The sequence below is a fragment of the Nonomuraea sp. B5E05 genome (genome assembly GCF_039880665.1).
GTDB lineage: Bacteria > Actinomycetota > Actinomycetes > Streptosporangiales > Streptosporangiaceae > Nonomuraea.
In genome coordinates, this window is the sequence record NZ_JBDPMJ010000001.1 from 56,093 (window position 1) to 112,148 (window position 56,056).

Here is a 56,056-nt window from a genome sequence, read left to right on the forward strand (position 1 = left end):
CGTACCTGTGCTGGCTCGCCGCCTTCACCTCCCGTGTCAGGCTCGGCACGGCGGTGCAGCTCCTCGCTCTGCGACACCCCTTCGTGTCGGCCCGTGCGTTCGCCACGCTGGACGTCGTCTCGTCGGGACGGGCCATCTGCGGGGTCGGCGCCGGCTGGTACCGGGGGGAGTGGGAGGCGGCCGGCATCCCGTTCGGCACGCGCGGGGCGCGGCTGGACGAGGCGATCGAGGTGGTCAGGCGGCTCTGGAGCGAGCCGGTGGTGGCCCATTCCGGGAGGTTCTACTCGTTCCCCGAGGTCGCGTTCGAACCCAAGCCGGTGCAGCGGCGGCTGCCCGTGCTCGCGGGCGGGGAGTCGGGCGCCGCGCTGCGCAGGGCGGCGCGGCTCTGCGACGGGTGGATCAGCATGCCGCACACGATCGAGTCGATCCGGCCGCAGCTCGACCGGCTCGGGCCTGGGGTTCCCGTGACGGTGCACGCCTACGCGCCGGCCTCCCCTGACGACGTGGCCGCGTGGGAGGCGCTCGGCGTGGAACGGCTCATCGTACGGCCGTGGACGCGCGGACGGGACGCCGTCTCCCGGCTGGCCGCCTTCGCCGCCGAGCACGGGCTCGGCTAGGGACGCCCCTCCGAACGCCCTCGGCGTCGCGCTGAAGGGTCCCGGGCCGGCCGGGCGCGGTGCGGGTCGCTGGTCGGGCGCGGTGGCGTCGCGATGCGGTCGGCACGGGCCGGGAGGCCGGTCAGGCGCGGTGGCGTCCCTTTCCTGGCCGGGTGGTGGCTGCGCCGGCCAGCTGGCGGCCGTCGTCGGGGCGGGTCGTCCTGCGGTGCCTGCGGCCCTTCAGCGGGAGGTCCTGGACGAACCCCTCGGCACCGCGCCCCTCGCCTGGCCGCCTGGACTGCGCGCGTCCCGCGGGCTGTCCGGGCTCCTGGCGGCCCGCGTATGGTGCTCTGGCGGGTTGCGGCGCGTTGCCTGGGCGAAGTCCTTGGACGTCAGGCGAGCCCGGCTGGGTGCGGCGGTGGCGGCGGCCGCGCGACGGCAGGTCGGACGCGAACGCGGGCTCTTCGGCCAGCCGCTCGTGTCGTCGCCGCCGTCCGCGGTAGGGGCCGCCGGAGGGGTGGTCGACGGTGACGGGCGGGCCGAAGGCGTCCGCGCCGGTGGCGCGGGTGGGGGCGAAGGCGTCGAAGCTGCTCGACGCGCCGGGGATGACGATGCGTTCGAACGGTCCCGTGTCCACGACACGATCGAGCGGGCCGGTGTCGAGGACGATCTCCAGCGGCCCCGTCCCGGCGGGAGCCGTGTCGTCGAAGGCGGGTGTGAAGGGCCCGGTGTCCGCCGCGCGGCGGAGCGCCGTGGTGTGGCGCGGGGAGCGGGGGGCGGCGGTGTCGGTGGTACGGAGTTCGGGGGCGTCGGTGGCGAGGTCGAAGGGCCGGGTGGCGAGCCGGCGCCGGGGCGCGGGGGCGGCGTTGCGGCGGCGACGGCGGCCGGCGTTCGAGCGGGCCGGGCGGGCGCCCGTGCCGGACGCGGCGGACGCAGAAGACGCGGCGGACGCGGCGGCTCGCAGCCGTCGGGTCTTGGCGACGGCGAGTAACGCCAGCGCGGCCACCAGCGCGGAGCCGACCAGCGTCGGCGTGGACACGGCGGGCATGGGGGCGGTGGCCGCGGCGTCGATGTGGGCGGGGACCGGGTCGGCGGTCGCGGCCGTGGTGTCGGCGGTGGACGGCTTGGCGTGCTTGGCCTTCTTAACGGGCTCCTTGCCGGTGGCGCTCGCGGAGGCGTGGACCGTGGCCTCCTGCTCGGCCTTCTTCGACGGGGCAGGGGCGGGTGCGGCGGCGTCGCGGCCGCCGGAGTGCGGGGCGCGGGCGGGCTCGTCGCGTTTCGCGCGGGGGATCATGCCGGACAGCGCCTCGTCCGCGGGAAGCTCGAGCACGCCGACGTCGTTGCCGGGCCTTGACGGCTCCTCCGCCCGCTCCTCCGCCTTCTTCCTGGCCTCCTTGGCCTGCTGGGCGGCCTCCTCGTCCAGGCGGGCCTTGATCTCCTCCGGGTAGCCGTAGCCGACGACCTTGCTCGTGTCGCGTTCCTTGCGCTTGGCGACGCCGCCGTCGATGTTGCCCTCGATCGTGTAGATCGTGTCGCCCTCGACCCGCGTCACGACGCCGACGTGGTCGATCCTGCTGATCTTGTTGGATCCGCTCCAGTCGTAGAAGACGATCGCGCCGGGCTTGGGCTTCTTCCCCCACGCGCCCTGCTCCTTGAACCACTTGGCGTGGGCGACCGTCCAGGCGAACTGGCCGATCCACTCCTCGTAGCCGAGCTTGTGCGCCGCCCAGGACAACATCATGTCGCACCACGGGGCGGAGGTGTAGTCGGCGTCGAACTCGACGTTCTTGCCGTACCAGGAGCCGAACTTGGTGTACGCGCCGGCCTTCTCCGAGTAGCCGAGCTGGCGCTCGAGCAGCTCGACGAACTTCTTCATCTCTGGCGTCATGGAGGCGTGGGGAAACCTTCCGGGCAAGACCGGTTTTGTGCACGCAGACTTGGGTATACGAGCGCCCTGTGACTGGTGTGACGAAACCGGCGGCTTGTCATCTCCTGCGATGAGCGAGGTTACCGTTTGGTAACCCCAGGTCAAGCACGCCCCAAGGAAGAGTCGACTCTTCCTGGGAAAGAACCGCAGGTCAGGATGCTGCCAGAAATGTCCGATCCAGGTGGTTTAAACCCAAAAGATCTACCTTGGGGTGAGATCTTAGTATCCCGCCCCGGTCAGCAGCCCTCCGTCCACCGTGAACTCGCTGCCCGTGCAGTAGCTCGCCCGGTCGGAGGCCAGGAACGCCACCACGTGCGACACCTCGACCGGCTTGGCGAACCGCTTGATGACCATGGACTTCACGAACGTGTCCGCGTCCACCTCGTTCGCCATGTCGGGGTCCATGGCCATCGCGGTGTTGATCGCGCCAGGATGCACCGAGTTGACCCGGATCTTGAACCTGGCCAGCTCCCGCGCCGCCGACTTGGTGATCCCGCGCAGCCCGAACTTCGAGGCCGAGTACGCCGACAGCCCCTCGGCGCCGATGAAGGACTCGATCGAGGAGATGTTCACGATGGCGCCGCGCCCGGCCGCCTTCATGGGGTCGATCACCGACTTGATCCCGAGCCAGGAGCCCTTGAGGTTGACGTCGATCACCCGGTCGAAGTCCTCGGGTGACATCTCATGAATGCGCCGATATTTCAGGATCCCTGCGTTGTTGACCAGGACGTCGAGCTTGCCGTACAGATCGGTGGTCATCGACACCGCGCGCTCCCACTCCTGCGCGCTCGTCACGTCGTGCCGGACATAGACCGCGCCCGTCTCCTCCGCCAGCGCCTTGCCCTCGTCGTCCAGCACGTCGCCGAACACCACCCGCGCGCCCTCCTCCAGGAAGAGCCGCACGTGCGCCGCCCCCATGCCCCGGGTCCCGTCCGTGATCAGCGCGACCCTGCCGTCAAGCAATCTCATGATGTCCTCCTCCGGCGACGGCCGCTGCGGCCGCCTCCATCGAGCGGTAGACGGGGATCCCCGCAGCCGCCGCGATCCGTCTCACTTCGTCCTCGACGCCCTCGGGGGCGCAGTCGCCGTTCCTGGTGACGAGGGTGATCCGGGTGCCCGGCAGCGCGCCCTGGGCTCCCGCGACCGCCCTGGCGTAGGCGTGAAGGGGCTCCGCCGCGTCGCCGTACGTGAAGAAGGCCTGCACGTTCACGTGCGCCACGACGTCCCGGTACGGCCGCCGCGACATGATCGTGTCGATCACCTCGGGCACGAGCCCGGCACGACCGAGCGGCCCGACGGGCACCTCGAGCGGATTGCCCGCCGCGGCCACCCCGAGCCCGCGCAGCGCGTCGAGCGCGTCGTCCGGCAGCGGATCGAGCCACACACCCGCGCCGTCGAACGCGTCGGCGGCCAGCACGCTCGCGCCCCCGCTCGGTCCCACCACCAGCACGCCGTCCCCGGAGGTGACCCGCGAGCCGTGCGCCTGGAAGTACGCCAGGACCCCGATCAGGTCGTCCTGGCCGGACACCAGCGCCACGCCCGCCTGCTCGGCCACCGCCTCCCAGATCCGCCGGTCGCTCACCATGCCGCCCGTATGGGAGGCCGCCGCCCGCCGCCCCTGCCCGCTGCGCCCGCCGACGAGCAGCACCACGGGCAGGTCCGTCGCCCCCAGCGCCTCGTACAGCTCTCGCCCGCCGCGCGGATCCTCCAGGTACAGCCCGACCGCGCGCGTCTGCTCATCGCTAGAGAGCCAGCGCAGCAGTTCGGCGGGGGTCACGTCGGCCGCGTTGCCGACCGTGGCGACCCGGCTGAACGCCAGCCCGCGCTGTTCCCCGACCTTGATCACCTCGCCGGCGAGGCCGCCGCTCTGCGAGATCAGGGCCACGGATCCGGCGGGCCCGAGCCCGCCGCCGACGAACGTCTGCCGGCCCCGCGGGCAGTAGACGCCCATGCAGTTGGGCCCCAGCAGCCGCGTGCCCGCCGCGCGGGCCGCCGCGACCAGCTCCCGCTCCAGCCCGTGCTGCCCGGCCTCCCCGAACCCCCCGCTCATCACCTGCACGAACGGGATCCCCGCCGCCTGCCGCACCACGTCGGCGCACCGCCCGGCCGGCACGGCGACCAGCGCGTAGTCCACCTCCGCCAGCGCGGGGGAGCGTACGGCCGGCACGCCCGACACCTCGTCCGCCTCGGGGTGCACCGCCACCAGCGGGACACCCGCCTCGCGGTAGAAGCCGAGGAACATGTTGCCGAAGTTCGGCCGGGTCGTGGACGCGCCGGCGACCGCCACGGCCCTGGGCTCGAAGAGCGGCAGGAAGTCCGCGGGCGGTCCCGCCGCCGACCGTGCGGGGGCCGCGGCGGGCAGGTGGCGGGCGTCGACGGCCACCACGCCCGACGGTCCCGCGATGACCGGGTTCAGCTCGAACTCGCCCAGCTCCAGCCGCTCCCACAGCCCGCCGGGTCCGGCGACCGTCACGAGCAGCTCGACCACCGCGTCCACGTCCACCGGCGGGCCGCCGCGCCACCCGCGCAGGAGCGCGGCCCCGCGCAGCGAGGCCAGCATGCTCCGGGCGTCCTCCTCCGTGATCGGGCAGAGCCGCAGCGCCGTGTCACCCAGCGCCTCCGCCCACACCCCGCCGAGGCCGGCCAGCACCACCGGCCCGAACCCAGGGTCGCGCACCAGGCCCACGATGAGCTCGACTCCGGCCTGCGCCTGCTCCTCCACGAGGAACCCCGCGACGTCCAGCCGGGAGGCCATCGCGGCGGCCGCCGCCGCGAGCTCGCCGTGCCGCAGGCCCAGCGCCACGGCCCCGGCCTCGGACTTGTGCACCAACCCCGGCCCGAACGCCTTCAACACCAGCGGCGCGGCCAGCTCGCCGGCCGCGCCGAAGTCGCCGTCGCCCACCACCACCCCGCGCGGGACCGGCACTCCCGCCTCGCGCAGCAGCGCCTTGACCTCGTGCTCGTACGCGCTCACCCGTACAGCTCGCGGATCTTCCTGCGCAGCAGCTTGCCGGGGCCGCCGGAGGCGTCCTGCGCGTGCGGGAGTTCGGCGGCCACCACGATGTGGTCGGGGCGCTGGTGGGCGGGGAGCGTGTCGGCCAGCGACAGCGCGATCTTGGAGGCGTCCAGCGAGTGCCCGGCGCGCGGCACGACGGCCAGCAGGACCCGCTGGTCCGCCGCGCCCTCCGGCACGCCCACCGCGCCCGCCTCGGCCACGCCGTCGAGGGCCGAAACGGCCTCCTCGATCACGGCCGGCTGCGTCCAGACGCCGCCCTTTATGATCGCGTCCTCCCGCCGGCCGAGCACGCGAAGCACGCCGCCGGCCGAGAGCGTCCCGAGGTCGCCCCCGACGTACCACGCGCCGCGCAGCACCTCCGCCGTGCGGTCCGGCAGGCCGTCGTAACCGGCCATCCGGTGCGGCCCGGCCAGGTTGATCTCGCCGACCTCGTCGACCACGCGGTGGCCGCGCTGGTTCGTGATCCGTACCGCGTTGCCCGTGCGGGCGCGCCCGGACGACCCGAGCGGGATCGAGCCGTCGTCCACCCGCCCCATGCACGTGTACGGCGCCTCGGTCTGGCCGTAGTACGAGAACACCGCCGCCTGCGGCAGCCTGGCCCTGATCCGGTCGAGCATGGTCGCGGTCAGCGGCTCCCCGCCCAGCATGATCACCCGGATGGACGACAGGTCCACGCCCTCGTGGTCGGGCGAGCCCAGCAGCGCCGCGTAGAACGAGGGGATCTGCGACACGTGCGTGACCCGTTCGCGGGGGACGACGCGCAGGAAGTTCGCCGGGCCCCAGTCCTGCTCCAGCACCAGGCGCATCCCGGCGTACAGGGCGGGCCCGGCGATGGCGGGGAAGCCGATGCCCCAGATGATCGCGCCCGTGCCGAACACCGCGTCGGGCCCGCGCGGGACGTCCAGCCAGATCCGCGCCGTGGCCAGCGACGACGCGTGCGTGTGCACGACGGCCTTGGGCAGCCCTGTCGTCCCCGAGGTGTAGTAGAGCGCCAGCGGATCGTCGTGTAACCCGCCGAGCGGCGGCTCGGCGTCCGGACCCTCCGCCGGCTCGCGCACGTCGATCCACGTGGTCACCGCCGGCAGGTCGTCCCTGATCTGCTCGACCACCCCCTCGACCGTCGCGTCGTGCACCAGCGCCGTGCACCCCGAGGCGGCCACCACGTCCCGCACCGTCTCCACCGGCCAGTACGGGTTCAGCGCCGCTGTCACCGCCCCGATCTTGGCCTGCGCGAGGTAGACCTCGGCCACCCGCAACGTCTCGTTGAGCAGCACCGCCACCCGCCGCCCCGGCATGATCCCGGCCGCGATCAGGGCGTTCGCGCGGCGGTTGACGCTCCTGTTGAGCTCGTCGTAGGTGAAGCTCCGCTCGCCGCAGTACGTCAGCGCCACCCGGTCGGGCGTGCGCAGCGCTCCCGCGGTCAGGACCGCGTGGCCGTAGTTGCCGTAGGGTGATCGTGCCATGGGGGTGCCTCCACATCAGAGGGGCGAATAGAGCACGAAGACGTTGCCTGAGGGATCGCGCAGCACGGCCCGCCTCTCGTGCGGCCCGTCCTCCGGCGCCCGCACCACCTCGGCGCCGCGTCCCTCCATCTCCCGCACGACCCGCGCCACGTCGTCCACCTTGTACGACGGCGCGGCCGAGGCGGTGACGTGCTCGGCGGGCCCGGCCAGCGCCACGGTGACCCCGCCCCCGTCGAGCGCCGCGAACCTGTCGCCGTCGCGGAACTTCACCGGCAACCCGTAGAAGGCGATCGCCTCGTCCAGGTCGGCGACGGGAATCAGCACGTTGCCCAGCTTCACGCGGGCCTCCAATGGGGGAGATCGTCTATGAACGTCACGCGTACCGGCATGCCGACGCGTACCTCTTCTGGCGCGCACCCCACCACGTGCCCGAACGCCCTGGGGCCTTCCCGCAGATCCACCCAGGCCGCGACGTAGGGCTCGCGGCCCTGGTAGCCGGGGGCGAAGGAGCGGTGCACGATCGTGAACGTGTGCACCACGCCCTCGCCGGAGGCCGGCTCGGCGCGGAAGTCCCGGCCGCCGCACCCGGGGCACGCCGGTTCCGGGAGGTGGCTGCGGTGGTCGCAGCCGGTGCAGCGCTGGATGACCAGTTCGCCGTGGGCGGCCCGGTGGGCACAGGTGTCACCACTCATCGCTAGCCAAGCTAGCGCACGCTTGGTTGCCCCACAAGACCTCGCCGGCCGCGCCCGTGACGGTTGTCGCTGAAGCGTACGGGATCGCCACGGCGGCGCGCGGTGAGGTCCTCCGGTGACAGCGCGGAATCTTCCTAGGCGGGCGGCGGTGAGGTGGGCGATGCCGCGTCGTGGTCGGTGGCGGGAGGTGGCGTCGCGCCGGGCTCCATGGCGGAAGTGGCGGCGTCGCGGTCGGTGGCGGGCGGTGCGGCGTCGGGGTCCGTGGCCGGAGGTGCGAGGCGCGAAGCTCCGTCGGTGGTGGAGGTCGGCGACGCGATGCGGGCGGGCGGGGACGAGGTGGTGCGGGCCGGGGAGGGCGCGGGGGTGGTGCGGGCCGAGGCGGTCGGTTCCTGGGTGGGCGCCGGGGCGGTGGGCCCGGACGAGGTCGGCGTCGGGGCGGCGCAGCTCGGGCCGTCCACGAGCGCCTCGCTCACCTGCGGCCCGTTGCCCGCCGCCGGCTCCGTCATCACGAGGATCCCGACGTACGCCCGCCGCCCGCACGCCACGCCTCCGGGATCGTGCGTGACGGCGCTGGTGTAGGCGGTCTGACCGCGCAGGGTGCGGAGCTCCTGGCGGACCGTCCTGGCCGCGCCGGCGTCCCCGTCCCTCCGCGTGTACGAGATCCGCAACCGCACGGGCCCGGTGCCGTTCGCCGACACCCTGATCGCGCCGGCCGTGCCGCTCCACCGCACGATGCCGACGGCCTGGACGGTGGGGGCCGGGGCGGAGGGCCGCCGGACGGTGGGGAGGGACTGTGAGGCGCTGCGCGCGGGAGGCGTGGGCGCCGGCTCGGCGGCCGTGCGCCGGGGTGTGGCGGCCGTCCTGGTCGGGCCGGGTGTGCCGGCGTCGGCCTGGGTCGGTTCCGGCTCGCTCTGCGTCTCGGGGGGCGGCATGAGGATCGCCCCCGGTCCGGGGGGCAGCCGGCCGCCCGACATCATGAGCGTGATCGACACGGCGACCACGGTCGCGCCGGCCACCCACAGGTGCGGAGGCAGTCGGGGCACCCTCGGCATGCGGTCGCGGATGCGGGAGGCGGCCGTCGTGGCGTGGTCGGTCCTGGCCAGCGGGAAGCGGAGGGCGAGCAGCGTGGCCAGCTCGGCGAGATGGCGGCGCCCGCGCTTGTCCCAGTCGGGGCCGTACGCGGCGACGGCGTCCTCCTCCAGCTCCGCCGCGAACTGCCGGGCGGAGGCGTACCGGAGCGCGGGGTCCTTGGCGAGCCCCCGCCTGAGCAGGTCGCGCAGCGTGTCGGGGGCGACCTCCACGGGAACCGGCTCCACCAGGTGCTTGTCGCGCAGCGCGGGCACGTCCAGCCCGCCGTCCTCGCCCTCCTTGTGAGCTCGGTAGGGGGGCCTCCCTCTGGCCGCCTCGAACAGGACGCACGCGGCCGCGTACACGTCCGCGGGCGGGCCCGTCCTGCCCTGGGTCCACAGTTCGGGCGCCATGTACTCGGGACTGCCGGCGGGCACGCCCGGCTCCTCGGCGTGCACCACGACGCCGAAGTCCGCCAGTTTGGTGGTGCCGTCGGCCTGGACGAGGATGTTGTCCGGCTTGACGTCGCGGTGCGGCACGCCCCGCTCGTGGGCGGCGGCCAGGGCCAGCAGCGTGCTCTTCACCACGGCCAGGGCCGCCTCGGTGCTGATCCTGTGGTGCTCGGCCAGCAGGGTGCGCAGCGTGACGCCGTCCACCAGCTCCATGACGATGGCGGCCCTGCTCTGCGTCTCGACGTACTCGTAGAGCTTGACCACGTTCGGGTCGTCGATCTCGACGAGTTCGTGGGTGTCCGCTCGGTAGCGGTTCATGAACTCGGCGTCCCGGCGCAGCGTGGCGTTCAGGTATTTGATCGCGACGTAGGCGCCGGTCTGCTGGTAGGTGGCGAGGAACACGCGGCCGGTACGGCCGGCGCCGAGCTGGCGTACTTCACGGTAACCAGGGACCAAGTCCTACCCCCATTAGGCAGCCGTCTTCGATTGGACGGTCTCACCCGGGGTTCCGGTTGTCACGAGTCCAGAAATTTCGCCCAGCGTCAATCGGGGATGGACGCCTGAGGGCGGGTGTTATGCTGATCGACGTTACCAAGCAAGCGCTCGGCTAATGGATGGGTGGAGGTCGCCGGTGGAGCGGGTAGCCGTGCTGGTGATGGAGATGCAGCGGGGCGTCGTCGGCGATCTCACGAAATTTCCAGAGCTGGTGGACGCGTGCGTCCGGCACGACGTCGTGGCCAACGCCGCCCGCGTCCTTCACGCGGCCAGGGCCGCGGCGATCCCGGTCATCCACTGCACGGCCGCCTTCCGCCCCGACCGGGCCGGCTCCCACACGGGCAACTGCCCGTTCATCATCTCGCTGCTCAACGATCCCGGGCACATGCTGGACGGCACGCCCGCCACCGAGGTCATCCCCGAGCTGCGGGACGGCGGCGACCTGGAGAGCCGGCGCTACCACGGCTTCTCCCCGTTCACCGGCACCTCGCTCGACATGACGCTGCGCTCGATGGGCGTCACCGCCGTCGTCGCGGCCGGGGTCTCGCTCAACCTGGGCATCCCCGGGCTGGCCCTGGAGGCGGTCAACCTGGGCTACCGGGTGACGGTGGTGAAGGACGCGGTGGCGGGCATCCCCGACGACTACGCGCGGGCCGTGCTGAAGCACACGATCGGCCTGCTCGCCACCCGTACCGCCGCGGCGGACCTGGCCAGGGCGTGGAAGAGACGGGCGCCGGCATGATGGGCGGGCGTGATCGGCACGGCATGATGGGCGCGGCATGATGGGCGCGGCATGATGGACGGGCTGCGCCTGGACGGGCGCGCGGCGGTCGTGACCGGGGGAGCGGGCGCGATCGGCGCGGCCATCGCCGCCGACCTGACCGCGCTGGGCGCCCGCGTGATGATCGCCGACGTGGACCTGCCGAACGCCGGGGAGGTCGCCTCAGGCCTGCCCGGCGCGCGGGCGCTGGGCGTCGACCTGGCCGCGCCCCCGTCCGTCGAGGCGTTCGCCGGCGCCGTGGGGCCGGTGGACATCCTGGTGCACAACGCCGGGGTGTCGGTCGTGCGGCCGTTCACCGAGAGCGACCCGGCGAGCTGGGACCTCATGTGGCAGGTCAACCTGCGCGGGCCGATGCTGCTCACCAAGCTCCTGCTGCCCGGCATGCTGGCGCGGGGCTGGGGACGGCTGGTGTTCGTCTCCTCCGACGGCGCCAGGGCCGGCTCAGGAGGCGAAGGCGCGTACGCGGCCACGAAGGCCGGGCTGTTCGGGTTGGCCAAGACGCTCGCCCGCGAGGCCGCCGGAGCCCGGGTCACCTCCAACGTCGTCTGCCCGGGGCCCACCGACACGCCCATGTTGCGAAGGGTGTCGGAGGCCGAGCCGGGGCTCGTCGGCAAGATCGCGCGCGGCATCCCGCTGCGTCGCCTCGGCACGCCCGCCGACGTGGCGGGCCTGGTCGCCTACCTGTGCACGGATCGCGCCGCCTACATCACCGGGCAGATCCTGTCGGTGAGCGGCGGCGTGACCATGCACTGAGCTCCGATGCGGTCACAGGGCCCGGTAGACGGCCTCCACCAGGCGGATGCCGCGCAGGTTACCGGAGAGCGCGGCGGCCATCCGGTTCATGACGTAGCCGACGGCCAGGCCGCGCTCGGGGTCGCCCAAGCCGATGAACCCTCCCAGGCCCGTGTGGCCGAAGGCGGTCTCCGACGGCACGAAGAACGTCAGCGACGGCCGCATGAAGCCGAGCCCGAACGAGGTGTCCAGGAGCAGCACGCGGTCGGGGCCGCTCACGCGCGGGCGTACGGCCTCGCGCAGCGCGCCGGAGGGCAGGAGCTCGCCCGCGATCAGCGCCCGGTAGAACCCGGCCAGCCCCCGCGCGGTGGCGACGGCCCCGGCCGCCGGCCACCCGGCGCGCAGGATGACCGGATGGTTCGCGCCGCCCTTGAGCAGGTGCATGCCGGGGTTGCCGAGCGCCCGGTTCATCAGGCTCCGCGGGTCCTGGGCCGCCCTGGCCACCTCGGCCAGCACGTCCCGCGCCCGCCCGCCCTCGGGCGCGGCCTCGGTGGGGGCGGGAGGCCGGGCGCGTTCGCCGGCCTGGAGCCGGGCCGTACGCGCGATCACGGTGTCCGGCGCCCCCACCCAGAGCTCCAGCCCCAGCGGGCGGGCGATCTCGGCGGCGGCCAGCTCCCCGACGCTCTTGCCCGTCACCCGCCTGATCACCTCGCCCAGCAGGAAACCGTAGGTCAGCGCGTGGTAGCCGTGCGCCTTCCCCGGCTCCCAGAGGGGCGCCTGGGAGGCGAGCCGGGCCGCGATCGCCGCGTGGTCCTCGAACTCCTCCACCGGCACCGGCTCCTCGATCACCGGCAGCCCGCTCTGGTGGGTGAGCACCTGCTCGACGGTGATGGCCGCCTTGCCCTCGGCGGCGAACTCGGGCCACACGTCGGCGACCGGCGCGGTGAGGTCCACCTGGCCCCGCTCCGCCAGCTGCAGCAGCACGGTGGCGGTGACCGCCTTCGTGCAGGAGTAGACGAACGCGGGCGTGTCCTGCTGCCAGGGCCGCCCGGTGTGCCGGTCGGCGACCCCGCCCCACAGGTCGACGACCAGCTCGCCGTCCAGGTGGACGGCCAGGGCGCCGCCCAGTTCCTCGCCGTCGGAGAAGTGCCGTTCGAAGACCTCGCGTACGCCGGAGAACCGGGGATCGCAGTGCATCAGACCTCCGCGGAGAAAGGGGAGCTCAGTGGTAAACGAGCCTAACAACTGGGGACGATTCGGCCCAGATGATCAGCGTGGCACTCTCAACCTCCTCACCCCCGCCGTGGTGCTCGACGCGCTGCGCAGCGCCACCACGGGCGAGGTGCTGAGCCTGGCCATGCCGATCAGGGGCGCCACCTCCTCGCCCGCGCCCACGACCGTCCCGCATCTGCCCGGCCGCCCGCTGCCGCAGCACTTCATGTCCGTGGACGGCGGCGACTACGCGGCCGGGGCCCGGCCGATCGGCGAGGGACTGCGGGTGGCCGACGACGCGCTGCTCGTGACCCACCACGGCACCACCACCCACATGGACGCGCTGTGCCACATGTGGTCGGGCGACGAGCTCTACAACGGCCACCCCGCGGCCAGGGTGCGCTCCTACGGCGCGACCCGGTGCGGCATCGAGCGTGTGGGCGGGGTGGTCGCCAGGGGCGTGCTGTTCGACGTGCCCCGCCACCTCGGCCTGGACCACCTGCCGGCCGACCATCGGATCACGGCCGGCCTGCTGGCGGACATCGCCACCCCGCGGCCAGGGGACGTCGCGGTCATCCGTACGGGCTGGCCCCGGGTGTGGGAACGGTCGCGCGAGGACTACTGGTCGGGCCAGCCGGGACTGTCGGCCGCGGCGGGCCGGTGGCTGGCCGCGCACGACGTCGCGGCGGTCGCCGCGGACAACGCCGCGATCGGCGGGCTCGACGCGCGCGGGCGCGCCGAGGAGAGCCTCGCCGACGACCTGCACCTCGTTCTCCTGCACCGGCACGGCATCCATCTGATCGAGATGCTCTGGCTGGAGGAACTGGGCGCGACCGGGCGCACGGAGTTCGTGTTCGTGGCGGCGCCGCTCAGGATCGAGGGCGGCACCGGCAGCCCGCTCACCCCGCTGGCCATCCTGTGACCGCCCGGCCCGCGCCGGGCGTCAGCCCGTCGGCCAGGTCACGGGCAGGCGTGTAGCGCCGGACGCCAGGTGCCGGCCGCGACATACCGGGCCTATACCGCCAGAGCCTACTTTCAGTAGCGCTCGAACGGGCACGTCGGAGTTTCCTTTCGCGTGTCAAGTCGTGCCCCAACCCCTCCGTGATTGGAACGACATGCCGAAAAGTCGCTTAGCGAGCACGGCCATGCTCCTGACCGTCGTCGCCGGTGGCCTGGTCGCGACATCCGCTCCCGCCTCAGCAGCCCCGAACTACCAACTGCCCTTTCCGTGCGGCCAGAAGTGGCGGCTGAACACCTGGGACTCCACGCACGCCCCCGCCCTGGACATGGTTCGCGAGCCGCAGTCGGAGACCGAGGGCTCGTTGCTGGTCGCGCCGGCCTCCGGCACGGTGAACCAGTCGTACTATCACGACAACGCCGGCAACATGATCCAGATCAACCATGGTGGCGGTCACTTCACCACCTACATCCACCTGCAGTCGCGTGCCGTGAGCGTGGGCGACAGAGTCACGCAGGGGCAGGCCATCGGGCGGGTCGGGCACACCGGCCCCACCTCGAACGGAACCCCGCACCTGCACTACGAACAGGGCTATGACGCCAACGGCGACGGGCGCGCCTCCTGGGGTTCCGAGGGCGCTGAGCGCGTCACGGCCGTGCTCGGCGGCAAGGCGTACGGCCCCGCTCCCGGTGGTGAGTGGCGCAACGTCGAGAGCCGAAACGGCTGCGAGCAAAAAGTCGGCAACAGCGTGACGGGTGACTCGTACGCTGACGTGCTCGCGACCGACGCCGGCGGCAAGATGTGGCTGTACAGCAACAACATTCGTCGTGATGAGGGTCAGCCGTTCACGGGTGGTGAGCCGCGGGAGGTCGGTCACGGCTGGAGTAGTTCGACTCGCATCATTCCGGCCGACGTCACCGGAGACGGGTTCACTGACCTGCTGGCCGTGGACGCCGGCGGCAAGATGTGGCTGTACAGCAACAACATTCGTCGTGATGAGGGTCAGCCGTTCACGGGTGGTGAGCCGCGGGAGGTCGGTCACGGCTGGAGTAGTTCGACTCGCATCATTCCGGCCGACGTCACCGGAGACGGGTTCACTGACCTGCTGGCCGTGGACGCCGGCGGCAAGATGTTGCTCTACAGCAACAACATTCGCCGTGATGATGGTCAGCCGTTCACGGGTGGTCAACCGCGAGAAGTCGGCCACGGCTGGAACAACTACCCCCGCATCCTGGTCTGACCCCATCCCCGCCGGTGTCGGCCGCCCACCACCCATGCGGCCGACATCGGCGGGAGCGAGGCAGGCAACGACCACGTGTGGACCGTGCCCGACAACGTCTGTCGGACAGCCTGCCCGGTTCGAGAAGGAGCGTTATCCGGCACCGCCAGGAGCGTGACGTCGCCGAGGTGCCGGACCGCCCGCACCTCATCAAGCGTGTCACTTCAGCAGGATCTGGCGTGGAACCCCGGGCGGTTCACGGCCGAGAAGCTGACGGGGTGAAGATCCCATCTGGGATGGAAACCCCCTCGGGGCGGTGTCAACGGCCCGGATAGCCTCCGCCGCCGTGCGCGGCGTCCAGGGCGTCGTAGTCGGGGCCGGGGCCGGGGCCGCGCTTCGGGATCTCGTCCACGAAGACGACCTCCCGCGGCTTCTTGTACGACGCCAGCGACGTCTTGACGTGCCCGATGAGCTCCTCGCCCGTCGCCGTCGCGCCCGGGTGGAGCACGACGACGGCCCTGACCGCCTGGTGCAAGACGGGGTCGGGCACCCCGATGACGGCGGCGTCGGCCACCGACGGATGCGACCTGAGCGCCCGTTCCACCTCGGCGGGGTAGATGTTCTCGGCCCCTGACTTGATCATGCGCAGCTTGGGGCCGATGAAGGTGATGGTGCCGTCGAGTTCGCGGCGGCCGAGGTCGCCGGTGTGGTGCCAGCCGTACGTCGACTTAACTGCATTTAAGTCGGGTCGGGCGAAATATCCGGAAAAGAGGGTCTTGCCCCGCGCGCAAATCTCCCCCACCTCGCCCACCGGCACCTCGACGCCGTCCGGCGCCAGCAACCGTACCTGGACCAGCGGATTCGGCCGCCCCGCGAACCCCGCGCCGCCCTCGGCCAGCCCCAGGAACGTGAGCATCCCGCCCACCTCCGTCTGCCCGTACCCGCCCATCTTCGACCGGCACCAGGGCGAGCCGTCCACGGTGATCATGTCGTCCCACTCGGCCGAGTGGGCGACGAAGCGCAGGGACGACAGGTCGTACGCGCCGTCCGCGTTCGCCTTCGTGACGGCGTCGATCATCGGCCCGAACAGGAACGCCTGCGTCACCCGTTCGGCGTCGACCAGCCGGCACACCTCCTCGGCGTCGAACGCGGGGGTGAAGACGTTCGTGCCGCCGATCTGGAACGTGGCCAGGCAGAACATCATCGTGCCCACGTGGTAGAGGGGGCCGCTGTTGAGGAAGGTGAAGCCCGGCTCCATCTGCCGGACGACGAGCAACGAGGTCGCGTGGGCGATGAGCGCGGCGCTGGCGAGCAGGGCGGCGCACGGCCGGCCGCCGAACGCGGCGGTGTAGAGGGCCAGCACCGGCTCGGTGTCGGCCACCTGGGGGAACTCCCGAGGGCTCGCGTCCGCGATCAGCCGCTCGTACTCGTCGCCTGCCCGCACCCACGTCCCCGGGGCCGAGCCGCGCAGCGCGGCCGTCGTGTCCGAAGGCTCCCAGACGACGACCGACGGCGTCAGGTCGGCCAGTACGAACCGCAGCTCGTCCTCCGACTGCCGCCAGTTGGCCGGGCAGCACACCGCGCCCAGGCGCGAGCAGGCCAGCAGCAGCTCCAGCACCGCGTGGGAGTTCTGGCCCAGCCAAAGCACCCGGTCGCCGCCGCCCACCCCCAGCCCGGCCAGGGCGCCGGCCAGGCGGGTCACGCGGGCGTCGAGCTCCGGGTACGTCAGCCGCGTCGCGCCGTCCACCACCGCGGTGATCCCCGGGCGGCTGCGGGCGTGGTCGGCGAGGACGTCCGACAGGGACAGGCTGTGGATCACGAGGACCTCCGGAAGGCGGGCATCACTTCGGCGGCGAAGAAGCGCATGACCCGCTTCATCTCCGCCAGGGGCATCGGCCGGGTGCTGCCGAAGTCGCACAGCAGGTTCGTGAAGCCGGCGTCCCCGAGCAGCGTGATCTGCTCGATCACCCGTGCCGGATCCCCGATGACCTCCAGCTGCTCCCACCGGAAACCGGCCGACACGGAGCCGCCCTTGAGGTAGCGGTCCTGGTAGTACTCGAAGCCCTGCGCGGCGCGGCCGGTCTTCGGGTCGATGGGGGCGCTGCGCTCGTTGAAGATGCGCGACCGGTCGAACGACGCCTCGAAGCGTTCCTGGTCCGCGCGGGCCTGCTCCAGGGTCGGGGCCACGTACACGCTGCGCGCCACCACCAGCTCGGCTCCGTCCGGATGGCCGGCCCGCGCGGCCGTCTCCCGCCAGGTGCCCGCCGCCGCGCAGACCTTGCGGAACGTCGCCGCGGGGTCGGCCAGGATGGGCAGCCCGCGCTCGGCGTACATGGTGACGGTCTCGGGCGAGACGGCCGCGACGTGCAGCGGCGGGTGGGGCGTCTGCAGCGGCCTGGGCACGAGCGAGACCTCGGCGCCGGTCCGGTAGAACTTCCCCTCGTGCTGGTACGCCTCCCGCGTCCAGAGGCCGACGATCATCTCGAGCGCCTCGTTGAAGCGGTCGCGGGCCTCGGCCAGGTCGATCCCGAACCCCTCGAACTCGGCGCTCTGGTATCCGCGCCCGATGCCCAGGTCCAGCCGCCCTCCGGAGAGCACGTCCACCTGCGCGGCCTCCTCGGCCACGTGGATCGGGTCGTGCAGGGGCAGCACCACGATGCCGGTGCCCAGCCTGAGGCGGGTGGTGCGGGCGGCGGCGTGGGCGAGCATGGTGAACAGGTTCGGGACGACGCCGTAGTCGCGGAAGTGGTGCTCGGCCAGCCGCACCCCGTCGAACCCCAGCTCCTCGGCCAGCTCGATGAGCTCCAGGTGGTGGTCGTAGACGTCCTTGAAGCTCTGGCCGTCGAAGCGGTGGAAGAGGTGGAAGGTCGAGAACTTCATGCGGCGGCCCCTCAGCGATAAACCAAGCGCTCGCTTGGGAGCGTATACGCGAGAGGCCGCCCCAGTCCAGGCCGGGAGCCCAGGCGCCGGTCAGCGGCGTTGAGCACTCCTTCTCACGGCGGGGCGGCCGCGGGCAGCGCCCGTGACAACGTTTTCAGCACGGTCACGCCAGGGCGCTGACCAGGCCGATCGCCAGTGCCGTGCGGTCGGGGATGTGCTCCACCAGCACGTGCTCGTGCCGCGCGTGCGCCCCGTCGCCGATCGCCCCCATGCCGTCCAGCACCGGGCGCCCGAGCGTTGAGACGAAGTTGCCGTCGCTGGCGCCGCCGACCGCCGCCTCGTCCAGCAGCCATCCGAAGCCGGCCGCCACCTCCTGCGCCTCCTTGAACAGCTGCTGGGAGGCCGGGTTGGGCGTCATGGGCGGCCGGTTCCACTCGCCGGTCGACGAGATCGACACCCTCGGGTCCGATGACCTCAGCCGGGCGAACACCTCGTCGATCCGGTCCATCTCCGCGGGATCGCTCACGCGGACGTCCACGCCGCAGGTCGCCCGCCCGGCCGCGACGTTGCGGCCGGTGCCGCCGCCGATCAGGCCGACGTTGACCGTGGTGCCGCGCTCGGGTGAACTTGCCGCGACCAGCGAGGTGACGACCTCGGCCAGCGCGTGGATCGCGCTCGCCCCCGCGTACGGGTCGAGCCCCGCGTGCGCCTCGACCCCGGTGGCACTCACGTTGAACAGCCCCACGCCCTTGCGCGCGGTCTTGAGCGCGCCGTCCATGGACGCCTCGAAGACCAGGGTGGCCAGCGCGTCGATGCCGGCCGCCTCGATGTGCTCGCGCGAGGCCGGGCTGCCGATCTCCTCGTCCCCGTTGAACAGGTAGCGCACGCTCGGGTGCGGCAGGCCCAGCTCCCGCAGCCCGCGCAGGGCCCAGATCGACTGCACGAGCCCCGTCTTCATGTCGAACACGCCGGGTCCCGTGGCCTTGTCGTCCACCACCGCGAACGGCCAGGACCGCAGCGTCCCCGTCGGCCAGACGGTGTCGTAGTGGCAGAGCATGAGCACCGTGCCGGGGGCGGTGCCCTGGTAGGTGAGCTCCAGGACGTCGCCGTGCTGCCCGCCCTCGTGCAGGATCTCGTCGTCGGGCGTCCCGAGCAGCCCGACGGCTCTGGCCCTGATCTCGCGCAGACCCTTGACCAGCATGGCCTTGTCGTAGCTGTGGGTCTCCAGCTCGACCACGGCCTTCAGGTCGTCGAGCATGGCCGGTAGGGCCTGCCGGGTCCAGTCGATGATCAAAACAAAAGTCCTTCCGAGGGCTGCATTACGGTCAACCATTACACGGGGTCACGACTCATCATGACAAGTCGAGATTGCCGGTGGTTCACCGCGTACGCCGCATCCTCCGGCTCATACGGATGGCTCGGGGACCGCCGCAGGCTCGCGCAACGGCAGCCGTACCTCGAACCAGGTGTCGCCCGGCTTCGAGCGCACCTTGATCTCCCCGCCGTGCCGCCCGGCCACGATCCGGTAGGAGATGTCGAGACCCAGCCCGGTGCCCTCGCCCACGGTCTTCGTGGTGAAGAACGGCTCGAAGATGCGGTCCCTGATCGCCTCGGGCACGCCTGGCCCGGTGTCGCCGATCTCGACGATCGCCTCGTCCTCGTCGTACGCGGTCCGGATGGTCAGCGTGCCCGACTCGCCCATGGCGTCGAGCGCGTTGTGCATCAGGTTGGTCCACACCTGGTTGAGCTCGCCCGCGTAGCAGGGGATCAGCGGCAGCGTGCGGTCGTAGTCAGTGACCACCGTGACGCCCGGCGCGATCTTGCCGCGGAAGATCGCGACCGTGCTGTCGAGCAGGTCGTGCACGTCGACCATCTGGAACGGCGCCCGGTCCATCTGGGAGTACTGCTTGGCCGAGCGGATCAGCGAGGTGATGCGCTCGGTCGCCTCGGTCACCTCGCTCAGCATCTGCGAGATCTCGATCGCGTCGGCCAGCCAGCGCAGCGCGGCCGGGGTGTGCTCCTCGCCCACCTTGTCGCGGATCTTCCTCAGGTCGTCGCTGGAGAACCCGGCGTTGACCAGCGACGGCGCCAGGTCCCATGCGTCCTCGACGCCCGCCTCGTCCAGCTCCTCGCCGAGCGCTTCCTCGGCGTCGGAGATCTCCATCGGCGAGCGCTGCTGCCTGCCCAGGGCTTCGGTGCAGCTTTCCTGGACCTCGACCAGCGTGCGGAGCTTGTCGGGCGCGATGCCGTCCTGGGCGAGCTGGGCGAGCTGCAACCGCGAGGTCCGCAGCAGCGTGCGCAGCTCGCTGACCGCGCGTACGGCGGCCGCGGCCGGGTTGTTCAGCTCGTGGGTGAGCCCGGCCGTGATCGTTCCGAGCGCGGTGAGCCGCTGCCGCCGGTCGATGATCTCCCGCTGCATCCTGCCGCCCGACAGCAGGCCGTCGAGCAGGTGCATCGCCATGGGGAACCATTCGGCCACGATGTAGGCGAACTTCTTGGCCGGCAGCATGAAGATCCGCGACGGGGCCGTGGCCCGCAGCGTGTGCTGGTAGGTCTGCGGTGCCCGCTCGCCGAGGTAGGCCGAGGTGGCGCCGCCGTAGACGCCGGGCTGCGAGGTGCGGGGCATGGCGACGGTGCCGGCGCTGACCGTCTCGCTGATCATCTGCACCTCGCCCTCGATCAGCACCGCGAAGCACTCCGCCGGCTCGCCCTGCCGCACGATGTCCTCGTCCTGCGCGTACGTCTGTACCGCGCCGCTGCCGGCGAGCTTGGCGAGCTGCTCGTCGGTCAGCCGCTCGAACAGGAAGAGTTTGCGCAGCTCGTCGATGTCGATGCTCGTCTGCGAGCTCATTGTTTCTCCAGGTAGCGGTGCACGAGCGCGACGGCCATCGCGCCCTCCCCGACGGCGGAGGCCACTCTCTTGATCGATTCGGCGCGTACGTCGCCCGCGGCCAGCACCCCTGGCACGTTCGTCTCCAGGTAGTAGGGCTCGCGCCGCAGCGGCCAGTTGCGCGGCCGCCGTCCGCCCTGCACCAGGTCGGGCCCGGTGAGCACGAACCCCCGCGCGTCCCGCTCGATCGTCTCCCCGAGCCAGGACGTGTACGGCTCCGCGCCGATGAACACGAACAACCACTGGGCGTCGACGTCGCGCTCCTCGCCCTTCGACGACAGCGTCAGCCGCTCCAGGTGGTCGCTGCCGCCACCGCCGACGACCTCCGTCTGGAGGTGCACCTCGACGTTGGGCAGCGCGGCGATCTGCTCGATGAGGTAGTGAGACATGGACTTCTCCAAACCATCACTCCTCACCAACAAGTGGACCTTGCTCGCGAATCCCGACAGGTAGACGGCCGCCTGCCCGGCCGAGTTGGCCGCGCCCACGATGTAGACCTCGGTGTCCTTGCACGACGGGGCCTCGGTCAGGGCCGCGCCGTAGAACACGCCCCGGGTCACGAACTCGTCCAGCCCGGGCGCCTCCAGCCGGCGGTAGGTGACGCCGGTCGCCAGGATCACCGCGTGGGCCGCGATCTCCCCGCCATCCCTGAACCCGATCACCCGCGCCTGCCCGCGCGGCTCCAGCATGGTCACCTTCCGCGCGGTCAGCAGTTCCGCCCCGAACTTGAGCGCCTGCCTGCGCGCCCGGTCGGCCAGCTGCTGGCCGGAGACGCCGTCGGGGAAACCCAGGTAGTTCTCGATGCGGGAGCTCTGGCCCGCCTGGCCGCCCGACGAGTACGCCTCGACCAGCACCGTGTTGAGCCCCTCCGACGCGCCGTAGACGGCCGCGCCGAGCCCTGCAGGCCCGCCGCCCACCACGATGAGGTCGTAGAAGTCGGTGGCCGGAGTGGTGGACAGCCCCACCGCCGTGGCCAGCTCGGACTGGTCGGGCGACTCCAGCGTGGTGCCGTCGGCGGTCACCACCAACGGCAGGTGGCAGCCCTCGCCGGCCGCGCTCACCAGCTGCGCGCCCTCCGGGTCCTCGGCCAGCATCCACTGGTACGGCACGTGGTTGCGGGCCAGGAAGTCGCGCACCTTGTAGGACGGCGCCGACCACCGGTCGCCCACCACGCGCAGCTCCGACCGCTCGATCCTGTCGGTGCGCAGCCAGGCGTCGAGCTGCCCGTCGATCACCGGGTAGAACTTCTCCTCCGGCGGATCCCACGGCTTGAGCAGGTAGTGGTCGAGGTCGACCACGTTGATCGCCTGGATCGCGGCGTCGGTGTCGGCGTAGGCCGTCAGCAACACCCGGCGCGCATATGGGTACAGGTCCATCGCGGCCTCGAGGAACTGCACGCCGTTCATCTGCGGCATGCGGTAGTCGGCCAGGATGGCCGCCACCTCGACGCCGCGCAGCCGCATCTCCTTGACCGCCTCGATGCCGTCCTTGGCCGCTTCGGCGCGGACGACCCGGTAGTCCTGACCATAGCGGCGTCTCAGGTCACGGGCGACCGCCCGCGAGACGCCCGGGTCGTCGTCCACCGTCACGATGACCGGCTTCTCCATGCCGCTACGCCCCTGCCTTGTCGCACTCCGTCCCTTAAGGGAAGGATGTCATGTGCTGAGCGCTGCCCCAGCACCCGCTCCGCGAGTCCGCGTCAGGGCCTTCGAGCAGGCCTTCCACAACCACGGCGGTCAGGCGATGACGTGGCTCTCCCCGCCGTCGACCAGCAGCGAGACCCCGTTCACGAACGACGCCCGCTCGCCGGCCAGGAACGCCACCACGTCGCCGACCTCCTCGGCGCGCCCGATGCGGCCGACGGGCACGGATTCGCCCCGCCGCCGCAGCGCCTCGTCGCCGCCCGCCAGCTCCCGCAGCCGGTCGGTCTCGATCGGGCCCGGCATCACGTTGTTGACCAGCACGCCGTCGCGGCCGGCCTCGCGGGCGAGCGTGCGCACGATGCCGGCCACGGCCGAGCGGGTGGCGTTGGACAGCGCCAGGCCGTCGATCGCCTCGCGGGCCGACCTGCTGGTGACCGTGATGATCCGGCCCCAGCCGCGGGCGCGCATCTCCGGCAGGACGGCGTGGATGAGGCGTACGGTGCCGAGCAGGTTGCGCTGGATCGCGACGTCCCACTCCTCCAGCCCCACCTCGTCGAACCGGCCGGCCGGCGGGCCGCCCGCGTTGGCCACGAGGATGTCGATCGGGCCGAGCACGTCGCGGGTCTCCTCGACCACCCGCCTGGCGGTCGCCGGGTCCTCCACGTCGGCCAGCACGGCGTGCACGACCTTGCCGTATTCCTGCAGCTCCACCACCGCGTCCGCGAGCCGTTGCGGGCTGCGGGCGCTGACGCAGACGTCGCAGCCTTCGCGTGCGAGGCTCTTGGCCGCGGCGAGCCCGATGCCCGCGCTGCCTCCGGTGACGAGGGCGACCTTGCCCGAGATGCCGAGATCCATCAGAGCCTCCTGAGGGGACCGTCGCCTTCAGGCGATCGGGGAATCGGGAGCGGGAGGGCCGCCAGGGCCCGAGGAAGCGGAGGAGTCACAAGCGTGACTATAGGTCGTGCGGGCGCCCGGACCGGCAAGGCCGGGCGTCACATCCTGTGCACGCGTACGAGCTTGTCCGGGTTGAGGACGGTATAGATGTCCTTGATGCGGCCGTCGTGGACGTTCACCATGACGATCTGGTCGCCTTCCTCCGACCGCGTCCAGAACGCCGGACTGCCGTTGACGTCGAGCAGCCGCACGTCCGTGAACGCGTAGCGCTTCACCAGCGCGGACAGGAAGGCCACCACCTTGCGCCGGCCGGCGACCGGCCGCAGTGCCGACCTGACCTTGCCGCCGCCGTCGTTCCACGAGACCACGTCCTCGTGGAACAGCTCGGTGAGCGCGTCCATGTCGCCGCCCTTCGCCGCCTCCATGAACTTCACCAGCAACCTGGTGTGGTCCGCCGCCGACGGCTGGAACCTGTCGCGCCCCTGGGCGAGCCGCGTGGACGCCCGGTGGTGCAGCTGTCTGGCGTTGGCCACGGAGGATTCGACGATCTCGGCGATCTCGGCGTACGGCAGCTCGAACGCCTCCCGCAGCACGAACACCGCCCGCTCCGGCGGCGAGAGCCGCTCCATCATGTGCAGGGTGGCGAAAGAGACGGTGTCGCGCAGCTCGGCGGTGTCCAGCGGGCCGGCCTCCGACGTCAGCACCGGCTCGGGCAGCCACGGCCCGGTGTAGGCCTCCCGCTTGACCCGCGCGGAGCGGAGCTGGTCGAGGGCCAGCCGCGAGACTACGGTCACCAGGAACGCCCGCGGCTCCCTGATCGCGTCGTGGTCGGTGCTCTGCCAGCGCAGCCACGCCTCCTGCACGACGTCCTCGGCGTCCCACATGCTGCCGAGCAGGCGGTAGGCCAGCCCGAGCAACATGGGCCGGTGCTCCTCGAAGTCCACGGTGGCATCATGCCCCGTCACCTCGGCGGGGGGTGCGCCGGGGGTCCGCCCGCGGGGACGTGACGGTTCACGGGTGGTAATGCCGCGGCAACCATGATGAGCTGGACGGGTGGCGAGAAATCTGATCCTCTCAGGAGGCCTGTTCCACGACTTCGCCGCCACGTCGGAAGCGCTCGCCGGAGTGCTCTCCGAGGTCGGGGTCGAGTCGGAGATCACCGAGGACATCGCGGGCGCGCTGAGCGAGCCGTCGGAGGTCCAGCTCATCACCGTCAACGCGCTGCGCTGGCAGATGGGTCACGACCGTTTCGCCGACCAGCGGGCCGCCTGGGCCTTCTCGTTACCGGCCGAGGCCCGCACCACCCTTCTCGACCACCTCGACCGGGGCGGCGGGCTGCTGTGCATGCACACCGCGTCGATCTGCTTCGACGACTGGCAGGGCTGGCCGCGGGTCCTGGGCGGCTGCTGGAGCTGGCCCAAGTCCCACCATCCGCCGCTGGGGTGGACGGGGGTGCGGGTGCACGGCGGGCATCCGGTGGTCGAGGGCCTGCGCGACTTCGACGTGGTCGACGAGGTCTACAGCGACCTCGACGTGCTGCCCGACGTCAGGCCGCTGGCCTCGTCGAACGGCCAGCCGCTCGTCTGGGCGCGGCCGGTCCGGCGTGGCCGGGTCCTCTACGACGCGCTGGGCCACGACACCAGGTCCTACGACAACGAGATCCACCGCACGCTTCTCCAGCGGGCGGCGTTGTGGCTGCTCAAACGGCCGGTCACGATCCGCGAGTGACGTGTCCGGAAGCTACAAGACCGGGGGGCGGCGATCCGGGCACGATGACGGTATGAACGTGAAGCTCTCCGCGATCCCCGGCTTCCTGGCCGGGCACGCGCGTGTCCTTGACCGCCGCCGCTACGACCTGATGATGGGCGAGGGCGACGCCGCCTCCGTGCTGGCCGCCCTCGACGCCTACCGCAATCCCGACGGCGGTTACGGCTGGGGCCTGGAGCCCGACCTGCGCACCCCCGAGAGCCAGCCGGGAGCGGCGCTGCACGCCTTCGCGGTGTTCGGGGACGTCGCCCCGCACGTCGCGCCCCGCACCTCCCCGCACGCCGCGGCGTTGTGCGACTGGCTGGAGTCGGTGACGCTGCCCGACGGCGGGCTGCCGTTCTCGTTGCCGCTCGCGGTCTCCGAGGCCAGCGCGCCCTGGTGGCGGAGCGGCGACCCGGCCGTCTCGTCCCTGCAGATCACCTCCGTGACCGCGGCCGCGGCCCACCAGGTCGCCGCGTACGACCCGGCCGTCGCCGCGCATCCGTGGCTGGAGCGGGCCACCCGCTACTGCCTCGACGCGATCCAGCGGCTGGAGGGCATGCCGCACGCGTACGTGCTGCTGTTCTCCGTGCACTTCCTCGACGCCGTCCACGACAGCCGGCCGGAGGCGGCCGGGCTGCTCAAGCGGCTGGGCGGCCACATCCCCGCGGACGGGCGGGTGCCGGTCGAGGGCGGCACCGAGAACGAGGCGCTGCGGCCGCTCGACTTCGCGCCCCTCCCCGGCAGGCCGGTCCGCGGCCTGTTCGAGCCCGAGGTGATCGCCGCCGATCTCGTACGGCTGGCGAGGGAGCAGCAGGACGACGGCGGGTGGGTCGTCGACTTCGCGCGCATCTCGCCCGCCGGGGCGCTCGACTGGCGCGGGGACGTCACGGTCGGCGCCGTGCGCACCCTGCGGGCCAACGGCATGGTCTAGCGAGCACGGGGCTCGTCAGAATCCGGAGGGGCGTCCCGGAGCGGGATCGTGGTTCTCGTCACCCTTGAGCGGGGGGTTGAACACGCAGATGAGCCGCATCCCGCCGGTCGAGGTCAGGCGGTGTTCCTCGCCAGGGTCCGGTGCGTAGAGCGTGCCCGGGGTGATGGTGAACAGCCCGCCGGCCGTCTCGACCCGGCCCTCGCCCTCGACGCAGTAGCAGGCTTCGAGATGCCGGTCGTAGCGGAGGAGGGTGGTCGTGCCCGGACGCACGCGGGTGTCGGTGAGCGTGTAGCCGCGTCCGTCCGCCGCGACGAGGAGGCGGCGGCTCGTGCCGTTGGTCCAGTCGACGTCCTGCGCGGATCCCAGCACGTCGCCGAGTGTCCGGATGAGCATCGTGACTCCCTTGCGGTCAGGGCCACACCACACCGTTGCGCACGGTGTCGATGCGGTGGTCGCTCACGTGTCCTTCCAGCAGGCGTGTCCCGAGACCGTACGCCTGGGCCAGCGGATCGGCGGGGTCGCGCGCCACCTCTCCGCGCGAGTTGGCGACGCCGCGCACGACGCCGACCAGGTCGTGGTGGAGATAGCGGGCGAGTTCCTGCAGCTGCGCGGTGACGCCGACCATCGAGCCCGGGTAGGTCTCCTCGGAGCTCACCACGACGGCCATCCGCTTGCCGACCAGTCGCCGCGTGACTTCCGCGCTGCCGGGATAGTCGGCCTTGATGTAGCAGAAGAGGCGGTCGATGAAGATCTTCAGCTGTCCGGCGATGCCGTACCAGTAGAGCGGGGTGGCGAGGACGAGCGCGTCGGCCGCGAGGAGCTGCCGCAGCAGGGGTTCGTAGCCGTCTCCGATCGAGCATGCTCCGTCCGCCTGCCGGCACGTGCGGCAGTCGCGCAGCGGCGCCGCGACCGCGTCGGTCAGATCGGCGAGCTCGACCTCGTGCCCGCGGCTCGCCGCACCCTCGAGAACGGTCTCCGCCAGCAGGCGGGAGTTGCCGTCCTTGCGGGGGCTAGCGCTCAGGGCGAGGGCCTTCATGAGCCGTGCACCCCTTCCTTTTCTCGGTGTCGGTGCTCGGCTCCCATCGTGCCGCCCTCGAACCATGAAGACAATCAAATGATTACGGCCGGTAATGGTAAGTTGATGTGCATGGTTGATCCGGCTCGCCTGAAGCTGCTCGTGGCCCTGCACGAGCAGGGCACGCTCCACGCCGCGGCCTCCACACTGCACATCTCCCCGTCGGCCGCCTCACAACAACTGGCGACGCTGACCCGCGAGGCGGGGGTGCCGCTCGCCGAGGCCGACGGCCGCAAGCTGCGCCTCACCGACGCCGGCCGCGTGCTCGTCGACCACGCCTATGCCATGCTCGCGCTTCTCGAGCGGGCGACGGGAGAGATCCAGTCCACCGTGAACGGCGAGCTGGGGCGGATCACGGTGGGTTCCTTCCCTTCGACGATCTCGTCCCTGCTCATTCCGGCGGCGCTCATGATCCGCGACAGCCGTCCCCGGCTGCGGATCGACATCCGCGAGGTCACGGTGCCCGGCTGCCTCGATCAGCTCGCCGGCGGAGACCTCGACGTGGTCGTCGCGGTGGAGGCCGAAGGGGCGCCCTCCGGCGGCGACGCGAGATACACCAGGGTGGAGCTGGGCACCGACGACTTCGACCTCGCTCTGCCGATCGCGCACCCGTCGGCGCGCGAGCCGGTCGTCGCCCTGTCGCTGCTCCACGGTGAGGAGTGGGTCAGCACCCTCGAAGGCGACGCCTGCGACCGCCTGCTGCACCTCGCCTGCGCCTCCGCCGGCTTCCGTCCCGAGGTGCGGCATCGTGCCGGCGACTGGACGGCGATCCTGGCCCTGGTCGAAGCGGGGATGGGCATCGCCTTCATCCCCCGCGCCGCACGGCTGCCCATCCCCGCGGGGGTCGTCACCGTGGCCCCGACCGGGCACGACATCCGGCGGCACATCTACGCGGCGGTCCGGCGGGGGGCGGAGGCCCGGCCGGCGATCGCCGCCTATCTCGCGGCGCTCAAGGCCGTCGCGTCGCCGGCGCGGGGCTATGAGCCGAGGCGGGCGGCCGACTCCGACTCCTGAGCCATCCTGCGCAGGGCGTCGAACACCCTGCCGTAGAGGACCGTGCCGAGCACCAGGGCCTCCACGGCGGCGTCGCGCGGGCCGTCGAACGGGATCTTGTCCATCTCCACCTCCGACACGAGCTTCCTGGCGGTCTCGACGTAGGGTGCCAGGTCCACGGCCACGCCGAGCTGGCGCATTCTGACCAGGGTCTGGGCCAGCTCGTCGCGGGCGGGTGCGTGGGGCTTGACGTCCCAGCCGAGCTGTTCGACGAGGTGGTCGACCTCGACGCGGGCCTGCTGCCAGTCCTCGCCGGGCTCCGGCTGGGCGCCGGGGCTCAGGGCGTAGTGGGCGGTGCCCAGCATCTCGTGAAAGGGCAGCGACTCGTCGTCGACGGCGGCGACGACCTTCTTGATGGAGGACACGGAGAGCCTGCCCACGTCGAGCAGGGCGCGGATCAGGCGGAGCCGGCGCAGGTGCGACTCGTCATATTCGGCCCGCGTCGGGGCTGTCTGCCGACCCTGGTGGAGCATGCCCTCACGCAGGTAGTACTTGATCGTGGGGATGGCCACGCCGGACCTGGCGCTCAGTTCGGAGATGCGCATCGGTAGATAATAGCGCTATCCAGATCGGGCCAGATGGCGGGCCGCGCTGACCAGCTCCTGTACGTCGGCCTGCCGGTTCCAGAGGAAGACGACTTCCAGGGGTGGGACGTCCTCCTTGATGGGGATGAATGCCAGCGTGTCGGGAATTTTCGTGCCTTCGTGGACGCAGAGGGCGTAGCCCGCGCCCGACTCCACCATGTCGATGACCAGGTCGTGCGTGGCCGCCGACGGGCCGAGGCGGGGATGCAGGTGGTGGCGTACGAACCCTTCGAGGAAACGGCGGGCGCCCGCCACCGCGTCGGACTCCGGCATGACCAGCGGCTCCGACGCCAGGTCCGCCAGCGACACCGCTCCTGCGGCGGCCAGGGGATGGGCGCACGGCATCAGCGCGTGCACCGGGAAACGGTGGACGAGCATCCGGGCCACGCCCCTCGGCATGGAGCCGGGCGCGTAGCCGAGCCCCGCCTGCAGCGCGCCGTCGGCGATGGAGACGATCTGCTCGGCCGTCCCCATGGGGGCGACGCGCAGGTTGCCGTTGTGGAGCTGGGACAGCAGGCGGGCCACCACGTCGGTCAGCCCGTCGGCCACGCCCAGCCGCGCGACGTGGCCCTTGCTCCTGGCGGCGGTCACGGCCCGCTCGAAGGCGTCGACCGCGACGGTGGCCTGGGCCAGGAACGCCTCGCCCGCCTCGGTGAGCCGCACCCCGCTCGGCGAGCGGCTGAACAGCTCGACGCCGATCTCCTTCTCCAGGGCCCTGAGCTGCTCGGACAGTGTGGGCTGGGAGATGTGCAGTGCGGTGGCGGCCCGGCGCAGGGAGCCCGCGCGCGCGATCGCCAGGGCGTAGCGGACGTAGCGTAGATCCATCGCTCACCTCGGGCGTGATGATGATGGGCTATCGGTTGATCGAACCTCGGTATTACAAGCGGCGATAGCTTCCGTGAAGATACACAGTTATCCGCCGCCGCCGATCTTCCGGTGATGCGTGATGATCCGCTGGTCAGGCGGCTGATCCCGCGGGTCGTGCCGGTCCCCGGGCAGGGGCTTCGGACGGGGGGCACGGTCATTACGGGTGTCCGTAAACTGGGGATGCGGCCGGTTGAGCAAGCGCTTGTCTGAAGCGGGGTGGCCGGTTAGCGTGATCGGCAAGGCGCTGACGGCACGGCTCCGCCGGCCGATGGCGGGCCCTGCCGGGGACGCCGGAGGAGGGAGCATGCAGCCGTTCGCGGGGCGGGCGGCCGTGGCCGGGATCGGCATGACGGCCCTGACCAGGGGGTCCGGGCGCACCGAGGAGGAGCTCGCGGCCGAGGCGTGCCGGGCGGCCTGCGCGGACGCGGGGATCGGGCCGCGCGAGGTGGACGCGGTGCTCAGCTACCACATGAACGACTCCGCGCCGGTCGTACGGGTCGCCAGGGCACTCGGGATCGAGCGGCTCGGCTGGCACAACGACATCGCCGGCGGGGGCACGCAGGCGGCGTCGATCCTGGGTGACGCGGCGATGCTGATCCACGCCGGCCTCGCCCGCAACATCCTGATCTATCGGGCGCTCAACGGGCGTTCCGGCACGCGCATGAACACCGCTCCCACCGGCATCTCCACTGGCACCCCCACGTACGGACTGGCGGGCCCGATCCCGCTGTTCGCCCTGGCCGCCACCCGCTACCTGCACGACACCGGCCTCACCGCCGAGCACCTGCACGCCGTCGTCGCCCAGTCCAGGCAGAACGCCGCGGCCAACCCCCGCGCCCTGCGCCGCGACCCGCTCACCCTCGACTCCTACCTGGCCAGACCGTTCGTCTGCACCCCGCTGCGCACGGTCGACTGCTGCCAGGAGACCGACGGGGCGTGCGCGCTGCTGGTCAGCGCCGTGCTCGACGGGCCGCGCGTGCACGCCGTGGTGCGCGGGGGAGGGCCGGGCTGCTCGTCGATGGACCGCGCGCCCGACGCCGGCACGATCTTCTCCGCGTACGTGGGCCCCATGGTGTGGGACGCCTCCGGGATGCGGCCGGCGGACGTGGACGTGGCGCTGCTGTACGACGCCTACTCGTGGCTCGTGCCCAGGCAACTGGAGGACTTCGGCTTCGCGGCGCGCGATGAGCTCGGGACGTACCTGATGGAGCGGCGGCACGGCTGGGTGAACCCGCACGGCGGCCTGCTCTCGGAGGGGTACGTGCACGGATTGAACAACGTCGCCCAGGCCGTCAGGGAACTACGGGCCGGGCGTTCCGTGGCGCTCGTGACGGGGTTCGGCGGGAGCTACGGGAGCGCCGCACTGCTCGTGAGGTGAAAAATCAGCTGAAATGCTGATGGCTCCTTCGACATGTACGGGGTGTTCTGATCCCCGAGCCCCAAGGAGGCCGACCATGGGAAACGCCCGTGGATGACGACCGGAGAAGCCGGTTCGAGGCCGTCTACAAGCAAACGTACGAACGCATACTCGGCTACGCCGTGCGCCGCTGCGACTCTCCCGAGGACGCGGCGGACGTGGTCGCCGAGATCTACGCCATCGCATGGCGCCGGATCGACGCCCTGCCGCCCGGCGAGCAGGCCCCGCTCTGGCTGTACGGAGTGGCCAGGAACGTGCTGGTCAACCACCGCCGCGGTCAGGCCAGGCACCGGCACAGGAACGCGGCGCTCGACACCGAGCTCGCCGACCTCTATGGCCACTCGCCCGAGAGCGGCGTCGAGGTCGCCGCGATCGCACGGGCCTTCCGCGAGCTGCCCGACGACGACCGCGAGCTGATCTCGCTCGTCGCCTGGGAGGGCCTGGACCACGGAGAGATCGCCAAGGTCCTCGGCTGCTCGCGCAACGCCGTGCGCATCCGGCTCTACCGGGCGCGCAAGCGGCTGTCCAAGGCGCTGGCCGGTGCCGGCGTCTCCGTGGGCGGCGTCGTCATGGAGTCGTTGTGACCTCCGCCCGTACGGACTTCAGAGAAAGGAAGCTTCGATGAACGATCTGCAGCAGCTCGCCAGGGTCCGCGACGAGGACCTGGCAGGACAGGCATCCGGCGCGGGGGCCCGGGCGCTCCTCACCTCGATCACCGGCGAAGCTCTCGCCACCGTCACGAGCGACGCGGCGGACGCTCACGCCACCAGGGGCGGCCTGTTCCGAAGGCGTACCCGCCGCCTGGCCGCGGGCGCCGTGGCCGTCGCGGGCCTGGCCGCCGCCGCCGTGATCGGCCCGGCCGTCCTCGGCGAGAACGGTCCCGCCACCTCCTACGCCGGCTCCGCCATCGACATCGAGTTGCGCGGCGACCAGTACGTCGCCACCATCAAGGACCCGCTCGCCGACTACGCCGAGTACACCAAGGGGTTCAAGGCGGTGGGCCTGAACGTGCGGCTGCAGCCCGTGCCCTCGTCGCCGTCCCAGGTGGGCAAGGTCACCGGCGTGCGCAGCCACGGCAGCCCCAACGTCGGCCACCCCGACCAGTTCCCCATCGGTTCGGGGAGCGCGCCCGAGGGCTGCACGCTCGGCCGGGACGGCTGCGCGATGACCGTCATCGTGGGGAGCGACTTCACCGGCGACGCCGTCGTCAAGCTCGGCCGGCAGGCGCAGCCGGGGGAGAAGTACCAGAACCGGGGAACGGCGACGGCCGAGGGCGAGATGCTCGAAGGCTACGACCCCGCGGAGAAGACCGTCGGGGAGGTGCGCGCCGAAGCCGGCGACCGCGGCCTGAAGACGGTCTTCCAGGTCATCACCCCCGGCCCCGGCAACGTCGGTTACCGGATGGCCCCGGAACGCCGGCAGGCCGAGGTCGGCGACGACTGGATCGTCTGGAGGGCGGAGTCGGAGCAGGCCGGCGTGCTGCGCCTGCTCGTCACCCGGGAACGCCTGCCCCGCAACCCCACCAAGCCCGCCTGACCCGACCCGCGAACCGGGCGCGGCGCTCCTGACCGGGACGGGCATGGCGCGCCTAAGTGGGATGCGTGAAACGGGAATGGCGCGCCTCGGCCGCCCGCGGGCCCAGCAGGGGCCGCGCGGCCAGCCACGCCGCCGCCCCCGCCGGGTCTCCCGCCGTGACCGCACCCTCCAGAAGGCCTCGTACGGCGTCGTGTACGGGGCCTTCCGCCGTGAGCACGCCACCGGCCAGCACGAGGGGCAGACCGGGTTCGTGCACCCGGGAGGCGGTGCTCGCCAGCTTGGACGCGGCCTCGGCCACGATGGTCAGCGCCACCGGATCACCACCCATGGCCGCCTCGCTCACCAGCGGCGCCAACTCGGCCAGCGCGAGGGGCGGCCGAGCATGCACCGCCGCCGCCAGTCGCGCCCCCGGATCACCACCTGGGCCATCGGGCAGCAGCCGCCCCAGAACTATTTCCGCCAACAACCCCCACCCGGCCCGACCACCTCCACTCGCTTCGCGGTCGCCGGCTCCGCCACGCGCCGGCCGGCGGCCGGCGGCCTCGTGGGCGCCCGGCTCGTGACCGGCGCTCATCTCGTCGCGGCCCGGCTCGGGGCGGTGCGCCGTGCCGTTCGGTTCGTGGTCGCGTACCAGATCGACGCCCGTCCTCGCCGGCGAGGGGCACGGGGTGGTGATGGCGCGGATGGTGGCGCGGGCGGCGGCGAGGCCGATCCAGAAGGCCGAGCCCTCGTCCCCGAGCAGCCACCCGTATCCGTCGGCGGTGCCGGCGGGAGCGTGGTCGGCGATCCTGGCCGCGATCGCCCCCGTGCCCGAGATGAGCACGGTGCCTGATGGTGAGGGGGTGCCGGCGGCGAAGGCGGTCACGATGTCTCCCGTCACACGTACCGGCGTGACTCCGGGAGCGCCCGGCTCGCCGGTGAGGTCCGCCCCGGGCAGAAGGCCGCCGAAGACGCGCTCGGTCAGCGTCGCGCACAGCGCGGGGTTGCCGGCCAAGCCCACGACCACGCCCACGACGGTGCCGAGGAGCGTGCCCGTGACCGGGAGGTGGGCCGATCCGGGGTCCGCCAGGGTTGCGCGCACGGCGGTGGTCAGGTTGGCGGCGGCGGTGTCCATGCCGAGCGCCCCCGGATTGGCGCCCCCCGCCTGCCCGCGCCGCACCAGCGTGCCGTCCAGCGTGAACAGCGCGGCCCGCGACGAGGTGCCGCCGGCGTCGACGCCCAGAACCAGATGCATGTCAAAAATTATTGCCGAAACACCTTGACGGCACCAGATGCTGAGCATAATTATCACCGCGTGGAACTACTGAGCCGCATCAGGGCCGAGCAGCACGACATGCCCGAGGCGCTGCGCAAGGTGGCCGATGCGATTCTCGCGGCCCCGGCGGAGGCGGCCCGGCTGACCATCGTCGACCTGGCCGAGCGGAGCGCCACGTCCACGGCCACGATCACCCGGTTCTGCCGCGCCCTCGGCTTCTCCGGCTACGCCGAGCTGCGGGTGGCCGTGGCCACCGAGACCGGCCGGGTGGCGCAGCAGACGTGGCAGACCGACATCGGCCGCGAGATCCTGCCCGACGACAGTCTCGATCGGGTGCTGAGCGTCGTGTCGGGCAACGACATCCGCCTGATCCAGGAGACCGGCGACCAGCTCGACCTGGCCGTGGTGGAGAAGGTCGCGCAGGCCGTGGCCAGGGCGGGGCGGGTGTTGTTGTTCGGGGTGTCGAGCAGCGCGGCCGTCGCCAGCGAGATGGAATACCGGCTGCAGCGCATGCGGGTGCCCACCTGGAGCAGGTCCGACGCCCACACCGCGCTGACCGACGCGGCGCTGCTCGGCCAGGGCGACGTGGCGATCGGCATCTCCCACAGCGGCCGGACGCGGGAAGTCATCGAGGTGCTCGCGGAGGCGGGCAGCCATGGCGCGATCACCGTGGCCGTCACCTCGCAGCCGAGGTCGCCGCTGGCCGAGGTGGCCGAGCTGGTGCTGACGACGGCGAGCCGCGCGACGAGCTACAGGTCCGAGGGGTTCGCCGCGATCCACTCGCAGTTGCTCGTCCTTGATGTCGTGTACGTGTCGGTCGCCCAGCGCACGTACGAACGGACGAAACAGGCGTTCGACGTCACCGTACGGGCCGTGGCCGGACACCGGCTACCAGAACAGGGCCTGACAGGACCAGGCTCACCAGAAGGGGACATATGACGGTCAACCAGCGAGTCGTCCCGCAGGCTTTCGCCGAGCACATCGCGCACCTCGTCCAGGTGATCCCGAAGGATCCGGAGATCTCGCGGGCCGCGGGCCTCTTCACCGAGGCGCTGACCGCGGGCGGCGTGATCCAGGCGTTCGGGGCGGGCCACTCGGAGGCGATCGCCATGGAGATCGCCGGCCGCGCGGGCGGCCTCGTGCCCACCAACCGGCTCGCGCTGCGCGACATCGTCCTGTACGGCGACGCGCCCAGAGCCGAGCTCGACCGCTACGACCTCGAACGCGACCCCGCCGTCGCCCACACGATCCTCGACCTGGCACCCGTCCAGGAGCACGACCTGTTCGTCATCATCTCCAACTCGGGCGTCAACGGCGTGGTCGTCGAACTGGCCACGCTCGTCAAGGAGCGCGGTCACGACCTGATCGCGATCACCTCGCGCGCCCACAGCGAAGCCGTCGCGTCCCGCCATCCCTCGGGCCGCCGGCTCACCGACCTGGCCGACGTCGTCCTCGACAACCACGCCCCCTACGGCGACGCCGTCCTGCCCCTGCCCGGCGGAGGCTCCACAGCGCCCGCGTCGATTGGAGCGGTCTCCACCATCACCTCGGCTCTGCTGGCCCAGCTCGTCGTGGCCCAGACCGTCAGCAACCTGCTCGAAGCCGGTGAAGTGCCACCGGTCTACCTCTCGGCCAACGTCCCCGAGGGCGACGCGCACAACCTCCGCCTGGAATCGCTGTACGCGGGCCGCATCCGCCGTACCGCCTGACCCGGCCGCACCCACGGCGGCGCCCGACCGGCGCCGCCCTCACACCGGCGCCCGACCGCGTCGCATCCGCTGCGGCGCGGTCAGGCGCCGCGGCACCGCTGATCTTCGGAACCGTACGACAGTCGGGGGACCACCCACCCAAGGAGAACCCCACTCATGTCCCGAAATTTCGGTAAAGTTCTGCTCTCCTTAGCCATCCCCGCTCTCCTCGTCGCCGTCTCCCTGGTCGCGCCCGCCAACGCCGACCAGGCCGTCCGCCTCCAATACCGGACCAGCGCACCCGGCGCCACCACGGCCCAGGCCGAGCCCTGGCTCCAGCTCTTCAACGACGGCACCACCACCATCCCGCTCAACCAGGTCAAGATCCGCTACTACCTGACCGGCAGCGAGACCTACCGCTTCGCCTGCTCCTGGGCGGTCGTGGGATGTTCGACGGTGACCGGCCAGTTCGTCCGCCAGGCGGGCGGCGACCAGTACCTGGAAGTGGGCTTCACCTCGGGCAGCCTGGCTCCCGGCCGGACCACCGGCGACATGCAGCTGCGCTTCTACCGCTCCGACTGGCAGACGTTCACGCAGGGCGACGACTACTCCTACGGACCTCAGACCGGCTACTTCAACTGGGACAAGGTCACCGTCTACGTCAACGGCACGCTCTCCTGGGGCAAGCCCAACGGCAGCGACCCCGACCCCACCGTCACGCCCACCGTGTCGCCTGGTCCGGGCGGCGAGCTGTTCGACGACTTCACCTACACGGGCTCGAACGACCCCCGGCTGGCCCAGCGCGGCTGGACGGTCCGCTCCAGCTCGGGAGGTCCCGGCGTGCCCGGCGCCACCTGGTCGCCCGGCGCGGTCTCGTTCCCAGGCGGCCTGCTGACGCTCGACTCCTCGACGAACGGCACCCCCTCGGGCACCGTGCAGACCGAGCTGTCGACCGCCAACCGCAAGTTTCACGAGGGCACGTACGCCGCCCGCGTGCGCTTCAGCGACGCGCCGACCAGCGGCCCCGACGGCGAGCACGTGGTGCAGACGTTCTTCACCATCACCCCGCTGCGCTTCAACCTCGACCCCGACTACGGCGAGCTGGACTTCGAATATCTGCCGAACGGCGGCTGGGGCGAGCCGGCCAACATCCTCTACGCCACGAGCTGGGAGACCTACCAGGGCGAGCCCTGGCAGGCGGTGAACACCCACACGGAGGAGCGCGCGAGCTTCGCCGGCTGGCACGACCTCGTCATCCAGGTCTCCGGCGGCCGGATGAAGTATTACGTGGACGGCCGCCTCTTCGCCGACCACGGTGACATCTACTACCCCGAGACCCCGATGTGGATCATGTTCAACCAGTGGTTCATCGATCTCCAGGGAGCGACGGGCACGCGTACGTACCGCCAGCAGGTCGACTACGTCTTCCACAGCAAGAACGAGGTTCTCTCGCCCGCCGAGGTGCAGAGCCGGGTCGGCTCCCTGCGCTCGTCAGGCACCGCGTTCAAGGACACCGTCCCCAACGTGTGATCGTGCCCCGCGCCCGCCCGGGCGGGCGCGGGTCCACCCCCCAGCATCAGAAGGATCACCATGAAGTACCGCATCCTTGCCCTGGCGGCCGTGCTCGCGCTCGGCGCGTGCGGCACCGGCGCGGAGCCGGAGACCGGGGCGGCGGCGAACGGCGCCCCCGCCAAGCTGACCGTCTGGATCATGGACGGCAGCGTCACGCAGGAGCTGTTGAAGAAGTTCGAGACCCAACACGAGGCCGCGCACAAGGGTGTCGACCTCGACATCCAGATCCAGGCCTGGGACGGCATCGGCGAGCGCGTCACCGCGGCCCTGGCCAGCACCGATGCGCCCGACGTGATCGAGGTGGGCAACACCCAGGTCGCTCAATACTCGTCCAGCGGCGGCGTCACGGACCTCACCGCCAAGATCACCGACCTCAAGGGCGAGGACTGGCTGCCGGGGCTGGCCCAGCCGGGCAACATCGACGGCAAGCAGTACGGAATCCCCTGGTACGCCGCCAACCGCGTGGTCGTCTACAACAAGGACATGTTCGCCGAGGCCGGCATCAAGGAGCCCCCGAAAACCCGCGACGAGTGGCTAGATATCACGACAAAGCTCAATAAAGGTGGCAACCAAGGCATCTATCTGACCGGCCAGACCTGGTACGCGCTCGCCGGATTCATCTGGGACGAGGGCGGCGACCTGGCCGTCCAGGAGGGCGGCCGGTGGAAGGGCGCCCTCGACACCCCGCAGGCCCGGGCCGGTATGGACTTCTACCAGCGGCTCCAGGCTCTCGGCAAAGGGCCCAAGGACGCCGACGAGGCCGGCCCGCCGCAGCACGAGGTGTTCGCCCAGGGCAAGGTCGCGCAGATCATCGCCGTCCCCGGCGTCGCCGCCCGCGTGCTGGAGGTGGACGACAAGCTGAAGGACAAGATGGGCTTCTTCCCCATCCCGGGCAAGACCGCCGACAAACCCGGCACGGTCTTCACGGGCGGCTCCGACCTGATCATCCCGGTGGCCTCGCACCACCAGGACGAGGCGTACGAGCTGGTCAAGGCCCTGGCCGGAGAGAAGTTCCAGAAAGAGCTGGCCACGACGATGAGCTTCGTGCCCAACCGCACCTCGCTGGCCGGCGTGCTGTCGGGCGACGAGGGCACCGCCGCGATGGCCGTCGGCGCGGCCAATGGCCGGGCCACCCCGAACACCCCCAACTGGGCCGCCGTCGAGGCCACCTCGGTGATCAAGCAGTACATGACCGCCGTGCTCACCGGCGCCGACCCGGCGGCGGAGGCGAAGAAGGTCTCCGAGTCGATCACCACGACGTTGAACAGCGGATCCTGATGCGGGCTGGACACCGCTCGTTCTGGCCCTTCCTGCTCATCGCCCCCACGGTGGCAGGCGGGGCCTTTCTCCTGCTCTATCCCATGCTCAAGGCCGCGGTGATCTCGTTCCAGCACTTCCGCATGGGCGAGCTGATCAGGGGCGGCGCCACCCTCATCGGCCTGGAGAACTACGCCGAGCTGCTGGGCGGCGAGGAGTTCTGGCAGGTGGTGTGGCGCACGGCCGTGTGGACCGCGCTCAACGTGGTGCTCATCGTGGTCCTGTCCACCGGCGTCGCCCTCATGCTCGTACGCCTGCGCCGCGGCCTGCGCCTGGCCCTGATGAGCGCCCTCGCCCTGGCCTGGGCCACCCCGATCATCGCGGCCACCACGATCTTCCAGTGGTTGTTCCAGTCGGAGCTGGGCGTGGTCAACTGGCTGCTGGTCACCCTCGGCTTCGACTCCTTCCAGGGCTACACCTGGTTCGCCGACGGCACGGCCACGTTCGCCGTCCTGGTGCTCCTGGTCGTGTGGCAGTCGGTCCCGTTCGCCGCGCTCACCCTGTACGCGGGCCTCACCACGATCCCCGCCGAGCTGTACGAGTCGGCGCGGATCGACGGCGGCAACGGCCGGCAGGTGTTCTGGAAGATCACCGTGCCGATGCTCAGGCAGCTGTTCGCGCTGATCACCTCGCTGGAGGTGATCTGGGTGGCCAAATGTTTCCCGCAGATCTGGGTGCTCAGCCAGGGCGGCCCCGACGGCGCCACCACCACCCTGCCGGTCTACGCGTTCAAGGTCGCCCGCGTGCTGCACCGCTACGACCTGGGCTCGGCGGTCGCCATGCTCACGGTCGTGATCCTCGCCGTCGCCCTGGTCAGCAACCTGCGAAGGATGGTCCGCTCGTGAAACGGCTCGCGCTCAACGCGACGGCGGTGGCCGTGCTCGTGACGACGGTCTTCCCCGTCTACTGGATGTTCCTGACCGCGTTCAAGCCGACGCGGGACATCCAGGCGGCCACGCCGACGTTCTGGCCCGCCGATCCGACGCTCGACCACTTCGTCACCGCGGTCAGCGCGCCGGGGTTCTGGACCTACTGGCGCAACAGCCTGCTGGTGACGGTCGCGGCGGTGCTGGTCGCGCTGGTGGTGGCGCTGCTGGCGGCGTTCGCGATGACGAGGATGCGCTGGCGGGGGCGGGGCGCGTTCGTGGTGGCGGTGTTCGCGGCGCAGATGGCGCCGTGGGAGGCGCTGCTGGTGCCGGTGTTCATCATCGCCAGGGACACCGACCTGCTCGACTCGCTGGCCATGCTGACGGGCGTCTACTTCATGATCACGCTGCCGTTCACGATCGTGACGCTGCGCGGGTTTCTCGCCGCGATCCCGCCGGAGCTGGAGGAGGCCGCGCAGGTGGACGGATGCAGCCGGCTGGTGGCCTTCCGGCGGGTGGTCTTCCCGCTGCTGGCGCCGGGGCTGATGGCGACCTCGCTGTTCGGGTTCATCACGGCGTGGAACGAGTTCGCGTTCGTGAACGTGCTGATCATCAAGGACCAGGACAAGCGCACGCTGCCGGTGTGGCTCTCGTCGTTCCGCGACGTGTTCGGGACCGACTGGGGCGCCACCATGGCCGCCGCCAGCCTGTTCGCGCTGCCCGCGCTGCTGCTCTTCCTCTTCCTGCAGCGCCGCGTCGGCACCGGCATGACGGCGGGCGCGGTCAAGGGCTGAGGGGTCATCGCGCCGGATCGCACACGTAGGTGCCCCGGTGCGGCACCGTGACGACCCACCGCTGTTCCCGCAGCCGCGAGACGGCCAGCCGGGCCGTGACCTTGGCGACGCCGTACTGCCGCATCAGCACCTGCTCGCTCGGGATCGCCGTGTCGGGACGGAGTTCGCCGCGTCTGATGCGGGCAGCCAGGTCATCGGCGATGATCGCATACTTGGCCCTCGTCGGCTTGGCACGTGGCACGCCGGCGGGCCCGACGAAGGTGCCCTCGCCCCGAACGGTATGGGCCAGCCGCCGTCCCGCGTCTGGATCAAAGTGCTGACGGGGGTGGCAGGTTGATCAGGATGGGTGGTCTCAAGTACGGGACGCGGAGGTGAAGGCGGTGTGCAGGGCCTTGGCGTCGGGCTTCGGAAGCTGGTCGCGGGCCGCCAGCCAGGCCGCCGCGCTCGCCGCGTCACCCGCCGTCGTGACCTGCTCGCCCGCGAGCAATTCCGTCACGGCCTGGCGCACCGGCCCGGGGTTGGTCAGCACGCTGCCGGCGAGCACCACGGGCCCCGAGGTGTGCACCCTTCTGAGCGTGGCGACCAGGTGGCCGGCCGCCTCGCGCACGATCCCGGCGGCTAGCGGGTCGCCTTCTGACGCGGCCCGGCCGACCAGCGCCGACAACGCCGCCAGGCGCATGTGGTCGGCCTGCGCCAGGCGCACGATGCGGTCGGCGACGGCGCGCGGCGCGGCGGGCCGCTCGTCCCCGAGGAAGTGTTCGCCGACGAGAGCGACGAGCAGGCCGCTGCCGGCCTCCGCGCCGCCCGCCCCAGAAGCGGGATCGCGGTCCGGAGCCGTGCGGTCGAGGGCCGCGACCGGCAGGCCGCGGTCGAAGGCGTCGACCACCGCCTTGGCGGCCTCGCGGCCGATCCAGAAGCCCGAGCCCGCGTCGCCCAGCAACCACCCCAGCCCGTCGGCGACCATGCCGCGCTCGAACCCGGCGATCCTGGCCGCGACCGCGCCCGTGCCCGACAGCAGCAGCGAGCCGTCCGGCTCGGGTGACCCCGCGGCGTAGGCGATCGGCACGTCGCCCATGTAACGCGGCTCCGCCGCGATGCCGTGCCCGGCCCAGACCTTCGCCAGTGCGGGCACCATCTCCTCGACGTGCCCCGCGACCCCGGCCAGCGAGGCGACCACCCGCGATCCGTCGAGGGAGCCGAGCGCCTGCCCGAGCGCGGTCTCGATCGCCGACACCGCCTTGGTCAGCCCGTGGGCGGTCGGATTCCCCGCGCCCGCCCGGGCATAGCCCACCCGCGTGCCGTCGAGCCTGTGAACGGCGACTCGCGTGGAGGTGGCTCCGGCATCGACACCGACGACTAGCGATTGCATCACGGACTGAGTCTGGGGCTTGACGTGGCCAGGAAGCAAGAATAATTTTCGCCAGAAGACCGAGTATTCGGAAGGAATATTCGTGACTTCAGGAGCGCTAGGGCGCGTCGAAACAGAGCTACCCGGTTTGCCGGAGGCACTGCGCAGGGTGGGCGAGGTGATTCTCGGCGACCCTGCCGAGGCCGCGCGGTCGACCATCATCGCGCTGGCCGAGCGCGCCGGCAGCTCGCCCGCCACCGTGACCCGGTTCTGCCGGGCGTTCGGCTTCTCCGGCTACGCCGAGCTGCGCGTCGCCCTCGCCACCGAGACCGGGCGGGCGGCGCAGGCGGGCTGGGGAGCGGGCGTCGGCCACGAGATCGGCCCCGACGACCCGCTCGACGCGGCCATCGAGGTGATGGCCGCCGCCGACGTCCGGCTGATCCAGGACACCGCCGCCCAGCTCGACCTCGACGTGGTCGCCCAGGTGGCCGCCGCCATCGTGGCCGCCCCGCGCGTCCTCCTGGTCGGCGTCTCCACCAGCGGTAACGTCGCCACCATGTTCGAAGGCCGGCTGCGCCGCATCGGCGTCCCCTGCTGGAGCGCGGGAGACGCGCACGTGGCGCTGTCGGAGGCGGCGCTGCTCAAGGAGGGCGACGTGGCCGTCGGCATCAGCCACAGGGGCCGCACGCGCGAGGTCATGGAGGCGCTGGCCGAGGCCGGCGGCCACGGCGCGCTGACGGTCGCCGTCACCTCTTTCGCCCGCTCCCCGCTGGCCGAGCTGGCCGAGCTGGTGCTGACCACCGCCAGCAGGGAGACCACGTTCCGGCTCGGCGGGCTGGCCGCCGTCCACTCGCAACTGTTCGTGCTGGACGCCGTCTACGTGGCGATCGCCCAGAGCACGTACGAACGGACCAACGAGGCGTTCGAGCGAACGATCAGCGCCGTGGAAAGCCATCGGGTGGAGAGAAGCTAGATGACGTACGCAGACAGGGTCCTCGATCTGGCGCGCCAGGTCGCGAAGAGCCAGGCCGAGCAGGTGCGCAAGGCGGCGGAGCTGCTGGTGACCTCGCTCAGGGCGGACGGCGTGGTCAACGCCTTCGGCTCCGGGCATTCCGAGGCCATCGCCATGGAGATCGCCGGACGGGCCGGCGGCCTCGTCCCGAGCAACCGCCTCACGCCGCGTGACCTCGTCCTGTACGGCGGGCAGCCGCCCGGCGTGCTGACCCCGGAGCTCGAGCGTGACCCGGCGATCGCGCGCCAGATCTACGACCTGGCGCCGGTCGCGCCGCAGGACGTGTTCGTGCTGATCTCCAGCTCGGGCGTGAACGGCACGGTCGTCGAGCTGGCGAGGATCGTCAAGGAGCACGGCCACCCCTTGATCGCGTTGACCTCGGTCAAGCACAGCACCCAGATGACCTCGCGCCACCCGTCGGGCAGCAAGCTGCTCGACCTGGCCGACGTCGTCCTGGACAACGGCGCCCCCTACGGCGACGCCCTCCTCGAGCTGCCCGGAGGCGGCAGCTACGGTGCGGTGTCCACGATCACCTCCGCGCTGCTCGCGCAGATGGTGGTCACCGAGGCGGTGGACGAGCTCGTGGCGATGGGCGAGACGCCGCCCATCTACCTGTCGGCCAACGTGGCGGGCGGGGACGAGCACAACAAGGCGCTTGAGAGCCGCTATGCAGGGCGCATCCGGCGCGGAGCATGACAAGTCAGGAGCAGTAACGATGGCCAACACCCCCCATATCACCAGGCGTGAGCTTCTACGCGGTGCCGCTCTCGTGCCCGTGGCGGGCGCGCTCGCCGCGTGCGCGACCCCCGCCGCCCAGCCCGCGCCCTCGTCGGCGGCGCCGGCCGCCACCAGCGCGGCCAACCCGTTCGGCGTGGGCGACAAGCCCCTCGAGGTGTGGATCTTCGACGGCGGCTTCGGCCAGGCCTACGCCACGGACATCCACCAGCCGCTGTTCAAGAGCAAGTACGCGAAGGTGGAGATCAAGCACAACTCCACCAAGGAGATCACCAAGGTCCTCCAGCCGCGCTTCGCCGGCGGCAACCCGCCCGAGGTGATCGACAACTCCGGCGCCAACTTCATGGACTTCGGCGCCCTCTCCCAGGACGGCCAGCTCCAGGACCTGACGCCGCTGCTCGACGCGCCCTCGTGGGACGACCCCAACGTCAAGGTGCGCGACCTCCTGGACCCGTCGGTGATCGAGATCGGCACGTACGACGGCAAGTTCAGCGTGCTCGGCTACGTCAACTACATCCACGGGATCTGGTATTCGCAGAAGGTCTTCGACGACAACGGCTGGGAGATCCCGAAGACCTGGGACGCCTTCCTCGAGCTGTGCGAGACCATCAAGAAGTCGGGCGAGATGGCGCCCTTCACCTACGCCGGCAAACACCCGCAGTACCTGTACGAGCCGCTGCTCACCATGGCCGCGAAGATCGGCGGCAACGACGTGCTGGTCAACATCGACAACCTGGAGGACGGCGCCTGGACCGCCGAGCCGATGCTGACCGCCGCCGAGAAGTGGGCCGAGGTGGGCGCCAAATACCTCATGCAGGGCACGGCCGGCCTCGACCACGTGCAGACGCAGACGGCCCAGAACAAGATGCAGGTGGCCATGCTGCCCTGCGGCTCGTGGCTGGAGAACGAGCAGAAGTCCACCACGCCGGAGGACTTCGCGTACGCGATGTTCCCCCTCCCCGACGTCACGAGCTCCGACGCGATGCCGTACGGCACCCTGCACACCCAGCCCGGCGAGAACTTCATCGTCTCCGCCAAGAGCGCCCACCCGCAGGCCGGCATGGAATATCTGCGGGCCATGCTGTCGAAGAAGGCGGCCGGCGACTTCAGCGAGCTGGTCACCACGGTGACGACGGTCAAGGGCGCGAGTGAGGGCCGCGACATCTCGCCGGGCGTCACCAGCGCCTCCAAGGCGGTCGCCGACGCCGGCGAGAACACCGTCTACTACCGCTGGCACACCTGGTACGGCCCGCTCAACGACGAGGGCAAGGCCGCCACCGGCCAGCTCATGACCGGCGGCCTGAAGCCGAAGGCCTACCTGGAGCGCATGCAGAAGAAGGCCGACGAGATCAAGAACGACTCCTCCATCACGAAGTACAAGCGCTGATGGTGCTGTTCAACAGGTATCGCCGCGGGCTGTTCATCACCTCGTTCCTGGCAGCCCCGGTGATTCTCTACCTGGTCTACGTGATCTCGCCGTACGTCCAGGCGTTCTACATCGCGATGACCGACTGGCGCGGCGTGACGGCGGTGCCCAACTTCATCGGGCTCGACAACTTCGAGCGGCTGCTCGGCGACAGCGTCTTCTGGAAGGCCGTCACCCACAACATCGCCCTGCTGGTGTTGCTGCCGGTGATCACGATCGCCATCGCCCTGTTCTTCGCCTTCCTGCTCAACGTGGGCGGGAAGCAGGGCGTGTCGGGCATCCGCGGGTCGGGCTTCTACCGGGTGGTTTTCTTCTTCCCGCAGGTCCTGGCCGTCACCATCGTGGCGGTGCTCTTCCAGCAGGTGTTCAGGCCCGACGGCAGCGGCATGCTGAACGGGCCGCTGATGGGGCTCGGGCTCAGCCCGATCGGGTTCCTGTCCGACCCCGACGTCGCGTTCTGGTCGGTGCTCGGCGTCCTGGTCTGGCAGGCGGTCGGCTTCTACGTCGTGCTGTTCTCGGCCGGGCTGGCGAGCATCCCGAAGGACATGTTCGAGGCCGCCCAGATCGACGGGGCCAACCGGGTCACCCTGTTCTTCCGCGTGACGCTCCCGCTGTTGTGGGACACCGTCCAGGTCGCCTGGGTCTATCTGGGCATCCTCGCCATGGACGTGTTCGCGATCGTCTGGGTGATGACCGACCAGCAGGGCGGGCCCGACTGGTCGACCACGGTCATGGCGGCCGAGATCTACCGCAACGCCTTCGAATACTTCCGCTTCGGCTACGCCTCCGCCCTCGGCGTGGTGATGTTCTTCTTCACCCTCGGCTTCGCGGTCCTGTCGCTGCGCCTTTCGCGGCGCGAACGAATCGAGTACTGAGAATGGCAACGACGACTCCGGCGACCACAGGTGCGCACTCGAGGAGCGCCCTCCGCGTGGAGCGAAAGCGGCGGCTGGGGCCGATGGGCGTGCTGACGCACGCGGCGCTGGGCATCTGGACCCTCCTCGTGACGGTGCCGATCATCTGGACCTTCCTGGCCTCGGTCAAGAGCGAGGACGAGATCTTCGGCGACGCCTGGGCGCTGCCGGCCACGCTGCAGTGGGACAACTTCGCCAGGGCCTGGGAGCAGGCGCGCATCGGCCAGTACATGCTCAACAGCCTGGTCGTCGTGTCGTTCAGCACGTTCGGCACGATGCTGGTCGGCTCGATGGCGGCGTACGTGCTGGCGCGCTACCCCTTCCGCGGCAACCGGGCGATCTACATGTTGTTCGTCTCGGGCCTGGCCTTCCCGTTCTTCCTGGCGCTGACCCCGCTGTTCTTCGTGGTGCAGAACATGGGCAACGTGCCGGTGGTCGGGCCGTTCATCGGCCTGAACACGCACGCGGGCGCGGTGCTGGTCTACATCGCCTACTCGATGCCGTTCACCGTCTTCTTCCTGGCCGCCTTCTTCCGTACGCTTCCGACGGCGGTCGCGGAGGCCGCGATGGTGGACGGGGCGTCGCACACCAGGGTGTTCTTCCAGATCATGTTGCCGATGGCCAAACCCGGCATCATCAGCATCACGATCTTCAACATCCTGGGCCAGTGGAACCAGTACCAGATCCCGCTGATCCTGCTGCAGGACCGCGAGAAGTGGGTGCTCACCCAGGGCATCGCCGACATCTCCACCGCCGCCGGATACGACGCGGACTGGGCGGCCCTGTTCGCCGCCCTCACCCTGGCCATCCTGCCCATGCTGGTCGTCTACACGGTCTTCCAGCGGCAGATCCAGTCCGGCCTGACCGCGGGGGCGCTCAAGTGACGCCGGCAGTGATGCGGGCGGGGCCGCGTCCGTACGCGGCCTCGCCCTAGCGCGTCAGCAGCGGTTGATCCGGGAGTTCACCAGCTCGATGTTGCGGATGACGATGTTGTTCCCGCACGGGTTCTCGTTGATGGCGGAGTTGGTCAGCGTCAGGTTCTGCAGCGTGATGTCCGACGTCACGGGGAACTCGCTGCGGGCGGCGATGCGGATGTCGGAGCCGTTCACGGTGCCGCTCTGGGCGGCGATGGTGACGTTGTAGCAGTTCTCGATCAGGATCGAGTTGCTGCCGGTGCCGGAGATGTCCACGCGGTCGATGACGGCGCCGCCGCTCTCGGAGACGCAGAAGACGCCGCGTCCGCCGCCCCTGGCGACGACGGTGCCGACCCGGACGTTGGTCGGGTAGCCGCTGCCGATGCGGCCGTTGCGGTTGGCCATGCGGAAGGCGGCGTACCCGGTGCCGGTGCCGGCGCCCTCGGCGTCGACGGTGCCGACCGTGGCGTTGATCGTGTCGTTGAACAGCAGGCCCGACTCGCCGGTGTTCCTGGCCGTGATGGTGCCGATGGTGATGCCGTCCACGCCGTACGTCTCGACGCCGTGGCTGCCGCCGCCGGAGGCGTACACGCTGTCGATGCGCACGTTGCGGGTGCGGACGTTCCTGTTGGCGTGGTTGTCGATGCGGACGCCGAGCCCGGCCGACCCGAGCCGCAGGTCGAGCCGGCCGAGCGTGATGTTGGTGCCGTTGCGGACGAACACCCCGAAGTAGGGGTTGCCGGTCACGTTGAGGTGGGTGACCTCGACGTCGGTGACGTTCTGGGCGCGTACGGCCGCGTTGTTGGCGCTGATCGTGCCGGTCACGTTGATCGTGCCGCAGACCTCCAGGATGGTGTAGCTGGGCAGGTCGAGCGACTGGTTGGCGTTCATGGAGCCGGAGCCGCGGACGATCACCTTCTGCTTGGAGGTGCGTCCTGAGGTGAGGCTGCCGACGGCGCGGCGCATGGCCTCGATCATGCTGGCGCCGGTGTAGAGCGTGGTGCCGCCGTTCCTGGCCGTCCAGGTGCCGCCGCTGAGCACGGCCTCGGCGTCGGACGACCCGCTGCCGCAGTCGCCGGACCCGCCGCCCATCTTGACGAGCTGCCACTGCTGGTTGGCGCCGCCGAGGTCGTCCCACTGGGAGATCCTGGCGCCGTCGCCGGTGCCCCACTCCCACACCTCCAGCGCCTTGCCGCTGTTGCGGTTGATCAGCCGGACGTGGCCGCCGTCGGAGTCGGCCAGGCGGAACTGCTGGTTGGCGGCGTTCAGGTCGGCCCACTGGACGATCTGCGCGCCGCCCTCGGTCGACCATTCGTAGACGTCCAGCACCTTGCCGCTGTGGCGGGACCTGAGCCGGTAGTAGCCGTCGCCGGAGCCGACGAACTGCCACTGCTGCTGGTTGCCGTCGTTGCGGGCCCACTGCACGATGGGCGCGCCGTCGTTGGTCGCGAAGTCGTACAGGTCGAGGGCCTTGCCGCTGTGCCGGTTGACCAGCACGTACCAGGCGCTGGTGTCGACGCTCGCCGCGACGGCGGGTGGCGGCTGGGCGACGACGGCGCCGGTCAGGGCGAGGAACGTCGCCGCCAGGACGGCGAGCAGGCGCCGCCGGCCTCGTCCGGTGGCCCGAGGTAAGGAACTCACTGTTCTGCTCCCATCCTGAAAAGGAAAGCGCTTTCCTAGGATCAGATCAGCGAGTGACGCAGCCTGAGTCAAGCGGGCAGGCACCGCCAGGCCCTCTGCCTGCCCGAACCCGCTGAAACGTTCATCCGAGGAGGGGGCGCGTTCTGATGGGCTGCCCGGCCATGACGTCGGCGCCCGAGCCTCACACCTCGGCGCGCAGTGCGCGGGCGGCCGTGACCACGTTCGCCAGCGACGCCTCCACCTGCTCGTACGTCCGCGTCTTCAGCCCGCAGTCCGGGTTGACCCACACCCGCTCGGCGGGCAGCACCGCCAGCGTCCTGCGCAGCAGTTCCTCGACCTCCTCCGCGCTCGGCACGCGCGGCGAGTGGATGTCGTAGACGCCCGGCCCGAGCCCGCGCCCGAACGCCTCCACCGCTCCCAGGAGCCTGCCTCCCGACCGGGCCGACTCGACGGTGGTCACGTCGGCGTCCAGGCCGTCGATGGCGGCCAGGATCTGATCGGCGTCCGAATAGCACAGGTGCGTGTGGATCTGCGTGCGGTCGCTCGCCCCTGACGTGGCCCTCCGGTACGCCGCCACCGCCCACTCCAGGTAGTCGGCCTGCGCGGCCCGCCGCAGCGGCAGCAGCTCGCGCAGCGCCGGCTCGTCCACCTGGATGATCTTCACCCCGGCCGCCTCCAGGTCGCTCACCTCCTCGCGCACCGCGTCGGCCACCTGGAACACCACGTCACGCAGCGGCAGGTCGTCGCGGACGAACGACCAGGCCACGATGGTGACGGGCCCGGTGAGCATGCCCTTGACCGGCTTGTCCGTGAGCGACTGCGCGTAAGTGGCCCACCGGACGGTGATCGGCGAGGGACGGCTGACGTCGCCGTGCAGGATCGGCGGCCGGGTGCAGCGCGACCCGTACGACTGGACCCAGCCGTTGGCGGTGACGGCGAAGCCGTCGAGGTGCTCGGCGAAATACTGCACCATGTCGTTGCGCTCGGGCTCGCCGTGGACGAGGACGTCGAGGCCGAGCCGCTCCTGCAGCCGGATGACCCGCTCGATCTCGGCCTCGACCCGCCGCTCGTAGTCCTCCTGCGACAGCGTGCCCGCCGCGACCTCCGCCCTGGCCGCGCGGAGCTCGCCGGTCTGCGGGAACGACCCGATCGTGGTGGTCGGCAGCGGGGGCAGCCGCAGGTGCTCGGCCTGGGCCGCCGCGCGCTCCGCGTACGGGCCGCGCCCTTCCGCCGCCACGGGCGCGGGCAGGGCCGCGGAAGGCCCGGCGGGGGCGGGGCCGTGGAAGGGCGACCGGGAGAGCGCCACCACCTCCGCCACCTTCTGCTCGGCGAACGCCAGCCGCTCCTTCAACGCCGGATCCAGCCCGGGCTCGGCCGCCACGTCGTAGGGCACGTGCAGCAGCGAGCACGAGGTGCTCACCGTCACCCGCCCGGCGCGTACGGCGGCCAGCGCCGCCAGCGCCCGCTCGGGCGAGGTGCGCCACACGTCGCGCCCGGACACGACGCCCGCGACCACGGTCTTGCCCCGCAGGTCGATCTCCGGCACGCCGCCCCTGACCAGGTCGACGCCGATGGCCTCCACCGGCGTGCCGGCCAGCACCGGCAGCGCCTCTCCCGCCGAGCCGAAGTAGGTGGCCACGAACAAGCCCGGCCGCGCGGCGGCGGCCCCCAGCCGCTCGTACGCGGTCCGTACGGCGGCCAGCTCCTCCGGCGTCCGGTCGGCCACCAGCGCCGGCTCGTCGAGCTGCACCCATGCGACGCCCTCCGCGGCGAGCGCGGCCAGCAGCTCCTCGTAGCAGCCGAGCACCTCGTCCAGCCGGTCGAGGGCCGAGGCCAGCAGCAGGAACGTCACCGGCCCCACCACCACGGGCCGCGTCTCGTACCCCAGCGCCCGCGCCTCCCGCACCTCGGACAGCGGCTTGGCCGCGTCGAGCTTGAACACCGTGTCGGGCCCGATCTCCGGCACGATGTAGTGGTAGTTCGTGTCGAACCACTTCGTCATCCGCAGCGGCGCGACCTCGTCGGTGCCCCTGGCCATCGCGAAATAGGGGTCGTCCGCGTCGCGGTGGCGCGCCGGCACCGCGCCCAGCAGCACGGCCGTGTCCAGCATCTGGTCGTACATCGAGAAGGTGTTGCCCGGCAGCCCCTCCAGCCCCAGCTCGGCCAGCCTGCGCCAGGTCCGCTCGCGGATCCGGGCGCCCACCTGGTCCAGCTCGTCGCGGGTGGCGCGCCCGTCCCAGTAGGACTCCAGCGCCCGCTTCAGCTCCCTGCGCGGGCCGATCCGCGGGTAGCCGAGCACCGTGGACGTGGGAAATGGGGACATCTTCCAGGCTCCCTAGGACGTGGATCAGATCGCTGCGATCCTGCCGAGTACCCCGGGAGTCATGCACTATGTATTGGTGCTGCTTATGCTCAGGGAGATTCACTGCTTCACCAGGGTGGCGGAACGGCTCAGCTTCTCCAGGGCCGCCGCCGACCTGGGGATGTCGCAGCCCGCCATGAGCCAAGCCATCACCCGTCTCGAACGCGCCACCGGCGTCCAGCTCTTCCAGCGCACGGCCCGCGAGGTGCGGCTCACGGCGGAGGGCAAGGCGCTGCTCGCGCACGCGCGGCAAGTGATCGAGTCGGCCCGGGCGTTCACCGATGAGGCCGCGCGGCTGGCCCGGCCTACCATTCACCTTGCTTATCCTCCGCTCGTCGGCACCCTCGCCGCGCGGATCGCCAGACGGCTCGCGAGCCGCACCCCGTCACTCGGCGTGGAGCTCCGGCCCGCCGGGCGGGGCGCGGCGGCGCAGGCGCTGGCGAGCGGCGAGATCTCCGCGGCGATCCTCGCCACCCCCGCTCCCGCGCGGTTCGTCACGGCCGCCCGGTTCCACGTCACCGTCGACCACCTGGCCGTCCCCGTGAGCCACCGGCTGGCGCCCTCGGCCAAGGTCGCCCCGGCGGAACTGGGCGGTCAGGTGCTGCTCACGCCGTTCAGCCGGCCGTGGTCAGGGTTGCCCGGCCGCGCGCGCATGGTGGCCGACGACGACTTCGCCGCCGCGCTCGACCTGGTGGCGGCCGGCGCCGGGCTGCTGCCGATCCCGCAGCTCCTGGCCAGGACCATCAAGCGGGACGACGTGCGCTTCGTGCCGCTCGACGCGGGCGACCTGCGCATCACCTACGCCCTGGCCTGGTCGAAGGAGCACGTCACACCGGAGCTGATGGCCCTGGTGCAGGCCGTCCAGGACGCTTTGTGGACCAGGTGAGCTACCACGGGAGCGTGCCCGAGACGTCGACGTACGCCCCGGTCGGGCCGTCGGCGCCCACCTGCGCCATCCGTACGATGATCTCGGCGCCCTCCACCACGGTCTGCGTGCCCGTGCGCATGTTGAGGTCCGTCGCGGTGTAGCCGGGCTCCACCGCGTTGATCCGCATGCCGGGGAACGCCTTCGCGTACTGCACGGTGATCATGTTGACCGCGCTCTTCGAGGCGGGATAGGCGACGCCCGGGTAGGCGTACGTCGGCGTGTTCGGAGTGGTGACCATGGTCAGCGACGCCAGGCCGCTGCTGACGTTGACGATGACCGGGGCCGCCGAGCGCCGCAGCAGCGGCAGGAAGGCATGGGTCACGCGCACGACGCCGAAGACGTTGGTCTCGAACGTCGTGCGCATGATGTCGGCGGTCACGTCCGCGGGGCCGATGACGCCTCCGTCAGGCGTGCGCTCTTCGATGCCCGCGTTGTTCACCAGCACGTCGAGCCCGCCCTCGGCCTCAATGGTCTTGGCCGCGGCCGCGACCGAGTCGTCGTCGGTGACGTCGAGCCGGACGAACCGGGCGCCCAGCCGCTCGGCCGCCAGGCGCCCGCGTCCGGCGTCCCTGCTGCCGGCGTACACGGTGTGACCTGCCTCGATGAGCCGGCGGGCGGTCTCGAACCCCAGGCCCTTGTTCGCTCCGGTGATCAGTGTTGTCGTCATGTCCTCAAGCCTGCGGCGGGGCGGTCCGGCCGGCCAGTCGTCCCGTCGTCCTGGGACCACCAGTACCAGGCGCGCACACCGGTGCCGCGTGCACACTGGTGGCATGACGCGGACGGAGTTCGGGCAGGCGGTGCGGCGCTGGCGCGACCGCGTCTCGCCCGCGACGGTCGGGCTGCCCGGCTCCGGGCAGCGGCGCGCGGCCGGGCTGCGCCGGGAGGAGCTCGCCCTGCTGGCCGGGATCTCCGCCGACTACATCACCCGCCTCGAACAGGGCCGGGCCGCCAACCCGTCGGCGCAGGTCGTCGAGGCGCTGGCGCGGGCGCTGCGGTTGTCGGCCGACGAGCGCGCCTACCTGTTCCGGATGGCCGGGCTCGAGCCGCCGGGGCCGGAGCTGGTGCCCGGGTTCATCACTCCGAGCGTGCAGCGGCTGCTCGACAGGCTGGCCGGCACGCCCGTCGGGGTCTACGACGCGGCCTGGACGCTGCTCCTGGCCAACCCGATGTACGCGGCGCTGATGGGCGATCCGTCCGGATGGCGGGGCGACGAACGCAACGGCGTGTGGCGCAACTTCGCCGGCCCCGGCGGCCGGGTGCGCCACACGCCCGAGGCGCGGCGCGCGTTCGAGGCCGCGCTGGTCGCCGACCTGCGCGCCACAGCAGGGCGCTATCCCGCCGACCAGCAGGTGCGCCGCCTGATCGCGCGGTTGCGCGCGAGCAGCGACCGGTTCGCCGAGCTGTGGGACTCCGGCATCGTCGGCCGGCACGAGGCGGCGCGCAAGACGATCGAGCATCCGCAGGTGGGCGCCTTGACGCTCGACTGCGACGTGCTCAGCGTGGCGGGCAGCGACCTGCGGATCATGGTCTACACCGCGGAGCCCGGCACCGACGACGCCGAACGCCTCGCGCTGCTCGCTGTCCTCGGCACCCAGACGCTCATGGGCTAGCGGGCAGGTTCTTCAGCGCCTCGCGGCGGCTCAGGCCCGAGATGCCCTTGGCGTTGACGTAGCGCACGACCTCGGCCGGATTGGTCTTGGCGTATTCGCGTAACGCCCAGCCGATGGCCTTGCGCGCGAAGAAGTCGTTGTCGGACAGGCTCGGCTCGATGCACGCGTAGAGCAGGGCCGTGTCGGTGCGCGCCTTGAAGCGGTTTTGACAGAGGATCGCGGTGCGGCGCTTCCACAGGTCGGCGTCGTGAGCCCACTCCAGCATGAGCGGCCGCATGGTCTCGGGGAACGCGGCCAGCAGCCCGCCGACGCGGTGGACGGCCAGCTCGTCGACCAGGTCCCACCATGCGCCGGTGACGATCATCTCTTCGTACATCGGCACGGTGTAGAGGGTCTGGAACTCGCGGTAGTAGTGGTGGCCGGACAGCTCGACGGCGGCGTAACGCTCCTCGCGGTATTCGGCCTCCCGCCACAACGCCAGCACGGCCCGCCGCCACTCGGGCGCGGTCTCCATCCGGTGCCCGGCGAAGACCCGCCGCAGCGCCGCCCGCCTGGCCACGGCCTGGACGCCGAGGAACGGCAGCGCGGACTTCATGTACGCGCGCATCGCCTCGGCCTTGGCCGGCTCGGCGACCTCCTGCAGTGCCAGCCGCACCGCCTTGCCGAGGCTCATTTCTTGTGCGTGGTGCGCTCGCCCGTCGCGAGCCCGTCGAACAGCACGGTGATGTAGTGCTCGGCCAGGCCGCTGGTGTTGAGCCGGCCGCCCGGGCGGAACCAGCGGACCGCGACCCAGATGGTGTCGCGGATCATGCGGTAGGTCAGCTTGGGGTCGACGTCGGGCCGGAACAGCCCGGCCGCCTGGCCGGCCTTGATCTGCGCCACCCACATCTGCTCGACCTCGTCCTCGGCCTTGACGAGGTAGTTGAACCGGGGGAACTGGCGCAGATAGTTCCAGTCGTTCTGCATGACGGTGATCGCGGCGCGGTGGGGCTCGAGCGTGCCGAAGCCGATGCGGACCATCTCCGACAGCACGGTGCGCGCGTCGCCGCCGGACTCGAGGGCGGCGCGGTAGCGGGCGATGAGGTCGTCGAGGAAGGTGGAGAGCACCTCGTCGACGATCGTCTCCTTGGAGTCGAAGTGGTGGTAGAGACTTCCTGAGAGGATGCCGGCCTCGTCGGCGATCTCGCGGACGGTCGTGGCCTGGAAGCCCTTGCGCGCGAAGAGCTCCGCGGCGAGTTTGACGAGGTGGTCGCGGCGCTCTGACGCCGACCCTGACGAGGTCGTGCGCTGGCGCTTGGCCGGGGTGGTCGCGGTGCCGGAGTTCTTTCGCGTGGTCACGTGTCCATTATGAAGCCTCAGACAATCGCTTGTTCACCTAACCTGCCCAGTTCATGCGGCATTCCGTGAGTGACCAAGCGCTTGCTACGATGCGATGATGAGCGAGGCGTACATCGTCGGAGCCGTCCGCACCCCCGTCGGGCGCAGGAACGGCGGACTGGCCGGAGCGCACCCCGCCGACCTCGGCGCCCACGTGCTCAAGGAGCTGATGCGCCGCACCGGCGCCGACCCCTCGGCCGTCGACGACGTGATCTTCGGCTGCGTCGACACCGTCGGCCCGCAGGCCGGCGACGTCGCCCGCACCTGCTGGCTGGCCGCCGGCCTGCCCGAGGAGGTGCCGGGCGTCACGGTCGACCGCCAGTGCGGCTCCTCCCAGCAGGCCCTGCACTTCGCCGCCCAGGCCGTGCTCTCCGGCACGAACGACCTGGTGGTGGCCGGCGGCGTGCAGAACATGAGCATGGTCCCCATCTCGGCCGCGATGCTCGCGGGCCGCCCGCTCGGGCACGAGACCCCCTTCGCGGGTTCCAAGGGCTGGGCCGAGCGCTACGGCACGCGGGAGGTCTCGCAGTTCGCCGGGGCCGAACAGATCGCCGCCCGCTGGGAGATCACCCGCGAGGAGATGGAGCGGTACGCGTACACGTCGCACCGGCGGGCCCTGCACGCCATCGAGGCCGGTCACTTCCGGCGCGAGATCGCCCCCTTCGAGGGCGTCGCGGCGGACGAGGGCCCGCGCGCGGACACCTCGCCCGAGAAGATGGCCGGGCTCAAGCCCCTGGCCGAGGGCGGCAGGCTCACGGCGGCCCTGGCCTCCCAGATCTCCGACGGCGCCGCCGCCCTGCTCGTCGCCTCGCCCGGAGCCGTACGCGAGCACGGCCTGACCCCGCGCGCCCGCGTGCACCACCTGTCGGCCCGCGGCGCCGACCCGATCATGATGCTCTCCGCCCCCATCCCCGCCACCGCCCACGCCCTCCGCGTGACCGGCATGTCCATCGGCGACTTCGCGGCGATCGAGGTGAACGAGGCGTTCGCCTCTGTCGTGCTGGCCTGGATGAAGGAGACCGGCGCCGACCCCGCCAGGGTCAACCCGAACGGTGGCGCGATCGCGCTCGGCCACCCGCTCGGGGCGACCGGCGCGGTCCTGGCGGTGCGGCTGCTGCACGAGCTGGAGCGGACGGGCGGCACGTACGGCCTGCAGGTCATGTGCGAGGGTGGGGGCCAGGCGAACGTCACCGTCATCGAACGGCTCGCCGGCACGGGAGCGGCCTGACGTCAGAAAATGCCACTAGCAAATAGGAAACTTTCCTATTAGATTGCGGGTCATGCCCATGAGCGGTGACCTGCTGCGCCTTGCCGACGCCGTCCTCTTCCCCGGTTTCACCGGGCACGAGCCACCCGACTGGCTCCGCCGCCGGCTCGGCGAAGGGCTGGCCGGGGTGGCGCTGTTCTCGCGCAACATCGCCGGCCCCGCCCAGGTGTCCCGGCTGACCGCGGCCCTGCGCGCGGAGAACCCGTCGGTGCTCGTCGGCGTCGACGAGGAGTCGGGCGAGGTCACCCGGCTGGAGGCGGCCACCGGCAGCAGCCGCCCCGGGGCGTACGCGCTCGGCGTGGTCGACGACGTGGCCATGACCGAGACCCTGGCCGCGGACCTCGGCGCCGACCTGGCCCGCGCGGGCATCACGATCGACTTCGCCCCCTCCGCCGACGTGAACTCCAACCCGGACAACCCGGTCATCGGCCTGCGCTCCTTCGGCGCCGACCCCGCGCTGGTCTCCCGGCACGCCAGGGCGTTCGTCCGCGGCCTGCAGTCCGCCGGAGTGGCCGCCTGCGTCAAACACTTCCCCGGCCACGGGGACACCACGGTCGACTCCCACCACGGCGTGCCCGAGATGGCCGCGGACGGGGTCGAGGACGCGTTGCTGCCGTTCGCCGACGCCGTCAGGGAAGGCGTCAAGGCGGTCATGACGGGTCACCTCCTCGTGCCCTCGTACGACGGGGACCTGCCCGCCACGCTCAGCCCCAAGGTGCTCACCGGGCTGCTGCGCGAGGAGCTCGGGTTCCAGGGGATGATCATCACGGACGCCATCGAGATGGCCGCGGTGACGGCGGCGTACGGGATCGGAGGCGCCGCGGCCCGGGCCATCGCCGCCGGGGCCGACGCGATCTGCGTCGGCGGCGAGCACGCCGACGAGGCCACCGCCACGCGGAT

At 71.5% G+C, this 56,056-nt stretch carries 53 protein-coding genes (2 of these 53 cut by a window edge); 26 read left to right on the forward strand and 27 right to left on the reverse strand.

The window, feature by feature from the left end:
• Window positions 1-617, forward strand: partial view of a TIGR03619 family F420-dependent LLM class oxidoreductase gene (locus ABGB01_RS00265; RefSeq protein WP_347768996.1) — the 3' portion only. Its footprint begins 196 nt before the window's first position; only the last 617 of its 813 coding nucleotides appear in the window; its start codon lies beyond the left edge, outside the window; it ends in the stop codon at window positions 615-617.
• 121 nt (window positions 618-738) lie between these two features.
• Here ABGB01_RS00265 and ABGB01_RS00270 read toward each other — a convergent pair whose 3' ends face one another.
• The 7 genes from ABGB01_RS00270 to ABGB01_RS00300 form a co-directional block, all read right to left on the reverse strand.
• Window positions 739-2,484 (reverse strand): CHAP domain-containing protein, encoded by a 1,746-nt coding sequence (locus ABGB01_RS00270; protein ID WP_347768998.1) that lies wholly within the window; start codon window positions 2,482-2,484, stop codon window positions 739-741.
• A 258-nt stretch (window positions 2,485-2,742) separates the two neighbouring features.
• Window positions 2,743-3,492 (reverse strand): glucose 1-dehydrogenase, encoded by a 750-nt coding sequence (locus ABGB01_RS00275; RefSeq protein WP_347769000.1) that lies wholly within the window; start codon window positions 3,490-3,492, stop codon window positions 2,743-2,745.
• Window positions 3,479-5,497, reverse strand: a complete 2,019-nt coding sequence (locus tag ABGB01_RS00280) for an acetate--CoA ligase family protein (RefSeq protein WP_347769002.1) — start codon at window positions 5,495-5,497, stop codon at window positions 3,479-3,481. The genes ABGB01_RS00275 and ABGB01_RS00280 overlap by 14 nt, the downstream gene beginning before the upstream one ends.
• Window positions 5,494-7,002: a class I adenylate-forming enzyme family protein gene (locus ABGB01_RS00285; protein WP_347769004.1), complete on the reverse strand. Its 1,509-nt coding sequence runs from the start codon at window positions 7,000-7,002 to the stop codon at window positions 5,494-5,496. The genes ABGB01_RS00280 and ABGB01_RS00285 overlap by 4 nt, the downstream gene beginning before the upstream one ends.
• A gap of 15 nt (window positions 7,003-7,017) precedes the next feature.
• The gene (locus ABGB01_RS00290) at window positions 7,018-7,341 is read right to left on the reverse strand and encodes a VOC family protein (protein WP_347641458.1); all 324 of its coding nucleotides are present in this window, start codon (window positions 7,339-7,341) and stop codon (window positions 7,018-7,020) included.
• Window positions 7,338-7,694, reverse strand: coding sequence for an OB-fold domain-containing protein (locus tag ABGB01_RS00295; RefSeq protein ID WP_347769006.1), 357 nt, complete (start codon window positions 7,692-7,694; stop codon window positions 7,338-7,340). Before ABGB01_RS00295 ends, ABGB01_RS00290 begins: the two co-directional genes overlap by 4 nt.
• Window positions 7,695-7,828: 134 nt before the next feature.
• Window positions 7,829-9,670 (reverse strand): protein kinase, encoded by a 1,842-nt coding sequence (locus ABGB01_RS00300; protein WP_347769008.1) that lies wholly within the window; start codon window positions 9,668-9,670, stop codon window positions 7,829-7,831.
• 175 nt (window positions 9,671-9,845) lie between these two features.
• Here ABGB01_RS00300 and ABGB01_RS00305 point away from each other — a divergent pair, with 175 nt between their 5' ends.
• Window positions 9,846-10,451, forward strand: coding sequence for an isochorismatase family cysteine hydrolase (locus ABGB01_RS00305; RefSeq protein ID WP_347769010.1), 606 nt, complete (start codon window positions 9,846-9,848; stop codon window positions 10,449-10,451).
• A gap of 54 nt (window positions 10,452-10,505) precedes the next feature.
• On the forward strand, window positions 10,506-11,243 hold the full coding sequence (locus ABGB01_RS00310; RefSeq protein WP_347770144.1) for an SDR family oxidoreductase: 738 nt from the start codon (window positions 10,506-10,508) through the stop codon (window positions 11,241-11,243).
• Between the two features lie 12 nt (window positions 11,244-11,255).
• Here the strand turns inward: ABGB01_RS00310 and ABGB01_RS00315 are convergent, their stop codons facing one another.
• Window positions 11,256-12,419, reverse strand: a complete 1,164-nt coding sequence (locus ABGB01_RS00315) for a serine hydrolase domain-containing protein (protein ID WP_347769012.1) — start codon at window positions 12,417-12,419, stop codon at window positions 11,256-11,258.
• Window positions 12,420-12,447: 28 nt separating this feature from the next.
• Here ABGB01_RS00315 and ABGB01_RS00320 point away from each other — a divergent pair, with 28 nt between their 5' ends.
• Window positions 12,448-13,356, forward strand: coding sequence for a cyclase family protein (locus ABGB01_RS00320; RefSeq protein ID WP_347769014.1), 909 nt, complete (start codon window positions 12,448-12,450; stop codon window positions 13,354-13,356).
• A 223-nt stretch (window positions 13,357-13,579) separates the two neighbouring features.
• Window positions 13,580-14,632: a peptidoglycan DD-metalloendopeptidase family protein gene (locus ABGB01_RS00325; protein ID WP_347769016.1), complete on the forward strand. Its 1,053-nt coding sequence runs from the start codon at window positions 13,580-13,582 to the stop codon at window positions 14,630-14,632.
• Between the two features lie 298 nt (window positions 14,633-14,930).
• Here the strand turns inward: ABGB01_RS00325 and ABGB01_RS00330 are convergent, their stop codons facing one another.
• The 7 genes from ABGB01_RS00330 to ABGB01_RS00360 all read right to left on the reverse strand — a co-directional run bounded on the left by ABGB01_RS00330 (window position 14,931) and on the right by ABGB01_RS00360 (window position 23,862).
• Window positions 14,931-16,430, reverse strand: coding sequence for an AMP-binding protein (locus ABGB01_RS00330; RefSeq protein WP_347769018.1), 1,500 nt, complete (start codon window positions 16,428-16,430; stop codon window positions 14,931-14,933).
• Window positions 16,427-17,491, reverse strand: coding sequence for an LLM class flavin-dependent oxidoreductase (locus ABGB01_RS00335; RefSeq protein ID WP_347769020.1), 1,065 nt, complete (start codon window positions 17,489-17,491; stop codon window positions 16,427-16,429). The genes ABGB01_RS00330 and ABGB01_RS00335 overlap by 4 nt, the downstream gene beginning before the upstream one ends.
• Before the next feature lie 163 nt (window positions 17,492-17,654).
• A complete protein-coding gene (locus ABGB01_RS00340; protein WP_347769022.1) occupies window positions 17,655-18,785 on the reverse strand; it encodes a M20 family metallopeptidase in 1,131 nt (376 codons plus the stop codon).
• Between the two features lie 111 nt (window positions 18,786-18,896).
• Window positions 18,897-20,342 carry an ATP-binding protein gene (locus tag ABGB01_RS00345; RefSeq protein WP_347769024.1) on the reverse strand — a complete coding sequence of 482 codons (1,446 nt, stop codon included), beginning with the start codon at window positions 20,340-20,342 and terminating at the stop codon, window positions 18,897-18,899.
• Window positions 20,339-21,988 carry an FAD-dependent oxidoreductase gene (locus ABGB01_RS00350; protein WP_347769026.1) on the reverse strand — a complete coding sequence of 550 codons (1,650 nt, stop codon included), beginning with the start codon at window positions 21,986-21,988 and terminating at the stop codon, window positions 20,339-20,341. Before ABGB01_RS00350 ends, ABGB01_RS00345 begins: the two co-directional genes overlap by 4 nt.
• Before the next feature lie 129 nt (window positions 21,989-22,117).
• Window positions 22,118-22,879 carry an SDR family oxidoreductase gene (locus tag ABGB01_RS00355; RefSeq protein ID WP_347769028.1) on the reverse strand — a complete coding sequence of 254 codons (762 nt, stop codon included), beginning with the start codon at window positions 22,877-22,879 and terminating at the stop codon, window positions 22,118-22,120.
• A 137-nt stretch (window positions 22,880-23,016) separates the two neighbouring features.
• Window positions 23,017-23,862 (reverse strand): RNA polymerase sigma-70 factor, encoded by an 846-nt coding sequence (locus tag ABGB01_RS00360; protein ID WP_347769030.1) that lies wholly within the window; start codon window positions 23,860-23,862, stop codon window positions 23,017-23,019.
• A 109-nt stretch (window positions 23,863-23,971) separates the two neighbouring features.
• On the opposite strand from ABGB01_RS00360, the gene ABGB01_RS00365 reads away from it, so the two are divergent.
• Together ABGB01_RS00365 and ABGB01_RS00370 are read left to right on the forward strand one after the other, a co-directional pair.
• A complete protein-coding gene (locus ABGB01_RS00365) occupies window positions 23,972-24,646 on the forward strand; it encodes a ThuA domain-containing protein (RefSeq protein ID WP_132592679.1) in 675 nt (224 codons plus the stop codon).
• 52 nt (window positions 24,647-24,698) lie between these two features.
• Window positions 24,699-25,598: a hypothetical protein gene (locus tag ABGB01_RS00370; protein WP_347769033.1), complete on the forward strand. Its 900-nt coding sequence runs from the start codon at window positions 24,699-24,701 to the stop codon at window positions 25,596-25,598.
• Between the two features lie 15 nt (window positions 25,599-25,613).
• Here the strand turns inward: ABGB01_RS00370 and ABGB01_RS00375 are convergent, their stop codons facing one another.
• Both ABGB01_RS00375 and ABGB01_RS00380 read right to left on the reverse strand, forming a co-directional pair.
• The gene (locus ABGB01_RS00375; RefSeq protein ID WP_347769035.1) at window positions 25,614-25,991 is read right to left on the reverse strand and encodes an ectoine synthase; all 378 of its coding nucleotides are present in this window, start codon (window positions 25,989-25,991) and stop codon (window positions 25,614-25,616) included.
• 16 nt (window positions 25,992-26,007) lie between these two features.
• Window positions 26,008-26,634, reverse strand: coding sequence for a flavodoxin family protein (locus tag ABGB01_RS00380; protein WP_347769037.1), 627 nt, complete (start codon window positions 26,632-26,634; stop codon window positions 26,008-26,010).
• A 111-nt stretch (window positions 26,635-26,745) separates the two neighbouring features.
• Between ABGB01_RS00380 and ABGB01_RS00385 the strand changes: the two genes are divergently transcribed.
• Window positions 26,746-27,687 carry a LysR family transcriptional regulator gene (locus ABGB01_RS00385; protein ID WP_347769039.1) on the forward strand — a complete coding sequence of 314 codons (942 nt, stop codon included), beginning with the start codon at window positions 26,746-26,748 and terminating at the stop codon, window positions 27,685-27,687.
• Here the strand turns inward: ABGB01_RS00385 and ABGB01_RS00390 are convergent.
• Window positions 27,651-28,271 carry a MerR family transcriptional regulator gene (locus tag ABGB01_RS00390; protein ID WP_347769041.1) on the reverse strand — a complete coding sequence of 207 codons (621 nt, stop codon included), beginning with the start codon at window positions 28,269-28,271 and terminating at the stop codon, window positions 27,651-27,653. The genes ABGB01_RS00385 and ABGB01_RS00390 overlap by 37 nt on opposite strands.
• A 15-nt stretch (window positions 28,272-28,286) precedes the next feature.
• Entirely contained in the window at window positions 28,287-29,135 is an 849-nt protein-coding gene (locus ABGB01_RS00395; protein WP_347769043.1) for a LysR family transcriptional regulator, read from the reverse strand.
• Between the two features lie 346 nt (window positions 29,136-29,481).
• On the opposite strand from ABGB01_RS00395, the gene ABGB01_RS00400 reads away from it, so the two are divergent.
• The 3 genes from ABGB01_RS00400 to ABGB01_RS00410 all read left to right on the forward strand — a co-directional run bounded on the left by ABGB01_RS00400 (window position 29,482) and on the right by ABGB01_RS00410 (window position 32,130).
• Window positions 29,482-30,555 carry an acetyl-CoA acetyltransferase gene (locus tag ABGB01_RS00400; protein WP_347769045.1) on the forward strand — a complete coding sequence of 358 codons (1,074 nt, stop codon included), beginning with the start codon at window positions 29,482-29,484 and terminating at the stop codon, window positions 30,553-30,555.
• 89 nt (window positions 30,556-30,644) lie between these two features.
• Window positions 30,645-31,178 (forward strand): RNA polymerase sigma factor, encoded by a 534-nt coding sequence (locus ABGB01_RS00405; protein WP_347769047.1) that lies wholly within the window; start codon window positions 30,645-30,647, stop codon window positions 31,176-31,178.
• 37 nt (window positions 31,179-31,215) lie between these two features.
• Window positions 31,216-32,130: a hypothetical protein gene (locus ABGB01_RS00410; RefSeq protein ID WP_347769049.1), complete on the forward strand. Its 915-nt coding sequence runs from the start codon at window positions 31,216-31,218 to the stop codon at window positions 32,128-32,130.
• Between the two features lie 52 nt (window positions 32,131-32,182).
• On the opposite strand, the gene ABGB01_RS00415 is transcribed toward ABGB01_RS00410, so the two are convergent.
• Window positions 32,183-33,364: a BadF/BadG/BcrA/BcrD ATPase family protein gene (locus ABGB01_RS00415; RefSeq protein ID WP_347769051.1), complete on the reverse strand. Its 1,182-nt coding sequence runs from the start codon at window positions 33,362-33,364 to the stop codon at window positions 32,183-32,185.
• A 60-nt stretch (window positions 33,365-33,424) separates the two neighbouring features.
• Here ABGB01_RS00415 and ABGB01_RS00420 point away from each other — a divergent pair, with 60 nt between their 5' ends.
• From ABGB01_RS00420 to ABGB01_RS00445, 6 genes are all read left to right on the forward strand, one after another.
• Entirely contained in the window at window positions 33,425-34,324 is a 900-nt protein-coding gene (locus ABGB01_RS00420; protein ID WP_347769053.1) for a MurR/RpiR family transcriptional regulator, read from the forward strand.
• A complete protein-coding gene (locus tag ABGB01_RS00425) occupies window positions 34,321-35,094 on the forward strand; it encodes an SIS domain-containing protein (protein ID WP_347769055.1) in 774 nt (257 codons plus the stop codon). Before ABGB01_RS00420 ends, ABGB01_RS00425 begins: the two co-directional genes overlap by 4 nt.
• Before the next feature lie 156 nt (window positions 35,095-35,250).
• Window positions 35,251-36,603 carry a cellulose binding domain-containing protein gene (locus ABGB01_RS00430; RefSeq protein WP_347769057.1) on the forward strand — a complete coding sequence of 451 codons (1,353 nt, stop codon included), beginning with the start codon at window positions 35,251-35,253 and terminating at the stop codon, window positions 36,601-36,603.
• A 60-nt stretch (window positions 36,604-36,663) separates the two neighbouring features.
• The gene (locus ABGB01_RS00435; RefSeq protein ID WP_347769059.1) at window positions 36,664-37,923 is read left to right on the forward strand and encodes an extracellular solute-binding protein; all 1,260 of its coding nucleotides are present in this window, start codon (window positions 36,664-36,666) and stop codon (window positions 37,921-37,923) included.
• Complete coding sequence (locus ABGB01_RS00440; protein WP_347769061.1) at window positions 37,923-38,807, forward strand: sugar ABC transporter permease; 885 nt, start codon at window positions 37,923-37,925, stop codon at window positions 38,805-38,807. Before ABGB01_RS00435 ends, ABGB01_RS00440 begins: the two co-directional genes overlap by 1 nt.
• Window positions 38,804-39,622: a carbohydrate ABC transporter permease gene (locus tag ABGB01_RS00445; RefSeq protein ID WP_347769063.1), complete on the forward strand. Its 819-nt coding sequence runs from the start codon at window positions 38,804-38,806 to the stop codon at window positions 39,620-39,622. The genes ABGB01_RS00440 and ABGB01_RS00445 overlap by 4 nt, the downstream gene beginning before the upstream one ends.
• Before the next feature lie 4 nt (window positions 39,623-39,626).
• On the opposite strand, the gene ABGB01_RS00450 is transcribed toward ABGB01_RS00445, so the two are convergent.
• Both ABGB01_RS00450 and ABGB01_RS00455 read right to left on the reverse strand, forming a co-directional pair.
• On the reverse strand, window positions 39,627-39,863 hold the full coding sequence (locus tag ABGB01_RS00450) for a winged helix-turn-helix domain-containing protein (protein ID WP_347769065.1): 237 nt from the start codon (window positions 39,861-39,863) through the stop codon (window positions 39,627-39,629).
• 111 nt (window positions 39,864-39,974) lie between these two features.
• On the reverse strand, window positions 39,975-40,991 hold the full coding sequence (locus ABGB01_RS00455) for a BadF/BadG/BcrA/BcrD ATPase family protein (protein ID WP_347770146.1): 1,017 nt from the start codon (window positions 40,989-40,991) through the stop codon (window positions 39,975-39,977).
• An 82-nt stretch (window positions 40,992-41,073) separates the two neighbouring features.
• Here ABGB01_RS00455 and ABGB01_RS00460 point away from each other — a divergent pair, with 82 nt between their 5' ends.
• From ABGB01_RS00460 to ABGB01_RS00480, 5 genes are read left to right on the forward strand one after another with little or no spacing between them, the layout of a single operon-like run.
• Window positions 41,074-41,943 (forward strand): MurR/RpiR family transcriptional regulator, encoded by an 870-nt coding sequence (locus ABGB01_RS00460; RefSeq protein ID WP_347769067.1) that lies wholly within the window; start codon window positions 41,074-41,076, stop codon window positions 41,941-41,943.
• Window positions 41,944-42,678 (forward strand): SIS domain-containing protein, encoded by a 735-nt coding sequence (locus ABGB01_RS00465; protein ID WP_347769069.1) that lies wholly within the window; start codon window positions 41,944-41,946, stop codon window positions 42,676-42,678.
• A gap of 19 nt (window positions 42,679-42,697) precedes the next feature.
• Window positions 42,698-44,104 carry an N-acetylglucosamine/diacetylchitobiose ABC transporter substrate-binding protein gene (ngcE, locus tag ABGB01_RS00470; RefSeq protein ID WP_347769071.1) on the forward strand — a complete coding sequence of 469 codons (1,407 nt, stop codon included), beginning with the start codon at window positions 42,698-42,700 and terminating at the stop codon, window positions 44,102-44,104.
• Window positions 44,104-45,018, forward strand: a complete 915-nt coding sequence (locus ABGB01_RS00475; RefSeq protein ID WP_347769073.1) for a sugar ABC transporter permease — start codon at window positions 44,104-44,106, stop codon at window positions 45,016-45,018. Before ngcE ends, ABGB01_RS00475 begins: the two co-directional genes overlap by 1 nt.
• Window positions 45,019-45,074: 56 nt before the next feature.
• Complete coding sequence (locus ABGB01_RS00480) at window positions 45,075-45,941, forward strand: carbohydrate ABC transporter permease (protein ID WP_347620359.1); 867 nt, start codon at window positions 45,075-45,077, stop codon at window positions 45,939-45,941.
• A gap of 54 nt (window positions 45,942-45,995) precedes the next feature.
• On the opposite strand, the gene ABGB01_RS00485 is transcribed toward ABGB01_RS00480, so the two are convergent.
• Entirely contained in the window at window positions 45,996-47,537 is a 1,542-nt protein-coding gene (locus ABGB01_RS00485) for an RICIN domain-containing protein (protein ID WP_347770148.1), read from the reverse strand.
• Window positions 47,538-47,793: 256 nt separating this feature from the next.
• Window positions 47,794-49,935, reverse strand: coding sequence for a 5-methyltetrahydropteroyltriglutamate--homocysteine S-methyltransferase (gene metE, locus ABGB01_RS00490; protein ID WP_347769075.1), 2,142 nt, complete (start codon window positions 49,933-49,935; stop codon window positions 47,794-47,796).
• 85 nt (window positions 49,936-50,020) lie between these two features.
• On the opposite strand from metE, the gene ABGB01_RS00495 reads away from it, so the two are divergent.
• Entirely contained in the window at window positions 50,021-50,860 is an 840-nt protein-coding gene (locus ABGB01_RS00495) for a LysR family transcriptional regulator (RefSeq protein WP_347769077.1), read from the forward strand.
• Between the two features lies 1 nt (window position 50,861).
• Here the strand turns inward: ABGB01_RS00495 and ABGB01_RS00500 are convergent, their stop codons facing one another.
• Complete coding sequence (locus tag ABGB01_RS00500) at window positions 50,862-51,569, reverse strand: SDR family NAD(P)-dependent oxidoreductase (protein ID WP_347769079.1); 708 nt, start codon at window positions 51,567-51,569, stop codon at window positions 50,862-50,864.
• Between the two features lie 103 nt (window positions 51,570-51,672).
• Here ABGB01_RS00500 and ABGB01_RS00505 point away from each other — a divergent pair, with 103 nt between their 5' ends.
• Complete coding sequence (locus ABGB01_RS00505; protein ID WP_347769081.1) at window positions 51,673-52,512, forward strand: helix-turn-helix transcriptional regulator; 840 nt, start codon at window positions 51,673-51,675, stop codon at window positions 52,510-52,512.
• On the opposite strand, the gene ABGB01_RS00510 is transcribed toward ABGB01_RS00505, so the two are convergent.
• Both ABGB01_RS00510 and ABGB01_RS00515 read right to left on the reverse strand, forming a co-directional pair.
• Window positions 52,502-53,185, reverse strand: coding sequence for a DNA alkylation repair protein (locus ABGB01_RS00510; RefSeq protein WP_347769083.1), 684 nt, complete (start codon window positions 53,183-53,185; stop codon window positions 52,502-52,504). The two genes, ABGB01_RS00505 and ABGB01_RS00510, sit on opposite strands and share 11 nt — an antisense overlap.
• Entirely contained in the window at window positions 53,182-53,850 is a 669-nt protein-coding gene (locus ABGB01_RS00515; protein WP_347769085.1) for a TetR/AcrR family transcriptional regulator, read from the reverse strand. Before ABGB01_RS00515 ends, ABGB01_RS00510 begins: the two co-directional genes overlap by 4 nt.
• A gap of 97 nt (window positions 53,851-53,947) precedes the next feature.
• Between ABGB01_RS00515 and ABGB01_RS00520 the strand changes: the two genes are divergently transcribed.
• Both ABGB01_RS00520 and ABGB01_RS00525 read left to right on the forward strand, forming a co-directional pair.
• Window positions 53,948-55,117, forward strand: coding sequence for an acetyl-CoA C-acetyltransferase (locus tag ABGB01_RS00520; RefSeq protein WP_347769087.1), 1,170 nt, complete (start codon window positions 53,948-53,950; stop codon window positions 55,115-55,117).
• A gap of 52 nt (window positions 55,118-55,169) precedes the next feature.
• Window positions 55,170-56,056: the 5' portion of a glycoside hydrolase family 3 N-terminal domain-containing protein gene (locus ABGB01_RS00525; RefSeq protein ID WP_347769089.1), read on the forward strand. It continues 658 nt past the right edge of the window; only the first 887 of its 1,545 coding nucleotides appear in the window; the start codon lies at window positions 55,170-55,172; its stop codon lies beyond the right edge, outside the window.

Excerpts from the sequence above, each read along its gene's own strand:
- ABGB01_RS00270 (WP_347768998.1), bottom strand. The coding sequence starts at position 2,484 with ATGACGCCAGAGATGAAGAAGTTCGTCGAGCTGCTCGAGCGCCAGCTC.
- ABGB01_RS00275 (WP_347769000.1), bottom strand. The coding sequence starts at position 3,492 with ATGAGATTGCTTGACGGCAGGGTCGCGCTGATCACGGACGGGACCCGG.
- ABGB01_RS00285 (WP_347769004.1), bottom strand. The coding sequence starts at position 7,002 with ATGGCACGATCACCCTACGGCAACTACGGCCACGCGGTCCTGACCGCG.
- ABGB01_RS00295 (WP_347769006.1), bottom strand. The coding sequence starts at position 7,694 with ATGAGTGGTGACACCTGTGCCCACCGGGCCGCCCACGGCGAACTGGTC.
- ABGB01_RS00310 (WP_347770144.1), top strand. The coding sequence starts at position 10,506 with ATGGACGGGCTGCGCCTGGACGGGCGCGCGGCGGTCGTGACCGGGGGA.
- ABGB01_RS00315 (WP_347769012.1), bottom strand. The coding sequence starts at position 12,419 with ATGCACTGCGATCCCCGGTTCTCCGGCGTACGCGAGGTCTTCGAACGG.
- ABGB01_RS00325 (WP_347769016.1), top strand. The coding sequence starts at position 13,580 with ATGCTCCTGACCGTCGTCGCCGGTGGCCTGGTCGCGACATCCGCTCCC.
- ABGB01_RS00335 (WP_347769020.1), bottom strand. The coding sequence starts at position 17,491 with ATGAAGTTCTCGACCTTCCACCTCTTCCACCGCTTCGACGGCCAGAGC.
- ABGB01_RS00345 (WP_347769024.1), bottom strand. The coding sequence starts at position 20,342 with ATGAGCTCGCAGACGAGCATCGACATCGACGAGCTGCGCAAACTCTTC.
- ABGB01_RS00350 (WP_347769026.1), bottom strand. The coding sequence starts at position 21,988 with ATGGAGAAGCCGGTCATCGTGACGGTGGACGACGACCCGGGCGTCTCG.
- ABGB01_RS00355 (WP_347769028.1), bottom strand. The coding sequence starts at position 22,879 with ATGGATCTCGGCATCTCGGGCAAGGTCGCCCTCGTCACCGGAGGCAGC.
- ABGB01_RS00370 (WP_347769033.1), top strand. The coding sequence starts at position 24,699 with ATGAACGTGAAGCTCTCCGCGATCCCCGGCTTCCTGGCCGGGCACGCG.
- ABGB01_RS00375 (WP_347769035.1), bottom strand. The coding sequence starts at position 25,991 with ATGCTCATCCGGACACTCGGCGACGTGCTGGGATCCGCGCAGGACGTC.
- ABGB01_RS00380 (WP_347769037.1), bottom strand. The coding sequence starts at position 26,634 with ATGAAGGCCCTCGCCCTGAGCGCTAGCCCCCGCAAGGACGGCAACTCC.
- ABGB01_RS00385 (WP_347769039.1), top strand. The coding sequence starts at position 26,746 with ATGGTTGATCCGGCTCGCCTGAAGCTGCTCGTGGCCCTGCACGAGCAG.
- ABGB01_RS00390 (WP_347769041.1), bottom strand. The coding sequence starts at position 28,271 with ATGCGCATCTCCGAACTGAGCGCCAGGTCCGGCGTGGCCATCCCCACG.
- ABGB01_RS00395 (WP_347769043.1), bottom strand. The coding sequence starts at position 29,135 with ATGGATCTACGCTACGTCCGCTACGCCCTGGCGATCGCGCGCGCGGGC.
- ABGB01_RS00400 (WP_347769045.1), top strand. The coding sequence starts at position 29,482 with ATGCAGCCGTTCGCGGGGCGGGCGGCCGTGGCCGGGATCGGCATGACG.
- ABGB01_RS00410 (WP_347769049.1), top strand. The coding sequence starts at position 31,216 with ATGAACGATCTGCAGCAGCTCGCCAGGGTCCGCGACGAGGACCTGGCA.
- ABGB01_RS00415 (WP_347769051.1), bottom strand. The coding sequence starts at position 33,364 with ATGCATCTGGTTCTGGGCGTCGACGCCGGCGGCACCTCGTCGCGGGCC.
- ABGB01_RS00425 (WP_347769055.1), top strand. The coding sequence starts at position 34,321 with ATGACGGTCAACCAGCGAGTCGTCCCGCAGGCTTTCGCCGAGCACATC.
- ABGB01_RS00430 (WP_347769057.1), top strand. The coding sequence starts at position 35,251 with ATGTCCCGAAATTTCGGTAAAGTTCTGCTCTCCTTAGCCATCCCCGCT.
- ABGB01_RS00435 (WP_347769059.1), top strand. The coding sequence starts at position 36,664 with ATGAAGTACCGCATCCTTGCCCTGGCGGCCGTGCTCGCGCTCGGCGCG.
- ABGB01_RS00440 (WP_347769061.1), top strand. The coding sequence starts at position 37,923 with ATGCGGGCTGGACACCGCTCGTTCTGGCCCTTCCTGCTCATCGCCCCC.
- ABGB01_RS00455 (WP_347770146.1), bottom strand. The coding sequence starts at position 40,991 with ATGCAATCGCTAGTCGTCGGTGTCGATGCCGGAGCCACCTCCACGCGA.
- ABGB01_RS00465 (WP_347769069.1), top strand. The coding sequence starts at position 41,944 with ATGACGTACGCAGACAGGGTCCTCGATCTGGCGCGCCAGGTCGCGAAG.
- ngcE (WP_347769071.1), top strand. The coding sequence starts at position 42,698 with ATGGCCAACACCCCCCATATCACCAGGCGTGAGCTTCTACGCGGTGCC.
- ABGB01_RS00475 (WP_347769073.1), top strand. The coding sequence starts at position 44,104 with ATGGTGCTGTTCAACAGGTATCGCCGCGGGCTGTTCATCACCTCGTTC.
- metE (WP_347769075.1), bottom strand. The coding sequence starts at position 49,935 with ATGTCCCCATTTCCCACGTCCACGGTGCTCGGCTACCCGCGGATCGGC.
- ABGB01_RS00495 (WP_347769077.1), top strand. The coding sequence starts at position 50,021 with ATGCTCAGGGAGATTCACTGCTTCACCAGGGTGGCGGAACGGCTCAGC.
- ABGB01_RS00500 (WP_347769079.1), bottom strand. The coding sequence starts at position 51,569 with ATGACGACAACACTGATCACCGGAGCGAACAAGGGCCTGGGGTTCGAG.
- ABGB01_RS00505 (WP_347769081.1), top strand. The coding sequence starts at position 51,673 with ATGACGCGGACGGAGTTCGGGCAGGCGGTGCGGCGCTGGCGCGACCGC.
- ABGB01_RS00510 (WP_347769083.1), bottom strand. The coding sequence starts at position 53,185 with ATGAGCCTCGGCAAGGCGGTGCGGCTGGCACTGCAGGAGGTCGCCGAG.
- ABGB01_RS00520 (WP_347769087.1), top strand. The coding sequence starts at position 53,948 with ATGAGCGAGGCGTACATCGTCGGAGCCGTCCGCACCCCCGTCGGGCGC.